Genomic DNA, 57,671 nt, shown 5'->3' with positions numbered 1-57,671 from the left:
ATTGTAGCAAGCGAATAATCATCCCTTCTTCAATCGGACGATTGGGATCTAGCTTAAATACATGACGCCACGTTTGCATCCGCTCTACTAACATATCATGACCACCGCCATCGTCTTATCCCATATTATACCATCACAAGAAAAGCCCCGCCAAAAAAAGCGGGACCCCTAACCTATTTCGTTAATCCTCTTTCTTTAATAAGCCATCTTCACGAAGGCGTTCTAGCGCCAACTGATAGCCTTCTGTTCCATAATGGAGACAGCGCTTTACACGTGAGATCGTAGCAGTACTTGCTCCTGTCTCTGATTCAATCTGGTTATACGTACAGCCTTCTTCTAGCATTCTCGCTACTTCTAATCGTTGAGCGATCGATTTCACTTCTCCAACTGTACACAGATCATTAAACAGGCGATAACATTCTTCCATCGTCTCTAGTTTTAAAACGGCATGAAAGAGTTGCTCAAGTTCTCTTTGTTTTAACTTATTCAATTGCATGGGTAACCTCCTCAGAGTAGAAGGAAACAATTTTTTCTTTTATTTTTCAAAGCATAAATTCAACAGAAATACAAAAATACCTTTTTCCTATATAATTTACCGCCATGAAAAAAAGAACCAGGTAGTGTTGGTTCCATTTTCAAAAACCATCTTCTCTGTTAGTATTTCCAACTTTATCTTAACATAGTTGCGATCGATTTAGAAATATGATAATAGGTTCAATTATCGACGCTTTCAAGCCAAATATTGGAGCAAAAAAGAGAAGCTAAGGGCGTGATATGATCGCCCTTAGCTTCTCTTTTTACTATCCTTGTACACGGATTTCTTTAATGCCTTCGCCTTGTCTCATGTTTTGTGCGTGCTCGAGTCCGCTGGTAACTTGGCCGAACACAGTATGTACACCGTCTAGATGAGGTTGTGGTTCATGAACGACAAAGAATTGACAAGAGCCTGTGTCTTTTCCTGCGTGAGCCATGGATAAAGCACCTGCTACGTGTTTATGTGGATTTCCTGCTGTTTCACATTTGATTTGGTAGCCAGCTGAGCCAACTCCTGTACCTTGTGGACAGCCTCCTTGAGAAACAAAGCCTTTAATGACACGATGGAAGTTAAGCCCGTCATAAAAACCTTCATTTGCCAACTTTTCAAAGTTAGCTACTGTATTCGGAGCTGCTTCATCATAAAATTCCAGCTCCAATTTGTTACCATCTTCTAATAGGACATAACCCTTTTTCATACTCTTCCCTCTCCCTTCGTCTTACTATTCTATAGTACCATAAATAGCCAATCGCGCACTCCCCTTGATTGTGTAACAAATGGTAGAAAAATAAAAGCACAGACTCACTCTTCCTGTAAGGAAATAAGAGTGAGTCTGTGCAAAAAATAGTATAAGTCCATTAAAAAGAATCGAGTGAATCCTTCGTCTGACATTCATAAATACTTGCCAAACCACATGCAATACATTTAGCATACTGATCTCGAAAAGATAAATCACTAAATAGTTCATCATTTTGCCCCTTTGGCAAAGAAGATAGCGCTAACGTAATCGCTGGCATATCAGCACTACGCAATTCAATAATCTGTCCACCTTTTGATTCCGTATCATTCCGCTTTCCCAAATCACATATTCCAAACCTACGTAAAAAACGAGTAACTTGATTATGCAAAAAGCACTGTACTCTACGAACTTTTGACCCCGCAATCACACTCACATACGTACTAAATCCACTTTGATCTCGGTCTAACATCCCATCCGCATGCAGGCTTACAAATAAATCAGCCTTCCTCTGGTTAGCCCAACCAGCTCTCTCGTTATTCGTCAAGTCAACATCATATCGACGAGTGAGAGTGACATCGATGCCTTCAAATTTCTGTAGCTCTCTCTCAATCCGATGAGCTAAATCTAGGCATACGTCCTTCTCTAAAAACATGGAGCCCACCATCCCACTGTCTGTCCCACCATGACCTGGGTCCAAGCATATGAGGACGCCCATTACATCCACCACCTACATGTTGTGTTCTAGTCGAATGTATTCGTCTTTACATCTACACTCATTCTTTCTCTTTATAACCCTTCGATAAACCTACTTTTTCTATTTTTTAGGAGCTATATGCGACACACTAATAAGCGCTTACACATTGCTTTTTCCTAGAAATAACACGATATTGTCAAAAGGTCAAGTAAACTTTGAAACATTGATTCATTTACATTTCCCTATTGACAGTTTCTCAATTCATCATATAATGAAATTGAGAATCATAATCAATAGCGCCACCCATTCATTTTTTAAGCAAAATGAATTACAACTACACTTCCATAAGAAAGAGTTATCCATTTATATGGGTAACTCTTTTGCTTATGGAAGTCTTTCTATGTGGGTTAGACAATATACTTAGTAAGAAAATAAAAAATGGAGTTAATGAAAAATACTCCTACAGATACTGAGGTGAGATCGTTTTGAAATATGTTTCGTATTTTGAGCAAACAAACCGGGATAGCATCGATGTCGTGGGTGGAAAAGGAGCCAATCTCGGCGAATTAACACAAGCTGGCTTTCCAGTTCCGCCTGGGTTTTGCATTACCGTGGACGCTTATCAGCAAATCCTGTCCACAAGTAAACGAATGAATGATTTCCTTGAGATGCTCGACCAAACGGACCCTGAACACCTCGATGTCATTCAACTCGTTTCCGAAATGATCCGCGGACATATTTTAACTCTGCCAATGGATCCAACCGTTGAATCCGAAATCATCCGTGCTTGGGAAGATCTTGGGACAACTGATTCTTATGCCGTTCGCTCTAGCGCAACAGCGGAGGATTTACCTACTGCATCCTTTGCAGGACAACAAGACACCTATCTCCATGTAAAAGGAAAGGATCAATTGCTCGATACCGTTAGGAAATGTTGGGCCTCTCTCTTTACAGACAGGGCAATCATTTACCGCTCTAAAAACGGTTTCGATCATCACTCTGTCTTCCTATCAATCGTCGTACAAAAGATGGTATTTCCCGATGTCTCAGGCATTCTCTTTACTGCTGACCCCATTACGGGACACCGAAAAACGACCTCGATTGATGCTGGGTTTGGACTTGGAGAAGCGTTTGTCTCTGGGATGGTAACCCCTGATCTTTATAAAGTACGAGACAATCAGATTATCCACAAACAAATTTCTAAGAAGGATAAAGGAATCTTCGCTCAAGAAGAAGGCGGAACTGAGTGCAGGGAAATAGATCTAGAATTACAAGAGACCCAAGCACTTTCCGATCAAAAAATCAAAGAATTAGCAACCATTGGGCGGGAAATTGAACAACACTTTGGTTCTGAACAAGATATCGAATGGTGCTTGTGCGGTGACCAATTCTACATCCTTCAAGCCCGTCCCATCACTTCCTTATATCCAGTCCCAGCTCCTCGGGATCAACAATACCGTATTTTCTATTCAGTCGGTCATGGTCAAATGATGACCGATTACATGAGACCACTCGGTAGATCTGTTTGGAAGACCATGTTTCCTTACGGAAAAACAGCAGATCGTACCGAAAGCTCCGTCTTAGTAGAAGCAGGCGGTCGATTGTTTATGGATATCTCCGAATTCCTTTATATCAAACGTGCTCGCCAAAAAATTCTCCAGAATAAAACGAAGGATGCGAGTCTCTCGGCTCTTAAAAAAGCGATCTTAGATGGAGAAATCGAAAAGCAAGCGCCTAAGCGAGGCAAGTTACGAAAAGCGATCAAAACCTATAAATCCATGATTGGATTCTTTACAAAAATGATTCCGCGCTCGCTCAAAGTGATTTATTTTGAGGATCCCGATTTGATCCAAACACGTGCTAAATCAGACTATCAGGCTGTGCTAAACAAGTATACAGAAGAAGTATCTCGCCGATCTGGAGTCGACCGCATTCGATATATTCAAGAATTACTAGGCACCTTCTTTGGTCCCAAATGTTTTGGTAACGCTCTGACCTACACATATGCGGGCTTTATGACGCTGGGTATCCTAGAAAAGAAAGTAGAAAAATGGTTACACGAAAAGCTAGACCCCGCTATCCACAAATCTCCACCTGGTAATATAACCAGTGAGATGGGCTTAATGGTGGGCGACTTAGCCGATGTGTTAAGAGATCACCCTGACGTGATGGAATATTTAAAAACAGCTGACAATGGTACGTTTTACGTGGGATTACACAATATTCCAGGTGGAGATGCATTTCTAACATCATGGATCCAATTCATGGAGACCTATGGAATGAGAGGACCGGGTGAGATCGATCTAACGCGATCCCGTTATCGAGAAGCCCCGATGATCTTGATTCCAGCGATCCTCGGCCACATCCAGACCAATGCTCCCGGAGAGCACTGGGAGAGATTTAAACGCGGGGAACTGGAAGCAAACGAAGCAATCGATAACTTGTTAACACGTTTGAAAGCACTTCCTGGTGGATCACGAAAAGCCAAAAAAGCATCCAAATTGCTTCGCATCTTCCGAAATACGGTAGGCATCCGTGAGTTTCCCAAGTACATCATGATCCAGTATTTCGATCTTTTTAGGAAAGTGTTTATAGGAGAATCCGCTACGTTATGCCAACAAAGCCAGCTCGATCATATAGAAGACATCTTTTATTTATCTCTAGACGAAATCATCGCTCTTCTAGAAAATCATTTACCCGATGCCAAAGAACTCATTCAGTCGCGAAAAGAGCATGAGTCTCGGTATCAAAAATGTACGACGCCCCACATCATAACAAGCGATGGAGAGATTTTCACACCTGAACAAAGCAACGAACACGCCCCGCCCGGTGCTTTAATCGGAATCCCTGTATCTGCTGGGGTTGCAGAGGGTTATGTAAAGGTCGTTCGTAGTTTAGCAGAAGGGCAGCTAAACAAAGGAGAAATCCTCGTTGCACCCTACACAGATCCGGGTTGGACTCCGCTCTTCCAATCGGCAACAGCACTGATCACCGAAATAGGCGGCTTAATGACACATGGATCTGTTATAGCAAGAGAGTATGGAATTCCGGCAGTTGTCAGTGTAGAGAATGCGACAACGAGATTGAAGGATGGGCAGTATATTCGGGTGGATGGTACGAATGGATTTATTGAGATTCTGCGGGATGTAGGGGAAGAAGCAGTTGTAGATAGTCAGAATGATGGTGATTTTTGATCGTTAAGCAAAATCAAGCATTAATATAGAGGAAGAGAGAAAGCTGTTTAGCCACTGCGTCCTACTTTGCAGTAATTAGCGAAACAGCATCTCTACTTCCTTTTTCCTATGTAAAGTTGTGCTGATTCCAAGAGTTTAGTTTAGTGGGAGGGGAGTGTCTATTTGACTTCTGCGATGTTAGCGATCCTACTTAGCATTACATCTCCCTATCCACCCTCAACCAGCCCACAATCCATAGAAAGCAATCCCCACGAGTCAACCCCGCTTCATCCACGCCACACACTCCACATGACCTGTCTGCGGAAACATATCCACCGGTTGAACCTCCACCGTCTCATACCCTAACTCTGCCAAATACTTCGCATCCCGCGCAAGAGTCGCCGGATTACAAGATACATAGACAACCCGCTCTGGCTTCATTCCCACTACCGCATCTAACAGCTCCGAATCACAGCCTTTCCGAGGTGGATCCACAATCACTACTTCGGGACGAATTCCTCGATTCAGCCACTTCGGCATTACCTTCTCCGCTGCCCCTACCTCAAAATGAACATGCGACATCTGATTTCGCTTTGCATTCTCCTTCGCATCCGCAATAGCCTCTGGTACAATCTCCACTCCGTACACTTGCTTCGCCTGATCGGCTACATACATCGCAATCGTACCAATTCCGCAATACGCATCTACAACCGTTTCTTCACCTGTAAGAGCCGCGAATTTCCGAGCTTGGTCATAGAGAACTTCCGTTTGAACCGGATTTACTTGGAAGAAAGAATGAGGCGAAATCGCAAATTTCACATCACCGATCGTATCGTAAATTACATCTCTTCCCCATAATAGGATGTTCTCTTTTCCTAAAATCACATTTGTCGATCGATCATTCACATTTTGCACAATCGATTGACACTGAGGAAATGCTTCTCGAATCTTGGAAACGAGTATCTCCTTATGAGGTAGCTTTTTGCCATTCGTGACGAGGACGACCATGATTTCATTTGTATGTACACCAATCCGCACCATCAGATGCCGAAGAATCCCTGTATGTGTCTTTTCATGATAAACAGGGATTGATAACTCTCGTACCAGTTGTTTCACAAAGCGGATCACAGCATCATTATCTGGATGTTGAATATAACAAGATTCTAAGTCAATAATTTCATGTGATTGGTTAGCATAAAAACCCGCTACGATTTCCCCTTGTGGATTCTGTCCAAAAGGAACCTGCGCTTTATTTCGATAGATCCAAGGCTCTTCCATCCCTAAAATCGGATGAATCGCAAGGTCATGGAAACCTCCAATCCGCTCAAACTGATCACGGACTTGTTGCTCTTTTAAGCGCAACTGCTCCGGATAGCTTAAATGCTGGGATTGACATCCCCCACATTCTTGATAAATCGGGCACCTGGGCTCCATTCGATTTTCATGTGCTTCTATTACTTCCAGTAGATCCGCTTGGGCATAATTTTTCTTGACCAATGATACTTTTGCCAGCACTTTCTCCCCCGGTACCACTAGTGATATGAATATGGTGAATCCGTTATATCTCCCGACTCCAGATCCATTATGACCTTGTCCATGGATCTCTACTTCGATCACTTGTCCTACTTGGACGGGTGGCTTTCGTTTCATGCAAACTCTCCTTGTTTCTCCTCAACATAAAAGGCTTATCTCTTTAAACGCTGGTGGGATTGCCATAACGAGAAGCCAAAGAAAAGACCTATAATTCCTGCGAAGATACTTCTCTCGATAAAGAATTGGTAAATCCCATCGACCACCAACAAAATAGTCGCTAATAAATAAATGTTTCGTCCAAATGGCTTCTTTAAATAAAGTTCACTCACAATGACGTGACTGAATAACAAAAGGAGAAAATAGTGAACAGCTAGGGATGCCTGACCAGAGAATAAGTGGGTAATCCCATTTACTAAAAACAAGACGCCGATAACTACATACAGTAAATACAAGACATATCACCCTTAGCCGATAGATAGAAAAAGGAGCCCGTCCCAAAAAAAAGGGACGAGCCTCTCTTACAAAGACTCATTTATAGCTTGCTCAATTCTTCTCGAATCATTTCATTTACCATCTGTGGATTCGCTTTTCCTTTGGTCGCCTTCATCACTTGCCCAACTAAGAAGCCTAACGCACGATCTTTTCCATTTTTAAAATCATCAATGGACTGTGGATTTGCTTGGATGACCTTCACCACTTCAGAGCGAATCGCCCCTTCATCGCTAATCTGCACCAAGCCTTTTTCTTCCACGATCTTCGTTGCTTCTTTACCTGTCTCGACCATTTCTTTAAAGACCGTTTTTGCGATCTTACTGCTAATCGTTCCTTTTTGCAGTAAATCGACCATTCCAGCAAGCAAAGTAGGCGTTACGTTCGACTGATGAATCTCTAAATTATGGCTATTTAGATAGCCCATCAAGTCCCCAGTAATCCAGTTCGCCGCCAGTTTCGCATCGGCCCCAGCTTGTACAGTTTGCTCAAAATAGTCCGCCACATTACGCGTAACGGTCAATTGGTCCGCATCATAGCCAGAAAGTCCCCAATCCTTGATATAGCAAGCTTTACGGGAATCCGGAAGCTCTGGAATCGAGCTACGAATCTCTTCCTTCCACTCGTCACTAATCACCAGACTCACGAGATCTGGCTCTGGGAAGTATCGATAGTCATGCGCTTGCTCTTTGCTACGCATCACCTTTACCTCATTGGTTTCTTCATTCCAACGTAGCGTCTGTTGGGTAATGGTCTCTCCCGCATCTAACGCCTTGGCTTGACGAACTTCTTCATATTGAAGAGAGCGCTCGATGTTACGGAAAGAGTTTAGATTCTTCAGCTCTGTCCTCGTACCAAATTTCTCTTGCCCGTAAGGACGTAAGCTGATATTCGCATCACAACGAAGAGATCCCTCTTCCAACTTCACATCGGATACACCCGTATACTGAATAATCGATTTCAGCTTTTCTAAGTAAGCTTTCGCCTCTGCTGGAGAACGGAGATCTGGCTCCGAAACGATCTCAACGAGTGGCATGCCTACGCGGTTAAAGTCAACTAAAGTTGCATCGTCGTCATGCGTCAGCTTCCCTGCATCCTCTTCCAAGTGAAGACGTGTAATCCCAATCCGTTTTTTGACACCATCTACTTCAATCTCAAGCCAACCATTCTCCCCGATCGGTTGATCAAACTGAGAGATCTGATATGCCTTGGGACAATCAGGATAAAAATAGTTCTTACGATCAAATTTAGAGTGAGTTGCAATCTCACAATTTAGCGCCATCGCCGCCTTCATCGCGAAATTCACCGCTTCTCGATTCAGAACGGGAAGAACACCCGGATGACCTAGACAAATCGGACATGTCTGCGTATTAGGCGCTGCACCAAAAGTTGTAGAGCATCCGCAGAAAATCTTACTTTTGGTATGAAGTTCGACGTGTACTTCTAATCCTACTACTGTCTCATACTTACTCATGCGCGGCTCCCTCCTAACTTTGGTTCAGGCAGACGATCCGTTGCTTGCTCAAACGCATGTGCGACACGCAAGAGTGTGGATTCCGCAAACGGTTTCCCGATAATTTGCAGTCCCACAGGGAGACCGTCCGACAATCCACAAGGCACACTGATTCCCGGAAGCCCTGCCAAGTTAGCCGGAATGGTACACATATCATTCGCATACATCGTCATCGGATCATCGATTCTCTCATTCAACTTAAAGGCTGTCGTCGGAGTCGTCGGTCCCATAATCACATCATATTTCGCAAATAATTGCTCGAAGTCTTGAGCGATTAACGTACGAACTTGTTGTGCTTTTTTATAATACGCATCATAGTAACCAGAGCTAAGTGCATACGTCCCAAGCATAATACGACGTTTCACCTCAGGGCCAAACCCTTTGCTACGTGTCTCATGATATAGATCAATCAGGTTTTCACCATATTTCCGAGCCCCATAACGAACGCCATCAAATCGAGCCAAGTTCGAAGAAGCTTCCGCTGGAGCAATCAAATAGTAAGTAGCTACCGCATACTCCGAATGGGGCAAGGATACTTCTTCAATCGTAGCACCGAGACTCTCTAAGGTATCCAACGATTTCTGTATGAGAGCCTTCACTCCTGGATCAATGCCTTCGCCCATCATTTCCTTTGGAACCCCTACTCGCAGCCCCTTTACATCACCTGTCAAAGCAGACAGATAATCTGGAATCTCTACATTCGCCGAAGTAGAATCATACCGGTCATGTCCCGCAATCGCTTGTAACACATAAGCCGAATCTTCCACATTCTTCGTAAGCGGTCCAATTTGATCGAGTGAAGAAGCAAACGCCACGAGTCCGTAACGAGAAATCAAGCCATAAGTAGGTTTCAAACCAACGGTACCAGTAAACGCCGCTGGTTGACGAATCGAGCCACCTGTATCCGAACCAAGCGCAAAATATACTTCGCCAGCCGCCACAGCAGCAGCAGAACCACCGCTCGAGCCACCCGGTACTGTGCTCAAATCCCATGGATTATGTACAGGGGAAAAGCTCGAATTTTCATTGGAAGAGCCCATAGCAAACTCGTCCATATTCATTTTTCCTATGGTGATCGCATCTGCGTTATGTAATTTCTCTACTACTGTTGCATTGTAAACAGGTTGATAGTTTGCTAGTAACTGACTCCCGCAAGTAGTCGTTAAGCCTTCTGTACAAATATTATCTTTTACACCAACAGGTAAGCTCGCCAAAAGCCCCCGCGTACCTTCTTTGCTATATTTTTCATCTAACTCGTTTGCTCGCTTTAAAGCTCCCTCTTCATCCACTAACAAAAAGGCGCGAACATCTCCGTCTACTTCTTGAATCCGCTTCAATGACTCTTGAACAAGATCAACTGAAGTAATCTCCTTTTTCGCTAGACGGCTATGAATCTCTTGTAACGATCCACGTAATAGCGACATATCTCTTCTCCCCTACCCCTCAAATACTGCTGGCACACGAACCAAACCATCTTTTTGATCCGGCGCATTAAGTAGAACTTTCTCAAGCGGAAGCGAAGGACGAACCTCATCTTCCCGCATCACATTTGCCATCGGCAACACATGGCTTGTTGGTTCAATCCCAGTTGTATCTAGCTCATTTAACTTCTCTGCCATTTGCAAAATGCGGTTCAACTGATCCGTAAATTGCTCCGTTTCTTCTTCTGTTAATGTAAGGCGTGCCAAATTCGCAACGTGCTCTACCTCTGTTTTGGTTATAGCCAAACCTCATCCACCTCCGTACATACTAAAAAATCAATTCTAGTACTATTCTAGCCAATTCTCATACCACACAGTATAGCACATGCATTCCGAAATGAGTGAACGACATAGATACAAAACTGCAACGATATACTTCAGCATTTGCGCGGCTGAAATTCTAAAAATCGAAGAAATCCTTCTAGCATGAAAGAAGAAGTAATCATCCCCTCATTCCCTTTTTACATTCCCTTTTTACATTCCCTTTGCATTCCACAACCCTTTTCTGATTGGCATACATCCTCACCATCATAAAAAGGCCCAATACGAGATAAAGCACACCCATCGATCCAAATATCATAGAGGAGTTACCGAAAGCTAAGAGAAAGCCAGAAATGATAGGACCAGCGGCCATCCCCATATATCGGACAAAGTTAAACATACCGATGGCACTCCCTTTTTGTTGCTCGAATTCATTTGTGATCATCGTTGAAAAAAGAGGCGTTAGTATCCCTACTGCCATTCCATGAAGAATCAAGGAAATCGATATACCCACTAAGGAAAATAGATGAGTGAAAGCAAACAAGAGAACGCTGGACGCCATCACCACATTTCCCCATAAAAGCACGCTCTTAAGTGGCTTTCTGACTTGGATATATTTAAAAAACACACTTCCAAGCATGGTACTGAATGCCATAGGTAGGTAAAGCAAGCCTACTATTCCTAAGCTCAGATGATATCGATCCGTTAACACGATAGGCAGATAGACAATCATCGAAAAATAAAGGAAGAAGGCAACAAAGCTTAGAATCAAAATAGAGCTTCCAACCCTACTTTTAAAGATCGCTTTGTAATGGGATAATGCTTTCCCTATGCGGATAGGCTCTTGCTTACTCGTTTGACCTTTCGGGAAGTAAAGACTATTGATCCACAGTAAGATCACAGATATAACCGTAATAAACCAGAAGATGCCGGGATAGCTGTACTGATTCCCAATAAATCCACCTACTACAGGCGCGACAACTGGAGCAATCGATAACACCATCTGATACGTCCCCATCGCTTTCCCACGCTCACTACCTTGAAAGAGATTGCCAATCGTCGTTGCCGCAATTAACGGAATCGCAGCCGTTCCGAGTGCTTGCAAAGACCGACATACCAGAAACACCGTGAAGTCCTGTGTAATCGCACAGCCGATGCTGGCTATAATTGTCAAGATCATCCCTGGAATCAAGATGGACTTAGCCTCTTTAAAATCAATGACAAACCCAAGCACGATCTGCATGATGGCAGTAATCAAAATAAAGATCGAGACAGAAATATTCACCATCGTTACAGACACCCCAAAAGAGTCTTTGATTAACGGAATGATAGGAGAATAAATATTTTGGCTTAAAGATGCAAACAGCGCACTCATACATACCAGATACAATACAAATGTAGATCCTCTGTTCATCTGTTCCATCATGAATCCTCCCGCCCCTCTTTTTGCTCCTCGGTTATATGCCCCGTCAATTCCCGCAAGAATTTTAGAATCATCTCCTGCTCTGTATCCGAAAACGAATCGAGGAACTGATAAAACCGCTGTTCCTTCTCCACATGCAGCTTCTCATGCAAATCACACACACGCTTCCCCTTAGGCGTTAATCGGAAATAGATTTCCTTCTTGTTATCCGTTAATTGGAACCGCCTAATAAATTCCCCTTGCAACAACTTCGTACTGATTTTGGTGATATTAGCCTTCGATAAATTCATCTGCTTCGCAATCGCTGTATTATTAATCGGTTCATTTCGACCAATACAATCAATCACGTGGACAGCTGTCATGTTTTTCGGAAAATGGGTTAGATCGTCATCTGTAGCTTCTTTTAGAAAGGCATGGAGATCAGCATCCATCCTCTGTTCGTTAAGGTGCAGAAAACGCATATAGGTTCCATGGATGAATGGTTTGACTGAATCAGGCATTGTTAGACGACATCCTTTCACTATTCATTTTTTGTTAACCAATAAATAATATTCATAAACGCAACCAATATTATATCCAAAGGATATAACAAAAATAAATGTGGGTTCATGCCATAACAGCATCTCCATTATAGTTTACTAGTTAACAATAATATAACCTCTGTATTTCAGTTTGTCAATCTATATTCCGAGTCGTAGGTAGGAAAAACGAGTAGCAGAAATGAATATACCAATGTAAAGGTAATTATTCTCTATGCGAATAGTTACCTTTTATCACATGGAAAGGATGAATAACAAAATGAAACGAATCGGATCTATTTTAATCTGGATGTTCATTTCAATGCTGGGAGCGGCAGGTTTTGCCATGATTGCCCTCTACAGCGGAGAAAGGGTAAACTCCATTTGGCTCTTAACAGCGGCTGTGTGTACCTATGCGGTTGCCTATCGTTTTTATAGTCGCTTCCTTGCTAGGAAAGTTTTTCAATTAGATGATAATCGAAAGACTCCTGCCGAGATTCATAACGATGGCAAAGACTTTGTTCCTACTAATAAGTGGGTTCTCTTTGGACATCATTTTGCCGCTATTGCAGGAGCAGGTCCTTTAGTTGGTCCAATCCTCGCCGCACAGATGGGGTATCTCCCCGGAACTCTATGGATCATCGTGGGGGTCGTATTGGGAGGAGCCGTACAAGATTTCATCATCCTATTTGGCTCGATGCGCCGTAATGGGAAATCTCTTGGTGAGATCGCACGGGAAGAAATCGGACCTGTGGGTGGATTAACAGCCCTCATCGCTGTACTCAGTATCATGATTATTCTGCTAGCTGTACTCGCACTCGTGGTTGTGAAAGCGCTTGCAGATTCACCATGGGGCATGTTTACAATCGCGATGACCATCCCAATCGCCCTATTTATGGGAGTCTATATGCGTTATATACGTCCCGGCAAAGTATTAGAATCCTCACTCATTGGATTTGGTTTACTACTACTTTCACTCGTCCTCGGACAATATGTATCCGTCCATCCCACACTCGCCCCTTTGTTTACCCTAGACGGAAAAACAATCGCTTGGCTTTTAATCATCTACGGCTTTATCGCCTCCGTTATCCCTGTGTGGCTACTACTAGCACCACGAGATTACTTGAGCACCTTTCTTAAGATCGGTACCATCTTCGCTTTAGCACTGGGAATCATCTGGGTCGCGCCTGAGCTTCAGATGCCAGCACTTACAAAGTTTATCGACGGGACAGGCCCTGTATTTGCAGGAAATCTATTTCCTTTTGTCTTTATCACCATCGCTTGCGGAGCTATCTCTGGATTCCATTCCCTCGTCTCTTCCGGAACCACTCCGAAGATGATCGCTCGCGAATCTCATGCTCAGCCGATCGCTTACGGCGGAATGATTACGGAATCATTTGTCGCCATCATGGCACTCATCGCCGCTTGTCTCCTAACTCCAGGCGTCTACTTCGCGATCAATAGCCCTGCCGCCGTGATCGGAGTGGATGTAAATAGTGCCGCCACTGCCATCTCTAACTTTGGGTTTACCATTACGCCCGAGGAATTAACGACCACCGCAAAAGACATCGGCGAAAATAGCATCCTCTCCCGAACAGGTGGCGCACCGACTCTCGCAATTGGTATGGCTCATATCTTTTCGAGTGTATTAGGTGGCAAAGCGATGATGGCGTTCTGGTATCATTTTGCCATCTTATTTGAAGCCGTCTTCATCCTCACCACGATTGACGCAGGAACAAGAGTGGGACGATTTGTCTTGCAAGATTTAATCGGCAACTTTGTTCCCAAATGGAAACGAACCGATTACCTTCCAGCCAATATCCTCGCGAGCGCACTCATCGTAGCGGGTTGGGGCTATTTCCTTTATCAAGGCGTGATTGATCCCCTTGGTGGCATTAACACCTTATGGCCTCTCTTCGGGATAGCCAACCAGATGCTCGCTGTCATCGCCCTAGTAGTCGGAACCACCATCCTCTTTAAGATGGGCAAAGCCGTCTATACATGGGTGACATTGATTCCTTTTGTCTTTCTAACGATTGCTACCATGACAGCAGCCTATGCCAAGCTCTTTGATCCAAGTCCGAAAATTGGCTTCCTCTCCGCCGCTGAGAAGTATCAAACCGCACTCGATGCAGGTCAGCTTCTCGCACCTGCTAAAACAGTTGATCAAATGAAGCAAATCATCCTAAACAACCAAATCGACGCATGGGTAACGGGCTTATTTATGCTACTCGTTGCTATTATCATCCTCGATGCGGTCAGAGTTTGGTATAAAATCCTGTTTACCAACAAACAACTCCCGCTTCGTGAATCTCCCTATATTTCGAATGCTCATTCCGTAAGGGGGTAACCCATCATGTGGTCTAAGCTTTGTATCTTTCTCCATGACATCGCTGGAGTTCCCAGCTATAAGCGCTACCTCGAACATTTAGCTAAGCATCATCCTGATCAGAAGCCTTTGAGTGAAAAGGAGTTTCACAGACAAGCAACAGATGAGAAGTACGGTGGAGGTAGTATTCGGCGTTGTTGTTAATAAAAAAACCAAGCGTCCCTTAGAAGGACACTTGGTTTTTTACCATTACCTGTTTATCTCATGACTAAATCAACGCACTATTTCTGAAAGAGATTGTAAACCCTTTCATTTTGATTTAATCGTTTTATACGTTGGGTTTTAGTCCATATTCTGTACGATCGCTATGATTCCCCCACAATTGGAATGGACCACCTTCATTTTCTACATTCACGTAAACATGTTCTACTTTGTGTGTATTTTTCTTTATTTTCAAGTGCTCTTTTTGGAGAACATAAATTTTTTCGATCCCCATCCAGCATGATGCCATGTAATCGAGAATTTTTAGTTCTTTAGAAGAAACAAGAAAACAGTTAGGGGTTTCAAACGTATTGATCTGTTTCGTCAATTTCGGTATAGCCGTAAAAAGACGGTCACTTTCACAGGATGCGATGATGTGATGCGCCTCATCAAGAAGATAGAAATGATCAGGATTGAGAGTTGCATGAAGATCATCAGGCAATAGCGAAACGGGAACAGAAGGTTCTTGGTCCTCTTCTAGAAGGGCTTGTTGAACATAGAGAAAATCATCTGCAAATCCAGCGTTATCTGCATCTTTCTTGTTACTAGAATAAGTGGATCTACTAATTCCTTTTTCCTCCATAAGAGCATTACACATCGGACACGGGTAGCACGAGGTAAAGATCTCACCATTTTGTAGAGACCCTACTCCATATTTCTGTTCATGATTTCGAATCGCTTGCACTTCTGCATGCGCGGTCGGATCTAGCTGATCTGTCACACGATTACATCCTACCACTTGCTTACTTCCGGACTCATCAACTGCAACTGCACCAAATGGCCCGCCGTTCTCTTGTATATTCTGAATAGCAGCATCATTTGCTTTTTTTAGAAGCTCTATTTCTTTGTTTATCATAAGAACACCTCATTTTTTAAGGAAATGTATTTCGCCTTACTGACGGAATCATGCAAGATATTTATTATTGATTTTCAATGCTTTCATTTATAAACTATAAATATATATTATTGATATGCATAACTCTATTATAATTTTACACAAATAAAATGTTGTGTCAAATACAATTTTACATAAAGCAATTGGCATGTCAAAGGTTACTTTGAACCTCATATGGACACAGGTAAATGTGCTGTATGAATTGAATCGTTCTTACAGTGACTATTAATCTACTAAACCCAGCAAATAGGTCAACAACTTAGGCTTGTATTTTATGTACATAAACGATTAGAGCGGAATTACATCAAACTTGTTTTTTCATTCATCTATCTTCATCGTCTTTCTTAGAGCGATAAATTTTTTAATCAGAACAGCAAATTTTTCCAACCTCTCCTTTCGAACGAATTCTTGAATACCCATAAGATGTTTTTACTCATCCCCCTTAAAAGGTATATGAAGGAACTCCAAACAGTTGACAAGAATATAATAATAACCTATATTATAAGTTTACTTATAATATAGGAGGAAGTAGCCCCATGATTCATTTCCCTTCCAAGTTTGAAGACGCTCATCAATCTATAGGCTATCTATTTATCAAGGTTTATCATTTATGGCATCGAGATATGAAGCAAGCGTTAAAAAAGTTAGACCTTACACATCCTCAATTTGTTATCCTAACTAGCTTGGGTTATCTTTCTCAATATAATCAAGAGGTAACACAGGTCATGATCGCAAAACATTCCGATGTGGATGTTATGACCGTATCAACCATTCTAAAAAACCTCCAAAAAGGGAATTTGATTAGTCGGACCGCTTCCCTTACTGATACCAGATCAAAAGTGGTTTCTCTTACTTTGCAAGGAAAGCGATTGCTGGATGAAGCGGTTCCCATTGTAGAAAGCATAGATGAGTCTTTTTTTTCCACATTGAAAGAACAGCAAGAAGATCTTCGATTATTACTGCTACGGATTGCATTAAAGGAGGGGAATGCCTAGATACTGCACACAAAGTACGCTTGGGTGATGCAGCGAGATTTGACAAGCCCATGTTTTCGATAAATAAGGAGCCTTCTCATTTCTTAGTAGGCTCCTTGGGCTATTTTATATATATTTATTGCACTATCTTTTTCTTTTCTTCTTTGTATATTTTATATTCCATCCAAAGATTCCAAGCCATATAAGCTGTCCCGAGTACCATAGCTACTATTCCAAGGGTTGTAAGTGGTCGGAAGTACTCAGAAAGTGTAAGACTCACTAATAAAATCCATACTATTACATACCAGAATGATAAAAATTTCAATTCATTCACTCCTATTTCTCTCATCCATTTTGTACATAAATGAAAAGCCGAATTCTTAGCGTACAAGAGATCGGCTTCATTATATCTAAAATTGTCTAAACGTACCATTTTCCCGGATTGGTACCGTGACCCTCTACTCCACGAATCCCCCGCCAGCCCACATTCCGCTATTCCGAATCAACTTACGCGCGGGCTCTACTTGGAAAGATGGGAGATGATGTCCCGGCATCAGATTTACCACGCGACCAGAACCATATGTATGTGCCCACGCAGCAGGCCAACGCTTGTCATCATGTTCATATTCGGCAAGGATAACCGTCGATTCATGTGGACTCAGTTCGTACCGAAACGGCTCTTCATCTATCAGAAAATCGCTTAAACTCTCCACAATAGGGTGACTTCCTTGATTATATCGGATAGGTAGGGATGTATATTCCGGATGTCCCGTAACCCTGCCGCCGATTAACTTTTCTAGCTCTTTGTTTTGCTGCAGAGAGATACCGTTATGGATAACTAGCAACCCTCCGCCGTCTCTCACATAGGAGATAAGCGCTTGCGCCTGCTCTTCCGTTATCTCCAGATCTGAAAATTCCGCGTACGATATGAACAAATCGTAATTCTCAAGTTTATCGTCCTGAAGCACGGCGTAATCATCTGTACATTCAACATCCATAACACCTTCAAAAATGGATTGTAGTTCGTAATCAATAGATGTGAAAGGATGATACTGTGCTCCCTCGTATTGTCCAAGTACAATGGCTTTCATATTCATAGTCTCCTCTCTTGCCCATTAAAAGGATGGATTCATTCTTACGATCCAACAAAACCCGCTCCTCCTAATTTAGTTTACCTAGCTAATTAATAGTATAAGTGATGAAAAAAATGAATGTCAATAGAGAAACATGTTCAATGAATCATGATTGAAACGTGCATAAGGTTTAATTTATGTGCATACATAATGATTACATTACTTAGCGAAAAATTGTTCCATCATCGGTACATCTGAGATATATGTATCGATTTGTATAATGAGTCCAGCTTCAACAGTAAGGACCGACGCTAGATGCTCATCTAGGATTCGTCCGTCGGGTGCAGTGGCAGTATTATGCAGAGTAATCGTTAATCCATGTTGTCCGACGAGTATATGCTGAAGCTTTGTGCTCACGTTTCCATTCGCGATTGCATTAAAGCGGTCGATTACCGCATCGACACCTACTGCGGTTCCGGAGATCACTCCAGTACCAGGGAGTGTCCATTGTACGTTAGGGTTCATCAAACCTTGAAGTTTTTTCCAATCTTGTTTGCCCAATGCGGCTAGCAAAGCCTCTGCGATTTCTCGATTTGCGGTGTTTTTCATATTAGCCCCTACTTCCGGTATATTATAAGTACACTTATAATATAGATTATTATTATATTCTTGTCAATGTTTAATGGGGTTCCGACAGAAATAAGGCTGTTACTTTGTGTATATGTATACAAAGTAACAGCCTTTTGGAATTAAGAATAACGATTAGCCTCTTCATTTGAACTTTTCAACTATCACTTTCAGTAATCCTATACGTATATGTACGTAATCCTGGCCGAGAGAAACCAGCTACAAATGTGCCTATAGTAGTAGGTTCATCTTCAATTTCAATTTTGACCCTTCTATGACGTAAAGCTAGGTTATCAATTTTTGTTATCAGCTTAATAGTAGATATTTCTTCTCCAAAACGATCTTGATAGGAACTCTTCTTGAACTTTAATATCTTAACCTTTTGATCGTTTACCAAAATAGTAAAGTGTTTTTGTATTTTTCTTTTAGTATGTTTTAAAAACTTATCATCTTTGATATAAATCATCCTCGGTTTGAGTATAACTTTCAGCAATCTAATTACATTAAACTTGATCATACAGTTTTCCTTGCAACCGCCTGTTTTCCTCTTTCATAACTTATTTTCACTCTCTAATTACCTGATATGTTCCCGTAACAATATAATCATAGCACCCTTACTCTCATGGCGCTTAATTGAACAAATAGTACATTATTCATTTTTTGCAGCCTCCGTTATTGTTCAAGATAAGTTCAGCAAATAAGTCAACAGCTCGGGTTTATTTTTTAGATAAATAAAAGATTGCGGCGGGACGACTTGAAACCTGTTTTTTAATTCACTCATTTTCATTGGCTTGCTAAGGATAACGACATTTTTAATAGGCACAGCAACTTTACCTACCTTTTCTCCCCGAATAAACTCTTGAACTCCTAACCCCTCCTGTCCAATTAATTCCCTAGGTTCGTGAATAGGTGTTCCAAATTCAAGCGCTGCCTGAATCTCTCCAACTGGCTGGGTTACATAGATAAAGGCTTTGACCGGTCTGTTAGGAAACCTTTTTCGATATTCATATTTTTTCTCTCTAGAAAGGATTAGCTGGAAATACTGGGGCTTTAGACTTATTAGGATCACATCTTCATACTTTTGTTCTTCAAGTGCGCTCTGTAACACTAGCCGTTCATCTCCCTTTTAAAGGTTTAACTCTACTAATGGATGGTAAGCCAAAGAATAATCCTGAAACCAAGCCACTCCCACTTCCTGTGCTAAAAGATGCGCCGAAATTCAAGCATTTAAAACCCAATGACACCATAGAAAAACAGAATGGTACTAAATAGTTTTTCTACTACTAGTATCCATTCTGTTTTTTCGTTAGTTAAACATAGAATCCATTACCTTAATCAACTCGGATTCAGGAAGGTTCTCACCACGAACCAAGTAGTATTTTCCATCTTTCCATAGCATGATCTTTATAAGATCGTCCATCGATATAATCCAAGCATCAACACCAGCAAGAGTTACCTTCTTACCCTCACTTAGATCACTCTCTGGTTTTTTGGATCCATCATCATTTGATTGAAGAACAAGTAAATTTCGTCTTTCGTTTGTTGGATCAACCCATGCTTGTTTTGTAATATATAGACTATCACTCGACAATTGTCCTACTTTACTAACTTGCTCCGGCACGGCATTTAAGCCTTGTGGGATATATTTTGGTTTCTTCACCTCATAGTTAGCTTGGTCAACTACGGCCCTTTCATTTGTCTCTTTTGAAGCAATCCTTTGCTTCTGCGTGGTAGATTCTCTCGCTTTTGCAAATGCAACCTGATAGAGTACAATTCCTAGAACCATTACGAGCGTTGTACCAATCGCAATCCAACTTCTTTTCATAGAAATCCCCTCCTAATTATTGAGACTCACATACAAATGAAATGTTGCCTTTCAAATCCATGATCAACCTTCCAATATTCAAACGCCTTGTTGGTTGTCTCAATATCAACGAACCAGCCGTAACATGCATCCCGACGATACATCGCTGGAGAATTGTCCTGTACGTTAAACGTAAATTGATATAGATGAGCAGAGCCCTTCGCACCTACATATGACCGATAGGCCTGAAATCGCGACCATGTATCGCTCCCTACAATTCCATCTGCCCTAATCTTTCGGTTCTCTTGGAACTCAGCAATTCCTTTTTTTGTATTTTTTCCATAGCGACCATCAACACGACTATATCCCCATGGTGTTTCAAGTAGCATTCGTTGCACCGCCTGTACATAGCCACCAGAAGAAATATATCCTGATCCAACATAGTCATTCTTAGACCATACATCTTGCATTGGGTGGGAAAATGCAGTAATGGGTACCATGACAATCAAAACTATAAATAGAATTGGTACTAAACGCTTTACTCTACTTTTCATTCTCCTCGTCTCCTATTCCTTTCCATTGGTCAAATAAATTAAAAAATTCATCTCCGGGTAAACAGAAAATTGACCTATCTATCCCCCATCCAACTCATCCTCATCTACCATCATCGCCATCTCCACAGTCCCGTCTTCCCGATAAACCACGATCCGGTTCAAGCACAGCTTGCGATCTTCGGTTACGACTCCGTAGGCTCGTAGCATCTGCCATTCTTCTGGTTTGCTCATGAGGCGGTTCATCCAGCGAAGATATCATAGTTTTTTCCTCGAACAATCGTTAAATCTCCTGACTTAAAGGACATGCTATCTAGGAGGGCAATATCAAATTCCTTCCCTTGAACAGTAGTCAGTTTGACGATGACCATTTTACGTACCGTCGGTTTTAGAAGGTTGGTCGCGACATCCAGCTTGATGATCTCTGTATCGGTCGAATCAACAGCTTCATGTACCATTTCTTCTTTCTGCACGTCAAATAATGCCTGTTCCTTTAGATAGCTAACGAACGCTTGAATCTCTGGCGATTGTCCTGAGATATTCAGTTGTAACATGCGCTACACTCCCCTTACGTAATAAGAATGAACATGTATTTCTCTCCACCCACAATCTTATTCTTCCACATTGCATACCTTCCGACAAATCTGTATATTTAGAAATATAAATGAATATTTTATCCTCTTATCCTGAATAAAAACCAAATCGCCACAGATATCCGGAAAAATAAAAATACATCCAGCCATCTCGAGACTGACGACGTGAATATGGACAGAAAATACGGTTTTTAGGTCTGAAAATATTTTTTAGAGGTGAGCCTATGAAAACAATCGATCGTTTCTTTATCCCTTCTGAACTGGGCGAAGTATTCCGCAAAGCAAGAGAACAGAAGAAAGTTACCCAACTAGACCTAGCCCTAGAAACCAACCTTCACCAATCGTTTATATCCAAAGTAGAACGCGGAGCCTACCAAGCCAACCGAGATCGGCTACAAGTGTTATGTGAATCCCTAAACCTAAACTGGGATCAGCTGGATCAGTATGTAAAGCAAGCCCCTGACGACGAATTGGACATACAGTTACTTCTTATGGAGATTAGACATAGCATTAGCTTTGGCGATCTTGATGAGGGTCTCGAGAACCTACGAAGATTAGAAGAAACAAGGAGAGTAAATATCGAAAGTAATAAAGATGTACTAACTCCTACATTCAATTACTTACGGGGCAGATGCGCAGAGAAAAAACAAAAATGGCATGATGCTTTGGAATATTATGCCTTAGCAGAAAGGACTTCTTCTCAATTTCCTGAATTAGAAAGCTCAAATCTACTCGCAAGTAGTTGTAATGCTCTGGGAAGGATTTATAATCGCGTCAATGACTTACATCAAGCCCTTTCCTATCTAGATCGAGGAATTGAAGTGTATGTTGCAAATGGTCAACGGCAATACATTATCTACCATCTAAAGATTACGAAGGCTATTGTCTTAGAAAAGCTAAACCGAGACATGGAAGCGTTATATCTAATCGAAGAACTATGGACAGAAAGACATCTAGTAACAAGCTCTGATGCGCGTTTAAGCATCACACAAGTCCGAATTGAATTGTTCATTAAGCTCGGACGAATCGACGAAGCCATCCAATTAGCATTAGAAGATTTAGATGATGCCCGGATAAACTCCCTGTTCAATCGCTGTTTTGAGCTATGGTCATCATTAGGCGATTGCTATACCAAGAAAAAGTTATTCACAAATGCACAGCTCTGTTACCAGTCCGCACTTAAACTAGAGAGGAACATGATTCGAGGTCAGCATTTAACAATCACTACCTATACCCAACTAGGAATTCTGAACCTCATCCAAAACGCATATCAATCAGCCCAATCCAACTTAGAAGAAGCTGTAAAACGAGGAGAGCTTTATCGAGACAATTACCGTCTGGTGAAGGCTCTAAGTGCTTTAGGTTCTTGTTTTATCAAACAAAGCGAGGAGACCAAAGCCTTACAGTTCCTAAACCAAGCTCTTGAACTAGCCAGTAAACACTCCTTTGATTTATTAAAATTTGACATTCTATTGGACTTAACCGATATTTATAAGAGAAGTAATCCCACTATGTATCAGAATTATTTGGACCAACTTCAAGATGTTGCTATTCAGTTACGAAGGGAAGTTGGACTTAAGTGACAAGGCGCGTAAATATAACGAAAAACTTTGTCATCTCTAATCCACCAGAAAGGAAGAGAATCAGCAATGACCAAATATGTTGTTATAACGAAAAACTCTGCCATCTCTGATCCCCCTGATGAAGATTAATAGAACCAATGATCTCCATTCCATGTAGAAAGGGGACAAACCTAGAATGAAAGGCTATATAAATATAACGAAAAACTCTGCCATTGTCGATCCTCCTGAGAATTAATACAGGAGGTTTTTTATTGCAATCCAATTCCTTAACCATGGACTAGGGGCAATGAGCGATGTTAGTGAACTGTGTTCAGATACATACCCCGATGCCTGCGTCCCCAAACAAGCCCAATCCCCTCTATCATCAACAAGCCTACATCCTAATTCAAAGACTTTCCTTATGGTACTCATTATTTTATGGGTTACAAAGCCCTGCTCGTATAAATTGGATGGTATCCTCTATGATTTCCTCCGCTACTTGCTGTTCGCCCTCCATTAATGGCTGTGCGATTCGACGCACGTCCATCATCATGATACAGCTCATGACTAGCATCATCGCCCGATCAATCGAACGGAAATGAAACACTCCCTGTTCGCGACCTATTATAAGAGTTTCTTTCAGTTCTTCCCAAGTCGGCAAAACAATTTTCCTCAAACGCTCACTCCTTGCTGTTTCAAAAAACGTTTCTTGCCTCAAAATGTGAATCAGTTGCTGATTTTCCATCCGAAACGAGATGATATTCCGGATCAGCTTGGATAACCTCTTTACTGGATCTTCCTCATTTTCTTCCGGTTCTTTTTCCTCAAGCTGAAAGCCAAAATACGTTTCAAACAAAGCGTAAAGAACCTTCTCTTTCCCACCGAAATAGTAGGATACCAATGAAACGTTTGCTTTTGCCTCCTCGCAAATATCGCGAACCGTCGTCCCCTCAAACCCTTTTTCTGCAAACATCTTCAGTGATGCTTGCAGGATGCGTTCTCGTGCATCTGTCTGTTGTTTGGACATGTTTGTTTTCCTCCTTATGCTACTTGTGCCACACTCTTCTTCTTTTTCAGCGCAATCACGTTTTTCAGTGCGACTACGAAAACTCCTGCTAACAAGGCAAGTCCTGATGCTATTAATAGATACCAAACGTCTTGGGAGATGTCTACACCACCAAATAATAAATCCATTAATCCTTCCACACCATACGTCGCTGGAAGCCAATTACTGATGCCTTCGAAGAATCCGGAAAACAACTGTCTCGGAACCATCGCTCCTGAAGTAAGGAGTTGAAGAGAGAACAATGTCATGTTCACAAGCATGCCCTGGGTTCCGAATAGTAGAAGGGCGATTTGATTTAGAGACAAGAAGGCGAAGATCATCAAGCTTAAAAACAACCAGACAGAGATAAAGCTTCCTGCGATTTGATCACCCAATAAGAAGATAAAGATCGTTCCTACTGCGGATATGACGAATGATGATCCAGCATTGATTATACAGCGTGCGCCAAACTGTTTCCATTTTCCCATAGCGCCAATCAAGGACATAGCAGAGATCTGGATATTTAGACACATGATCATACTTCCGACATAGGAGGCCAAAATAAGCATCAACGGTGCCATTTGCATGGAAAGATTCTCAACCGGGTGAAGGGAATCCACTTTGGATGATATCGGTTGGACCAAACGTGGTGCCATTTGCTCTGCTTGATCTTTCGAAACATGAAGATTTTCCAACGCAATCGAAGTTCCTTGTGTAGCCGCCGCTCGATTGATCCCCTCTGTTAATTTCTGGACGACACTTTCCATCATGCTTTTCACCATGGCAGGATTCGATTCATTAATCGCGTATTGTAATACCGCATTTCCATTCTTCATCTCTTTCGTAAAGTTCTTAGGGATGGTGACACTCATTTGAATTTCTCTTTTTTCTAATGCATCACGGGCTTCCTGTGGTGTTCCCATAGACACAATTGTAAATGGCAAGCTTTTTGCGATAGAATCTGTCTTCTCTTGTTCCCACTCTGTATCCTGATTGACAAATGCGATATGAAACTTCCCTACGTTATCGTTTACCTTCGAATATCCGCTCATCCAAACCAAACTAAAGATAAGCTGAAACATAATCGCTGTAATGATCCCTACAATCGTTGTGGGTCTTTTTAGATATGCTAGAACCGTGTTGAACATAATATACTCTCTCCCTCAAACATATATTTAAAATGATTGTTTAAAACATTTGTTTGATATTAGATTACGCGAATCGGTAGCCTTTGTCAACACAAAAAAACGATAATCGTCATTCATCTACGCTTATCGCTTCTTCATCCTATGAGTTGACAGAAATGTCAATATTATTTAAAAAAGTCACTATACATTTTAAATCTACCCTTGTTAAGATTATAGTGATGACAATTTAAAGGGGGAGTTACCGAAATGAGAGCAGGTAGATTTACAGGTTATACGCTAGGCGGTTTCCAGAAGGATGTAACTTCAGGGATAGTTGTGGGGATTGTTGCACTTCCTTTAGCTATGGCATTTGCGATCGCATCAGGAGTAAGACCCGAATATGGAATCTATTCTACAATCATTGCTGGTTTTTTCATTTCATTTTTTGGAGGATCTAGGTATCAAATTGGCGGTCCTACAGGAGCCTTTGTTCCAATTCTCTTTGGGATTGTGATGCAATATGGCTATGAAAATTTGCTAGTTGCTGGATTCTTAGCTGGTATACTGTTGATTATCATGGGTCTCCTGAAAATCGGTTCATTCATACACTATATTCCACGTCCTGTTACGATCGGTTTTACGGCAGGTATCGCTGTACTGATTTTTGTAGGACAAATTGCCCCGTTTCTCGGACTACAAAACCTAAAGCCTCAAGAAGAATTTATTCTGAAGTTCAAAGAAATTCTGGTCAATCTAGGCTCGATTAACTTTTACGCTCTCTTGACCTCCGCTATTTGCTTCGGAATGATTCTCGTTTCTCTTCGTTTTCTTCCTAAGATTCCATGGGCATTACTTGGACTCGTCCTATCTACTCTCGTATCTACGCTTTTTTTCCCAACTGAAATAGCTACCATCGGTTCCACTTTTGGCTCCATTCCAACTCACTTTCCACCTTTTCAGCTTCCCGATCTTTCTTGGACCAAGATGATCGAATTATTCATTCCCGCATGTATTATCGCGATGCTCGGAGGGATTGAATCATTATTATCCGCACTCGTTGCAGACGGGATGACGAACCACAGACATCATAGTAACCGAGAGTTAATCGGACAAGGCATTGCCAATATGGTTACTCCTTTATTTGGAGGGATTCCTGCTACTGGGGCGATTGCACGTACAGCTACCAACATCAAAAGCGGAGCTGTCTCGCCCCTGTCCGGTATGATCCATAGTTTATTTGTGTTAGTCGTACTCGTCTCTCTCTTCTCCTATGCCTCCCATATTCCTTTGGCTAGCATGGCACCGATCCTGATGGTGGTGGCTTGGAATATGAGTGAACGGAAGGAGTTTCGTCATGTGTTAAAAAGCAAAACCGAGGACTCCTTGGTCCTATTGGCTACTTTCTTACTTACCGTCATCTTTGATTTAGTTGTCGGCGTATTGACGGGTCTCGCACTGTCCTTCCTCTTGTTTACGATTAGAATGAGCAAAGAATTTCGAGTTCGAAAATTGAATCTAAAAAGCCCGAACCAAGAGCAAAACGTCATTCATTATTCAGGGTCTAACGTACAGGTTTGTCTTTTAAATGGTCCCATCTTCTTTGGAACAGCCAAGCAACTCCACCAACTACTCAAAACGCAAGAAAACGGAATCCTAGTCCTTTGTATGGATAAAGTCCCTTATATGGATACAACGGGCGAGCAAATATTCTCCCACCTCTTTAGCCATATTCATAAGAAGGGGAACAAGTTGATTATCACAGGAATTCAACAACAGCCTAAAGATGTAATCCAAAAAATTTGCCATTTGAACAAGATTGATGAGAACGAATTTTTTAGTACAGGAATGCAAAAAGAGTTGGATAGTCATATCGACTTAACACACTTATGGAAATGTGCTCAAAAAAGCAACTAACTTCACTCTCTTGTAAATAAAAAAACACCACCTTTTCAAATCACTAGAAGGTGGTGTTTTTATTGTTATGTAAATCGTATACAGTGTGGTAATAGGGATAGGGGCAATATTCACCACTACACCGTACGCCATACATTCGAATTCGCTTCAACAAAGTCCCGCAACGAGCGCGGAGCCCGGCCTGTAACTCGTTCTACTGTATCCGTAACCCGATTTTCCAAGCCCTTCCGAATCCCTTCCTCCATATTAGCTAAAATAGAAGCATAATCCTCCGGCATTCCAGCCCCAACCATCATATTCCGAAGTTGCTCCGTGGAAACATCCACATGTTTTATCTCCCGTCCAATAATAGATCCAATGATATCGGCTACCTCCGAATAGCTCAATGCATCCGGACCCGTTATCACATGACTCGTATTATGTGGTTTTTTATCAGTCAAAGCACATACCGCCACCTCAGCGATATCATCAGCGTCCACAAATCCAACTTGTCCATTTCCTGTCGCCGTAATCATGACTCCATCCTGATTGATCATGATCGCATGTGTCTGGATAAAATTCTGCATGAACCAAGATGGATGTAAGATCGCCCACTCTGGCGCACGCTCACGAATCTCACGCTGTACCTTACCGAATATCGGACCATCATCCTCGACTACCGCGGAAGAACTGAGCAAAACCACACGGCGCACTCCTGATTTGAGGGCTAAGTCTAAGAACGTCATCATCTGATTCGTAGGATCCGCTACTAAAGTAGGTGCCACTAGATATAGCTTATCGACGTTCTCCAATGCTAATCCATAGGTTGTTTCATCATTCCAATCAAATCGTACGTGTTCAATAGAGATCCCTTCTTCCGGGATAATTCTTCGGCTAGCGGTACGAACTGGATAACCAAGGTGAGTAAGTCTTCTAGCTATGCGTTCTCCTGTATGACCAGTACCCCCTGTTACAAGAATCATTTTTTGATTCGTCATCATAAAAACCAGCTCCTTTTCTTTTCATAGCTTCCAGTACATTTCTGTTCTATTCTAGATCAAAAGGTCTAAAATGATTAAAAGATAATGGAGCAATTGACGTTGCTCCATTATCACTTCCACTATCTTATCTTACCCTTTCCAGATCAATCAGTCAATAAATAATTTTGGGACTCGTAAGAATTTCCTAAATCACCTTTGAAAGGGTCTCACAAAATCTCGGCATATTCGCAGTGCTAAGACTAGCAACACACATCCGACCCGTATCAAGCAGATAAATCCCATATTGATCCCGCAACAAATCTATTTTTTCTTCTGATAGATTCAGACAAACAAACATCCCTTGCTGGTTCCGATAGGTCAACACTTCATTCGCTATACCGATTCGGCCCAGCTCAGAAAATAACGCACCACGGCGCCGATGAAGGTCACTACACATTCCTTCGAGTTCCTGTTGCCAACGGGAAAAGCGAACTGAATCATTTATGATATGACTGACGATAAAACTACCATGTACCGGTGGCATCGAATAGGTATTCCGAATCAACCCTTTCACCGTTCTATGCCAATCTGCTCGTTTCGCTTCATCTTTAAAAACCAGTGTTAACGCCCCAGTACGTTCATCATAAATGCCCATGTTTTTAGAGAATGAATTACAGACAATAAACGTCTCTAGCCGCTCACTAAAGGGAACCAAAAATTCCGCATCCTGCTCGATGGAGTCTGCAAACCCTTGATACGCAAAATCGAATAAAGGAATAAGCTCTCGTTCTGCACAAAACTCAGCTAACATCTTCCATTGGGCTGGGTTAGGGTCGATTCCCGTTGGATTGTGGCAACAGGCGTGAAGCAAAACAAAGTCCCCCGGCTGTGCAAGCTTCAGATCCTCTAGGATGGTATCGATACACAATTCATCTGGATTCGCAGGTTGATACCGGTAATAGCGAATATTGTTACGGTTACTATTTAAAAGTGCCGTATGATTCTCCCATGTAGGTGAGCTTAACCAGATACTGGATGTGGGGGCATAGTGATAGATTAACTGCCCCGCCAGATATAAGGCCCCACTACACCCTACTGTTTGGATCACCTCTATATGATCTTCCAACCCACTTCCTGTAGCTGAGAAAAGCAGCTTGCGAACAGCTTGATGAAATTCAGGTGCGCCAGCCAGATGAAAGGAAGCTTTATTGGTTTGATTGCTTACACGGTAATACTCAGCATCCCGCACAGATTCAAGGATGGGACAACGTCCAGATTCATCCGTATAAACCCCTACCGTCAAATTCAGCTTATCTGTGCGTGTATCGTGATTATAACGTTCCAGTAGTTGCATAATGCTGTTTTTTGACTTGGTTTGAATCATATTTTTCTCCCCCTCCTTGAACGATATCTGTGGCGATCGCATCGGCATCGATCATGAAGTCAATCCACTTATGTGGTCGGCTACTGCCTGACTGCATAAACCAGCGTGTGTGCTCCGTTGGAATTCCCAGTACATATAGCTTGTCCGCGATGGTTTGATTCGCTCGGATCGGATGGAATGGGGATGCGGTGACAGAAACTCCACCGGTTTCAAATACAACATCCTTTTTCCGATTCACAAACGGGGTGTAAATCCCTTTTTCAAGGAGCGACTGGGTTAAGCTTGAGCGATCCCTCGTAATGTCCGTTGTAGGAATTCGCCCATCAATTACTACTTTTACCGTGACAGTTGAATCCTGCACGCTCGGAGAAGACATAACAATACCGTTTTCGCCTACAGCTGGTTCAAACTTCACGGATGGGCCTATGACAGTCACAATCCCTGCTTTGATCAATGCTTGCAGTTGAAGGATTCGAAAGACAGGAGGTCCCGCAGAAAGAAATCCACTGACAGGCGAAAATTTTCGTAGAAACTCATTTTGATGGGAATGAGGATGTAGACCGCCAAAATCAACAAATAAACGAATGACCGATCTCGAATTGCGGATCACATCTAGTGCCGCCTTCATTGGTGAATCGACATTGCCCCGCATCGCTTCTTCATAGTCAGCTGCGAGCAAGGAGTGCAAGACTTCATTGAATGAATCAATCGATGGAAATGTACATCCACGAAATGGATTTGCGAGTTTATAGAGATCAATCGCCATCGGATGGGAGAGTCCGAGTATATGAGCAAAGGTGCTAACCCCTTCTACGGAATCTACTTGATGGTTAATCACATATTCGCGTAATCGACGAGCCTGATCCTCACCCTTCTTTAGACGCAGTTTCGTTTCAGCATAGACTAAACTGATTTCTGCTTCTAATAAAGGGAGAACATCCCGATCAAAGTGCACATCTCCATTTTGAATAATCCGAAACGCTCGCTCGCTCGTAAATATGGCTGGATGATATTCATAGTCAGATGGTTTCTGATTGAAACCTCGCGCTGGTACAGGCATCCCGCTCCGACTACCCACATATATACGTGGCTCACAACCAGATGCGTTATATCGCATCGAACCATCTGATTGGGGTATAAATTCTCCACCGCGTCCCATCGTCAGCTCGGCTACTAGATCATAAAAAGTTAAGCCCATGCCGATGATTCCTACCTTTTGCTGGGGCTTTATTTCAGAGAGATTCATATCAGCGACGGAGTCTCCTGCCATAAAAGCAACACCTTCTGTGCGAGTAGCATAATCATGGAGAGTCTTCTCAAAGCCTTGTAGATGATTACTCGGATGCCCTGTTGCTAATACGGTTCGATCCACTTCCAGAGTCTCGCTATTCGAAAGATACAGTAATTGAGTTGCATCCGCTTCCTCCAAGCTCTCTACACGTGCAGAAAGTTTATCTAGAGTAACATGTGGTGGAAGAGATCGCTCTACTGCCGATAACACATATAACAAATACTCTCCATAGTATGCCCGTGGACCATACCCACCGAATTGTGAGTAGTCTTCACGGTGCAATTTCCACCACTGTGCAAAGGAAGGACCATTCCCGGGACGTGCCTCTATGCCGTCCCAGGGTCCAGAAAAAGCAGATATTTCTTGGGCAACTGTGTTCATAAGTAGGTGAGGAGATTGTTCGGTAGACCATACTCTCCCTGTTCCGATGTATCCATCATCTATTAGAAAGATTTCAACACTCTCTCTACTATCTGCCTCTATTAATCGAGCCACTAATCGTTCTAGGACTGACATCCCCCGCGGACCGCTACCGATAATGGCCACTCTCATCGCACTATTCATTGCTTCTACCTGCATGTGAGAATCTCTCTACTCGATTCAACGTAGTAGCCAAGTGGGGATTTCTTGCCGCTTCATATGTATCAATATTTCCTACATCTTCAAGGGTCAACGAAATATCATCCAGATTTAGAATATACTTCTTTTTAAAATGTGGATCCATGATGGCGGGAACTGACCCACCTTCAAAGCAAATCACTTCTTTTTCCAGATCGATTTGAATGTTTGACTTAGGGGCGTGAATCAATGTCTCCCACAACAACTCGATGCCTTCCTCCGTTGTCTGGAGCGGGAGCAAATCATTGATAATAGCGTTTTTATAGAAAATATCACCGAAGCTTTCGGCAATCACAACCTGAAAGCCGTAATCTTTTATCGCCCAAACAGCATATTCTCGTGAGGATCCCGTTGCAAACTCACTACCGGCAACCAATATCGTAGCATCCGAATAGCGCGGATCATTTAATACAAAAGATGGGTCCTGACGCCAGTTCCCGAACAACGATTCGCCATGACCGATCCGTTTTGGTTGGTAACAAAAGCGAGCAGGGATAATTTGATCTGTATCAACATTGTTTCGTACTAAAGGCATGCCGTATCCTTGAATCCGTTCCCTTCCCATACTCTCATCCTCCGTTCTATAAATCCGAAGCTCTACTAATTCGACCTGTAATCGCACTAGCCGCCGCCACAGAAGGGGAAGCAATATGCGTCATCGCCTCTGTACCTTGTCTGCCTTCATAATTCCGATTACTGGTCGAAACAGAACGTTGTCCTTTTCGCATACTGTCTTCATTCAGACCGCAACACATCGAGCATCCCGGGAAATGGCGGAAGTCAGCTCCAGCTTTTTGGAACACTTCATCCAATCCTTCTTTTATGGCAAGGTCACGTACTTGTGTAGAGCCGGGAACAATCACCATATGAACATCGGAGTGAACCGATCTCCCATCCAAAATATCAGCCACGATGCGTAAATCTTCGATACGCCCATTCGTACACGACCCCACAAATACCTTATCGATCGAGATATCGGATAGGGACTGACCTGGTTGCAGATCCATGTATTCAAGTGCACGCTTAGCCGCTTGTTTTTGGCTTGGATCTTCATAATCGGTGAAGCTTGGGATCTGTTCATGAAAGCCAATATTTTGAGATGGATTGGTACCCCAAGTCACATTCTCCTGAATCGTAGCTCCGTCGATCACGACTTCCTTGTCAAAAGTAGCATCTGGATCACTTACATAGGTACGCCATCTTTCGATTTCTTCCTCGGCGAGGGGCTGACCATTCAACTGGTACACATTGCGCAAATAATCGAGGGTTTTCTCATCAACCCCTATAATCCCAGCACTTGCTCCTGCTTCTACCGACATGTTGCACAAGGTCATACGGGCTTCCATACTAAGAGAATGAATCGCTGATCCCGCATATTCGATGACGTGGCCGATTCCACCACCCGTACCTAGATGACGGATAATGGAAAGAGCCAAATCCTTAGCGGAAACGTTATCTGGCAAATCATTTTCAACGGTGACACGCATCGATTTAAACTTGTGGAATCGTAATGTTTGGGTTGCTAGGACATGTTCCACTTGGCTCGTGCCAATCCCAAACGCAAGCGCCGCAAATGCACCGTGTGTGGTTGTATGTGAATCACAACAGACGAGTGTGGTTCCTGGGAGGACGAGCCCCTGTTCAGGTGCAATTACGTGGGTGATCCCTTGACCGGGTTCACCCAACTGAAATAAAGGAATATCGAATTCTGAGCAATTGCGCCGTAATAAATCAACCTGTCGTCTACGTACGTCGTCCGATTCCAATGTTGCCACAGAACGAGTCGGCGTATTATGGTCTTCCGTCGCGATCGTTAAATCCGGTCTTCGTACCGTCCGATTCGTTTCACGTAATCGATCGAACGCTTGCGGTGTATTGATTTCATGCAGTAAATGCATATCAATATAAAGTAAATCCTCTGTATCCCCGATCTGCTTCACACAATGGGAGTCCCAGATTTTATGAAATAGCGTCTTAGCCAATACTCTCACCTTCTTTTGCAACAAGGTCTGCGTTTTTCTTCACAGGTTGGGCGAATTCCATCATCAGTGGCAGAGCCAGCAAGGAAGCGATCCCGACAAAAATCCATACACCGTTCCATGATGACATTTTTAATATGAATGGAATCATGTAAGGAATAACGAAAGAGACCGCAAATACCGTTGCTCCCATCATCCCCAGTGCTCTACCTGCATAACGCACACCAGCGGCTACGGCAATCTCCGTATACCCCACACCGTGCCAAGCATTTCCGGCGAGTCCTGTAATGATGAGTAAGCCGACGACTAGGATTTCATTTTGTCCAGATAGCAAGCCGAGCAAAATACCCGATATCCCAGCAACCACCGCAATCATACAGATCATTTTACGACGATTTTGGTGCTTATCCGAAATCCGCCCTGTAACGAGTCGTAAAACTCCGCCACCTAATTGAATCGAGAAGGCAATAATCGAAACCACGAACAAGCTCAAATGATGTTGGTCTGTCAGAAATACAGAAGCAAAGGTAAGGATAGACATCTGTGGAAACGTTAGTGCTGCACCCGCCAGCGCAATTTTCCAAACAGACATACGCTTCAATGGCGAAATCGCTTCGCCGGATACATTTTGCGTTGATGCTTCGGGTATTTCCAGCTCAACCATCCAAATCCACACAACTAGCGTTACGATGAGACATAGGGCTCCAAGTGTAGAGAAGGCGATTCCAAATCCATAAGACGATGCGATGAAGGGAATCGATATGGAACCAATCGCGGCACCAACTGGAATAGCGGTCTGACGAATACTCATCGCAAAGCCACGTTCATGATCTTTAAACCATGTCATGACCGCACGGCCGGAGGAGGAGTTAATACTACCTCCTACAGCACCCGCTAAAATTAACAATGACCCTAGTGCTCTATAATCCGTGATTCCTCCCGGAACAAATCCATATGCAATAATCGCGTAGGTAACGCCCATGGAGGCGAGCCCAATCATCAGAACCACTTTATCCCCCAGCTTATCGGTCAATATCCCCCAAACGATTTCAGAGATCCCCACACCTAATCCCATACAGCCGAGGACAAAACCTAACTCGCCCATAGAAAAGTGATAATCACTACGCATCACCACTCCGGATAAAGGAATCCCAGCAAATCCGATGGCAAATACGATTTGGGCAAGGACACCAATGGATAAAATAAACCATCGATATCTGGTTGAAGAAGAATGTATTGTTTTCATTTTACTCTCCCTTTCACTCTTCGATCGGTTGAGGCGGCTTTTCCCAAATAATTAAAGCCAAACAGCCTGCTTCACCACTGCGCGAGCTATGTCGACTCCCTGGTGTAAGTAGCATCATTTCATTCTTTTTAACTGTACCTTGGCTTGTAATCATCTCTCCTTCCAATACGTAAGCAAGTTCAAATCCGGTATGCAGATGAGGAGGAGATTCTCCACCTGGCTCATAACGAATAATCGCAGCACCTGTCCCGCCCGTTTGATCCGGGCGGAATAACCAATGAACAGCAGATTTGGAACGTTCAATTGCTTGAAAAGGTGTAAAGGTAATTTCGGTTTCAGCTAGAACACCTGACTCATTCTCTTGGAGAAGGGTTGGCAATGCTTGCATAAGGTTTGTCAACGTATCGTTCATCATACATTCCCTTCTTTCACTTTTGGTTTATCACTTACACAACCATATACACCATTTACCCAATAGTCTTCAAATGTATCGGCTACTGCATGGTCTCTAAATGTATATGTTTTTAACAGCCAACGCTTAGCTGTATCTTCTGGATTATTCACCTCAATGCGTTCTCGATTATGAAGCCCAAATTGATTCGCAAAAACAAACAAATCTCCATATTCCAAGCGATGACGGGTTTTTGGTGATTTTGTAATCGCATCCTTGAATGCAAGCAACGCTTTAACCGCCTCGATCGGTGCATCGTCTACCGGTTGCGTGAGCGTATCTTGGAAACAAATCATTCCGTCATTTAAAATCGCATGTGTACTGGATTTCTCCCAATCCTTTACCTTTTCCTTTGTTAAATCATCCACTTCGGTGAAATACCAATCTTCACTTAGGACCTGAATCTGTTCTGGCGTTAGGTGCCCCATCATATCTTGACCGTCCACATATGTGGTATAGACGAGATCATTGGATGGACAGCGCACACCTAAAAGGGTGATATAATCCGCTCTCACAGGATGACTTGACCGGTCATTATGGAAAATTAAATCGCCATCAGTAAAACCGGTACGTTTTCCCTTAAATCGATTAATACTAACAACGTCCGTAAAGAAGTCACCGTTATTACGGCTGGCATACGAGAGCAATGGGGTTTTAAGCAGGTAAGCAAAGACACCTAAAAATGCTTCGCCCAGAAAGGTTTTCTTCAAACGATATTTATCGTTCACCGGATCATCATGATCCAGATCAGGAACTTCCAAATCAACCGGACAATTCTTCAGCACATGGACATGGAGACCGTTTGCTCGATCCGAGCGGATCCGTTCACATAGCTCCATAAAGAATGTAGGGAGAAGGCCGTTTTTTACGGCATGAATCATGGTTTCTTCGAAACGAGAAGCATCCGTATAGGGCGAAATAGTAGAAAAGCTAGAGAGTGACAAGCTAAGCTCATTCAATTGTTCATCTGTAAAAATATGATATGCGTTCACAGTTTCACGCCCTCCTCAAGGGTTAATTGTTCTAAACTATATACATCCGACAGTTTCTCAATGATGGTCATCGCACAATCATGGCTGTGAGAGTCACTGGATGAAATGCAATCTGCTAACGGTCTAACCGTATATCCTCGGTCATGTCCACCCATTACCGTGCTCAATACAACAAATTCCGTTGAAACTCCACATAGATAAAGGGTATCGATCTCCATTGAACGTAAAACCGTTTCTAAATTCGTATTATAGAACGGATCGATACGGTTTTTCGTAATGATCACCTCGTTCGGTAAAGGTTGGAGTTCAGCATGTACCTGAGTTGCCCATGTGCCTAGCAGAACCTGCTGTTTGCTCGGAACATGACGGAACAGTTTCGAACGCTCGCTCCATTCAGGATAGCCTTGACTAAAGCCCACAATCACATAGATCACAGGGATACCCGCCTCCCGACAATACTTAATTGCTTCAGCGGTATGAGCCACAGTTCCTCGTTCCTGTGCCTGTTCATAAAAGCCATCTTTTCCTACACTTCCATCTTCATGAACCAGATCATTTATCAAATCAAGTACGAGTAATGCTTTTTTCATATGGCTCCCACCTCGGTTGTCTGAAGTTCTAATTCATCCTTTATCTTTTGGGTAAAGGTAGTTAGATCATCACAGAAGCTGGCTCTGTTGATAAACTTCTCATACAAATGATTGATCTCTTCATCAGAAAACGGAAGTCCCTGCTCCTTGAGTAGATGACGAATAATCGTTCTCCCTGAATGGCGGGTTACTAGCAACTGTCTTTCTCTACCTAGGGTCATAGGCTTTACATACTCATAAGTGTCTGGGTCATTTAGCATTCCTTGCTGATGAATCCCCGCTGCCGTGCTAAACACGTACTTGCCAAATAAGGGCTGCATGCGCGACTCTTCCAATTCAATAAATCCCTGTAGCATGAGATATGTTTTATATAACAAATCAAGACGAATACTCGTTTTTAACCCGTAATCATCTCCCTTGTAATAAAGGATGGCCGCGATTTGCTCGAGAGAGGTATTTCCCGCTCGCTCACCAATCCCTCCCAAGGTTGCCTGAACCTCATCTGCTCCCGCTTTAAGCCCCTCTAAAGCATTTGCGACGCCCAGACCGAGGTCATTATGACAATGAGTGGATACTTTGATATCCGGTCCCACGATGCTACGGATAAATCCAATTAAACTTCCAAACGAAGACGGAGTGGCATATCCGGTTGTATCTGCCAGAATAATTTGGTTGGCGCCTGCCTCTATCGACGTTCTAGTCATCGCTTCCATATAGTCATACTCAGCACGACTAGCATCCTCTATGCCCACCGCTATATTGGTAAGACCTTGTTGTTTCGCATACGTAACGGCTTCTCTTATTTCCGCAAGCCCCTGTTCACGCGTGATATTGCGCTTATTTTTTAGATGCAAATCGCTACCTGTAGCGACTAACATTACAAGATGTCGATCGCTAACTCCTCCAGCCTCGATCGCGATTTTCACATCTCTCACTTGCGCGCGTGAAAACGTAGCAAATGATGCCGTTTCTAGCTTGGTGCTAATCATCTGCGTTGCTAAAAAATCAGCATGGGAGGATGCGGGAAAACCCGTTTCAATCGTATCTACTCCTGCCTCTTCCAGCATTAACGCTAGCTCTAATTTCTGCTCTGGCGTCATCGCATTACCGGGTGCTTGTTCCCCGTCCCTAAGCGTAGTATCAAGAAAAGTAATTCGCTTCTTCATCCCATCACACCCCTAATAGAAAATGTTTTCAACAAAAAAAGGGGCTCTTTCGATAAAATCGATTCCATAACAGAATCCACTTCGAAAAAGACCGACCTCGTGAAAAAGCCATTCTGTTTACAGAGTTTGTGCCATATAGTTGTCGGATCGATTATTCAGTGATTAGCATGATTCTTACTATCATTATCATCACTTAATTTTACAAAATGCATTTATTTCAGAAATATATACATACTGGTCTAGCATTCACATCACAAGCATTGACTATATTACTAAATGGGTTGGCCAACCTTACCCCTATAGTAAATGGCATGATTGATTTAAACAATACTACATATGAGTTATTCTCTTCCCTTTCCATATATTTGAATTTAGAGAAACGAGTCTGGATTTTGTGTACCACTATAGACCTCAGACATGATTTTGATCAAAGCATTTGTTTTTGAGTGAACACCTAGTTTCGAATGGATATTTTGAATGTGTTTTCGCACGGTATTATTAGACACGCCAACCCTTAATGCAATTTCTTTGTAGTTATAGCCCGCGATCCATAAGACCGTTATCTCTTTTTCCCGCTCAGTAAGTCCAAAAGAGATAATGGTAGAATGTATTTTCTCCTTTAATGAAACTGAAATGTTCAAACTAAAACCCTCCCATAACCTGTTCACAATCGTAATTTACTAATACAGTTCATTTCATTCTGTGAAATAAAAATACTTTTTTATTATATCATAGAAAAACAAAAAACCCCCTAGCCTATAAAGACAGGAGATTTCGTACTTATTTTTGCTCTGTATTGGTTGTATGAGAAGAATTCATAGTCGTCTGTTGTGGTTGTGTTTGCACAGGTGTTGGAGTTTGAGTGGACCCTGACACCTCAGGCTTCTTCTCCTCATCTAACATCCCGCTCGTCGCCTTCTTAAACTCACGGATTCCCTTACCAATCGACTTTCCTAGCTCTGGAAGTTTCTTAGGTCCAAATAGTAGTAACGCCGCTACAAAGATGAGAACCCATTCTAAACCAGAAATATTCATCCACAATCCCTCCTCTTTTGAGACGATTCATCATCGCACCTAATTATACACGAGACTAATTTGAATTCCGCCTCTTATTTATCATCCATTTCATTCCAAAGTATAGACCAAGTAGAATCACGATTGCAATCATCGCTGTCTGTACATAAGGACCTGCTACTTCCTTAATCTTTTCTTGATTATCCCCAAGTTTGTAACCCAAGTAGAGGAAGAAGATCGACCACGGAATCGCTGCAAGCGTTGTCAAAAGTGTAAAACGCTTCCAAGACATCTTCGCAATCCCGGCAGGAATCGAGATCGCATGCCGCACAACCGGAATAAATCGTGCCCCAAATATAACGCCAGCTCCATATTTCTCAAACCATCTCTCTGCTAGATCAAGGTGTGAAGGTTTGATGAGCACATATTTTCCGTACTTCTCAATTAACGGACGACCACCGTAATACCCAGCCCAGTATAAAAATAACTGCGCAATCACACCACCAACTACACCTGCTATGAGTGCACCAATTGGTTCCACTTTACCAACTGAGATCAGATAACCACCGTAGGCAAGAACAATTTCACTAGGGATCACTTCAACCATAAGTCCGAGTGCAATGCCGAAGTAGCCTAATCCCGCAAGCCACTCTAAGAAAGAATGAATAATTTCTGCCATGTTTGCCCTACCTTCAAATCATTTTTACTCATCGTACCAATCTATTATCTAGTAAGTCTAGTTCCATAGTCTGATTGTCACACAAATATGCGATTCATGTGAGAAAGATTCTAACAAAATGGTCAAAATCCTCTTTCTTTACATAGTTAGAAGTTGGCCCAGGAAATCCAGACCAACCTCTTTTCTCTTAACTATATCATTTAACCAGCCAATCTCTTTTCAAGTTGGCGACTTAATAGAGATAAACTATAATTCACTACAAAATAGATCAACGCGACAAGTAGTAAAATCGGGATCGTAGCATTTACATAGCTTGGATTTGAATATATAAGTTTTGCTTCATGTAATAACTCAGGCAATGTAATCGCCGCCGCAAGGGACGTATCTTTAATCAAGGTAACAAACTGCCCCACGAGAGGCGGAATCATGCGCTTAAGTGCCTGTGGTAAGATAATATGAATCAGCGTTTGCACATAGCTCATCCCTTGAGCACGAGCCGCTTCAATCTGGCCGATAGGAATCGAATTTAATCCACTTCGGACGATCTCGGCGATCAATGCGGACGTAAAGACCGTCATCCCGAAGATCACGATCACGACAAGGGAATCAAATTTATCCAATAACGTATTAAATGCAAAGAAGATAATAACGAGCAATGGGATATTCCGTACGATTTCAATATACAAAGTAGCCAGTTGTGAAAGAACGGGTATTTTGGAATACCGTAAAATCCCTAAAACAATCCCGATGAGAAAGCTTAAAATGATAGCAACAACCGCAACCTCTAAGGTTACCCACAACCCTTTCAACAATATCCCCCACGTATTTCCCTCGAGCAGTTTACTAAAATCCATATGGTTCGCCTCCTAACGTGTACCTTGTTTCGCCCAACGACGCTCTAGCAAGTTGACTCCTTGTGATAGCGGAATCGTAATAATAAGATAGAGTGCCGCTACAAATAGCTCTACAGAAAACGGATCGTATTCGGAAATCGCTTGCTCTCCCACATATAAGATATCTTGAGCGGCAATAACCGAGAGAATCGATGAGTTCTTAACCAAATTGATAAATTGATTACACATAGGGGGAACAACTAATTTAAATGCTTGCGGCAACACTACATGGAACATGGTCTGCAAAAAGCTTAATCCAGATGCCCGAGCCGCCTCTGTCTGACCATGTGGCACAGTTTGAATCCCTGCACGGATAATCTCGGCAATAAAAGCCGCCGTATAAATTGAAAGGCCCAGCACCCCAATCCAAAAATCAGTTAACTTATAACCGATAGAAGCAAGCCCGAAGTAGAAAAAGAAGACTTGTACCATCAAAGGGGTATTTCGAAAAAACTCTACATACGAAGTTCCAAAAGCTCGCAATGCTTTGTTACTCGATATTCGAAAGATCGCAATAATCGTCCCGATAATCAGACTTAAGATAAGTGCAGTCAAACTTACTTTCAAAGTTAGAAAAAAACCATCGATAAATTCAGTTCTATATTCTTGAATAAATCCAAAATCCCAATTCATATCGCTAAGCTCCTTTACTCATGAAAAAGGAAGGATGGTGCCTCATAGCTCATCCATCCCTCCCGTTTCTAAAATGGTATGAAATTAGCCATCAACACCTGGTTGAAGTTCAAGTACTGCATCTCGTGGCAGGTCTTTTGGTGCATCCTGTCCAAACCATTTCTTATACAACTGATTGTATGTTCCATCTTTTATCGTATCATCCAAAAACTTATTCATCGCTTCCAATAAGTCTTTGTTCTTTTTATCAACCGCAACGCCGTAAGGCTCTTTACTGAAACGATTTCCGACTACTTCATAATTTGGATCTTGCTTTGCCATACCAGCTAGGATTCCATCATCCGTGGTAACCGCATCGATGATTCCACCACGTAGTGCCTGGAACGCTTCTGCATAGTTGCTGTACTCTTTCACAACCGCATCTTTATTGATCGCTTTCAAGTTTTTACCGCTCACTGCACCCTTAGCGGTACCTACTTGTTTCCCATTTAGATCTTTTACATCTTTGATCGGGCTACCTTTTTTCACTAGCAACGCTTGCCCTGCGAGGAAATAGACACGAGAGAAGTCAGCCGTTTCTTTTCGTTTCGGCGTAATCGTCATCGTTGCCGCAATCACATCAATCTCGCCAGATGTCAGCATTTTTTCGCGTGTTTTAGAGGTAACTTCTTTCAGTTCAAGCATATTTACATCGCCAAACGTACGCTTTGTAAATTCTTTCATCAAGTCTACTTCAAAGCCTTTTACAGTCTGGTCGGCAGGATCTTTAAAACCAAATAAGTTCGAATCGAATTTTACACCCGCTATAAACTTACCTCTTTTTTCAATCTTTTCTTTAAATCCAACACCCTTTGCATCTGTAGAAGCACCCTTATCGCTACTACAAGCAGCTAACGAGACAGCGGTAACAATCGACAGGGCCATAATCGCCCATTTTTTCAATTTCATTCCATTCGCCTCCAAATTTAGTGTTTTAAAATACGGGACAAAAAGAGCTTGGTACGTTCATTTACTGGATTATTGAAAAATACATCTGGTTCCGCCACTTCTAAGATCTTTCCTTCATCCATAAAAATGATCCGATCTGCCACTTCTCTTGCAAAGCCCATCTCATGCGTTACAACGACCATCGTCATTCCTTCCTTAGCCAAAGTTCTCATGACATCTAGCACTTCGCCAATCATCTCTGGATCTAGAGCAGAAGTAGGTTCGTCAAACAACATAATTTGCGGTTTCATCGCCAATCCTCTAGCAATCGCGACACGTTGCTGTTGTCCACCTGATAACTGATTAGGGTACGAATCAGCCTTTTCTGGAATGCCTACTTTTTCTAAATATTCGAGTGCCAATTTCTTAGCCTGCTCGCGCTCCAACTTGCGAACCTTCGTTGGGGCTAGTGTAATATTTTCAAGGGCTGTCTTGTGAGGATACAAATTAAAGTGCTGAAATACCATTCCAATCTCTTGGCGCAGTTGGTTGATATTCGTCTTACGATCATTCACTTTGACACCGTTTACGACAAGCTCACCTTTTGTAATCGTTTCCAAACGGTTGATGCATCGCAAAAGGGTACTTTTACCCGACCCGGAAGGGCCTAAGATGACTACAACCTCGCCTTGCTTAATTTCTAAGTCTATCTCTTGGAGAACATGGAAATTTCCATACCACTTATTTACTTTCGAAAAACTGATTATCTTAACCACTCCCTAAGCTATTCCAATCAACGAGTACTTACAAAATTCCTAGAGTAAAACCTAAGATCGTTCGGACAGACCCTCATCGTATGTAGTAGAAAGTGACACATAAATCTTAGTATTGATCAAACTTAAAATTTTCAACTAACATTTTATAGTAAATATATGATGAACATTGAAACATGTCAAGGATTCTATTGCATAACAGAATAAATTGCTCTATATCACAGAAAGAAATGGTGTGGATCGTTCGGCTTTTCTTGATAAGTAGGCAGTTTTCACGGCTTAAATACTGATAAAAAACAGCTATTGGGCTAATCAACAAATCCACTCCATACAAAATAGCAGCACACATAGAAAAAACCTCTAGCACATCAATCACTAGAGGTTGAGTAAATCTAATCAATCTTATTATAGAGCTTCCGAAACCATTTTCGCTTGTGTAAAGAGTAGCAAGTAGTCACGTCCACCTGCTTTGGAGTCTGTACCGGACATGTTGAAACCACCGAATGGATGAACACCTACAAGAGCTCCTGTGCACTTACGGTTAAAGTATAGGTTCCCTACATGGAACTCTTCACGAGCTTTTTCTAGGTTCGCACGGCTTTTCGTAAGCACTGCACCTGTTAAGCCGTAGTCTGTGTTGTTTGCAATCTCAAGCGCATGATCGAAATCGTTTGCTTTGTGGAATGCAACAACCGGTCCAAAGATTTCTTCTTGAGAGATACGAGCTTGTGGATCCACATCTGCAAATACAGTTGGTTGGATGTAGTACCCGTTCCCTTCTGCTTTGCCTCCACCTGCCATCAGACGACCTTCTTGCTTCCCGATCTCAATGTATTCCAAGATTTTGTTGTACGCTTTATCATCTACTACTGGACCTAGATCCACTCCGAGGTCAGTTGTGTTACCTACTTTTAGTTCCTTCGCTTTCGCTACAACGCCTTCAAGAACTTGATCGTATACATCTTGATGGATAATCGCACGAGAACATGCAGAACATTTTTGTCCAGCAAAGCTAAATGCTGCTTTCACGATGGAATCAACTGCGAGGTCTAGATCCGCATCGTTGTTTACGACGATTGCATCTTTACCGCCCATCTCTGCAACTACACGTTTAATCCATTTTTGACCTGGTACCGTTTTCGCCGCAAGTTCGTTAATGCGAAGCCCTACTGCACGGGAACCAGTGAAGGAGATGAAACGAGTTTTAGGATGTTTAACCAAGTACTCGCCCACTTCAGCACCAGGACCTGGTAGGTAGCTAACAACGCCTGATGGACAGCCAGCTTCTTCGAGAATCTCCATAAATTTAGCCGCGATCACGTTCGTTGGGCTTGCTGGTTTTAGGACAACGGTGTTACCTGATACGATCGCCGCTGTGGTCATTCCGACTGTAATCGCAAGTGGGAAGTTCCAAGGTGGGATGACAACACCTACACCAAGAGGGATATAAGTAAGCTCATTATCCTCACCCGGAATACGTGTTAACGGTTGGCTTTCACTAATGCGGATCATTTCGCGGCCATAAAACTCCATGAAATCGATTGCTTCTGCTGTATCTGCATCCGCTTCTGCCCAACTTTTTCCTGCTTCTAGCACCATCCATGCTGAAAATTCATGTTTTCTACGACGCATGATAGCTGATGTTTTAAATAAAATACGCGCACGTGCCGCTGGGCTATATTTTTTCCAAGTTTCGAAAGTGGATAGAGCCACTTGCATTGCTTTTTCAGCTAGCTCTACGTTTGCTTCATAAGCAACTCCAACTACTTGATCTAGATTAGATGGGTTAAGCGATTTCATTGTACGCTCTGTTTTAATACGCTCGTCCCCAATAATAATTTCATATTCTTTACCAAGCTCACTTTGTACTTTATCAAGTGCAGCTTGAAATGCTTTGTAATTTTCTTCCTTCGAGAAGTCTGTGAAAGGTTCATTGCGGTATTCTTGTAACATGAATAGTTCCCCCTCAAAAGTCTAATTTACTCCTTTGTCATTGTAACGTAGGTAACAAAGGCATGCAATCGTTTCCATTGATAAGATTTACCAGTTGTTTTCTTAAGAAAAAATGGAGCTTAAAAGCATTTCTTTCCTTTTGTCATTTGAAACATCATTGTATAATGATTATGTAAAGCACTAATTTTATCATTTTATCTATCATTAAAAATTATCATGACACTTGTGATTGTTGTCGAAAGTGAGGAAATTGTTATGTCTATCAGTCGTAGCCTAGTGCTTACGTTAGCAGGCAATCGAGTTGTTACTTCTTTTGTATCGAAATATGGGATGAAGCTAGGAGCTTCCCGCTTCGTTGCTGGTGAATCGCTGGAAGAGGCTGTTCGTTTTGTCTCCGGGATTAATAAAGAAGGCTTAATCGTTACTCTTGATCACCTCGGAGAAAGCGTTTACACCAAAGAAGAAGCTACCCTAGCTACTGATGAATCGGTTCGCATCTTTGAAGCGATTGAAAAAAGCGGTGTGAACTCCAACGTATCTGTTAAGCTCACTCAACTCGGGCTAGATATCGATCCTGAATTCTGCTTTGAAAACATGGATCGGATTGCCGCTAAAGCGAAAGAGTGTAATAACTTTGTCCGCATTGATATGGAAGACACACCCCGACTTGAGGTTACCATCGATATTTTTAATCGTTTACTTGCTAAGTATGGCAAAGAGCATATTGGATTGGTTATCCAGTCTTATCTATATCGAGCTGTCGATGATGTCGCAAAGTTAGGCGAGAACCAAGTAAATCTACGGATCGTAAAAGGGGCTTATAAAGAGCCTGCAGCAGTAGCATTTCCAGAGAAGTCCGAAGTAGATGACAACTATGTTCGTCTAGTACAAAATCATCTTCTGAGCGGTTGTTACACGGCAATTGCCACACATGACGAGACAATCATTCATATACTAAAGAAATGGATCAAAGAAAACCACATTGACGACAATCTGTATGAGTTCCAGATGTTATACGGGGTACGTAATGGGCTACAACGCGACCTAGTAAAAGAAGGTTATAAAGTGCGCGTTTACACTCCTTATGGAAAAGATTGGTACCCATACTTCACTCGCAGAATTGCAGAACGCCCTGCAAATGCGCTGTTCATCTTAAAGAACTTCTTCAAAAATTAGATCGGGTTCACCACTTTAAAGGAGAGATGGGAGCGAACCATAAGTGATTATCCAGTTTCTATATGAAGATGGTCGTAGCCAAGTTCATGATTTTCTTCAGTCGATTCGCTTTCAAGCAGAGGCTGATTCTGATTATGCTCATACATTTGAGGGCATGATGAAAGTAATTGCTCATCTCCACCAGATGAAATGGCTTCCTTATAATTTGAAGAATTATTGGATCTCGTTGAAAACAACGAATGGATATAAGAAATTTCATCCACTCCAGTCCATTCCCAGTCCATCTTATCATTTGAAACTGTACGAAATTCGCTATAATCACATTTACTCCACAGACCCTCGCACCTTGCATTGGGGCGCGCGTATTTTTTTCTTTCGGGAGCGGGTTAATAAACAACAAATCCTCTTCCTTACACGTGCCCTGATGGTATATGATACACTTGACTTAGAACTAAATCGAAAATCCGAAGAACTGTATGAAGTCTGCCGTCAGCTCTCATTTGAAATCTATATCGATTTTCTCGAAAACCCAAGTAAGTACTTGTTAAGGGGGAACGACTCGTGAAGGATGAAAAAGAGCTTGATCTAACAGATCACTATCATGAAATACGAAATATTCTCCAACAAATTCCCAGAATTCGAGAAGCAACCGAATCTTATCGTTTCCAGTCAGGATTAAAATTGCTGGCTTATCGTCAGGAGCAAGATCTTACTTATCTACAAATGGCAAAAAAAGTAAATGATCATTTGAACTGCGAGCTAAACGAAAATACGATTGCGATGATGGAGTTTGGAGATTCAGCTATAGATGAAACAAAGTACAAAGAGGTTATGAAGGTACTCGGATTAAAAACAGAGTTAGAGCGAACCGGCAAGGTTATTTAATGTAATCCTATTGTGAAAACCGTTGCAGAGCAGCTTCAAAACAGCTGCTTTTTTTGTTTGGTCAAAAGAGAGATTATCATATATAATAGCGGACAAAGGATTTTGACCATTAGGAGGTAGCAGATGACTGACTTGCACTTGGAAATACTCTCTTTATTTGAAGAGAATGCACGACTTACCATAGAGCAAATCGCTCATCTTGTTAACGAGCCTCTGGAAAAAGTCCAAGCCATCATTCGTCAACTGGAAGATGAGCAAATCATTTTAAAACATCGTACCATCATTGATTGGAAAAAAGCCGGCAGACCAAGGGTTTCCGCGCTTATTGATGTAAAAGTCACACCCCAACATGGGTACGGCTTTGATGCTCTAGCACAGAGGATTTATCATTATCCGGAAGTAAAAGATGTGTACCTCATGTCTGGTGCATATGACCTGTCTGTCTCGCTGGAAGTTTCCACCATGGAAGATGTAGGACAATTTGTAACGGAAAAATTAGCCCCTCTTGAATTTGTAGTTAGTACAACCACTCATTTTGTGCTAAAGAAGTTCAAAGAGGATGGCGTTATCTTGGATAAACCAAATCAAGACCGTAGAATTTCCATCATTCCCTAGACTAGACTTACGAGAAAGGAGAAAGGTGCCTCATCGAAGCACCCTAATCACAACTATGAATCTAGAAGACAAACTATCACCTATCGTACGAAATTTAAAGCCGTCTGGAATTCGCCGTTTCTTCGATCTATTAAGCAATGCACCTGATGCGATCAGTCTCGCCGTTGGGGAACCAGACTTTGTCACCCCATGGCACATTCGGGAGGCCTGCGTCACTTCACTCGACCAAGGAATGACAACCTATACTTCTAACCAAGGAACACCCGAGTTACGGGAAGCAGTTAGCAAATATCTCGAACAACGTTTCCAGCTTCATTATCAATCTTCGTCAGAAATTTTAATTACCTTTGGAGCAAGTGAAGCGATTGATCTAGCATTTCGGGCCCTTTTAACCCCCGGTGATGAAGTGCTCATCCCAGAACCTTGCTATGTCTCCTATGCTCCTTGTGTAGAGTTAGCTGGCGGAGTTCCTATAGCTGTTCCCACTCATGCGCGATATGGCTTTAAACTACAGGCAAAGGATGTAGAAAAAGCAATTACATCACGTACCAAGCTAGTAATACTCTGTTATCCTAACAATCCAACTGGGGCTATTATGACCAAAGAGGAATTACAACCGGTAGCAGATGTCATCAAACGGCATGATTTACTAGTCATCTCAGATGAAATTTATGCCGAACTCACTTATCAGGGACAACATTTCTCCATCAGCGCACTTCCAGAGATGAAAAACCACACCATTCTCATTAGTGGCTTCTCAAAAGCATTTGCGATGACAGGCTGGCGCGTTGGTTATGTATGTGCTCCTTCTATTCTGCTTACCGGGATGCTGAAAATTCATCAATACGCGGCTTTATGCGCCCCGATCACTAGCCAAGTAGCCGCATTGGAAGCCTTAGAAAATGGTCTAGAAGAATGTAGGGCGATGGTATCTCAATATGATCGTCGCCGTCGTTTCATGGTAAAGGCTCTAAACGACTTAGGTCTTACTTGTCACGATCCTCAAGGCTCATTCTATGTATTTCCGTCTATTGAATCCACAGGGATGGACGCTACCACTTTTGCAGAAGAGCTGCTAAAAGAAGAACGGGTAGCCGTGGTGCCTGGAGATGCTTTTGGTCCGAGTGGTGCAGGTCATATTCGTTGCTCGTATGCTAGTTCGATGGAACAATTAGGAGAAGCGATGATTCGAATCGCCCGCTTCGTAAAGAGCAAGCAAGCTTCGATTCCTGTACTAACGACAAACCAAGTTGGATAGATTTACCTAACAGTATGTATAAATGGAGGGTGTGCTATGAAATTCTTACGGATGCGAGAACCTGTTAATACATGGACTCATTTTGCTTCATTCCTTGCGGGGATTGTCGGACTTGTATTTCTCATCGTATTAACCTATCAAAACCCAACCAAGCTACTAACCATGATCATCTACGGAGTTAGTCTCATCGTTCTATTTGGAGCTAGCGCCCTCTATCACTGGTTACATGTAAAACCCAAAACCAAACTAGCTCTGCGCAAATTTGATCATATCGCCATCTACTTCTTTATCGCTGGAACCTACACACCCGTTGTATATGTTGGACTTGAAGGTTCTTGGCGCTTAACGATGCTCATCTGCGTATGGAGTTTGGCCATTGTTGGAATGGTGATGAAATTATGGTTTATGAATGTACCTCGGATGGTCTCTACCATTTTCTACGTCACACTCGGATGGTTAGCCATCTTACCCTTTGGTCAATTTATCGATCATCTACCAATCAAAGCGATTATGCTACTCATTGCTGGCGGAGTCGCTTATACCGTTGGAGCTGTCATCTACGCCACCAAAATATTTGACTTCATCCCTAACAAGTTCGGATTCCATGAAATCTTTCACATCTTTATCATGCTCGGTTCTCTGGCACATTTCTTGATGATTTCGATGTATATCGTCCCTCTATAAACATATATGCCCATAAAAAATAGAAGTAGGTATTCGACCAGAATACTCACTTCTATTTTTTACTAGAATTAAGATTTTGGCTTACTAGGCCAGATAAAGTTGCTAATGGTAATGATCAAATCAATCCCTAGCACTACAGCCCAACCTCTCAAAATCCCACTAAATGCCTCTGTCTGAGACGGATCATCTATCACATATATCATCCCTGCTAATAATCCAGCACCTATCAGATATGCGAGAACATGTCTAATCCAGCCTTTTAGATAATGCTTGGCATACTCCGTCCCAAACCTCTTAACGGGCTTTTCTCCTTGCTTCAACACATAATACCGAAAACGCTCATCGGTCCACTGAATCAACCTTTCCCCAAATGCTATGGAAATCCCGATATATACTGCGGCAATCCCATGCGCTACGGTCGCGGTGGCTCCCTTATATAAATCGATCCCCGTCATGATGAGCAAAGCCAGATCAATGATAATCGTTAAAGATAGGAAAAATAGACCGAGTCGTTTCATCTTCCATACGTAACGCGTGACTAACCCTAATCCAATGACAACCCAAAACATGATTTCACATGTGACAATCATCCAAGCAATAAAGTTCAACAGGAATTCCTCTCTTTTCAGTTATTATTTCTTCTATTATACATTGTATTTATAAAAGTAATAACACGTTGATAAGAGAAAAGAACAAGACTGATCCTTTAAGTTAGCTTGTTGGGTATATCTCATACCATTTCGTATCTAGCAAAAGCCTCATTGGTCTCTTCCACTTCGATCCACTTCATGATTGGATGATTCTCCTTCTGATTACATAACTGCTGTATACGTCCGAAGAAAACTTCAGCTACTTTTTCCGTTGAAGGAGCCGCTCCACCCATCTCTGGGGAAAACTCCGGAAAATCATTCAAGTAGTGATGATCAAATTGTTTTTCGATTGCATGTTTCACTTCTCTAAAATCGATTAACATATGGGAGGAGTCTAATTTATTTCCTTGGATACAAAAAGTCACTTTGTAGTTATGACCGTGTATCCGTTCACACTTCCCAGCCCCCGGAACGCTATGGGCACAGGATATCCAGAAATGTTTCACTAAGGTATACATCCCTTGGCTCAAGCGAATCAGCTCCAATCAATCGGCATTTGATATTCAATCGGGTCAGCGGCTTGATTTTGTTTGAATCCTTCGATTCGCAGTAAACAACTATCACATTTACCACAAGCTTTTTCCATTCCCTGATAGCAAGAAGTGGTTAAATGATAAGGTACTCCCAGCTTCATCCCCATCTCCACAATCTCTGCTTTCGTCTTGTGAATGATCGGTGTTTGAATGGATAGCTTTTTATCGGTTACACCCGTTTTAGTTGCTAATAAAATCGTTTCATTCATGGATTGGATAAATTCCGGACGACAATCTGGATACCCACTGTAGTCTAACGCATTTACCCCTGTAAAGATTACTTCTGCACCAATTACTTCTGCATATGCAGTAGCTAATGAGAGGAAAATTAAATTTCTCCCAGGCACGTACGTATTGGGAATATCATCTGTTAGACCACTGGTTGGAACATCAAGGGAATGATTTGTTAATGAACTACCTCCAATGTCACCGAGGAATTGAACATCGACGATTTTATGATCAGCTATTCCGTAATGTTGTGCGATTAGACGGGCTTTTTCTACTTCATGTTGGTGACGTTGTCCGTATAAAAAGGTGATCGGATATACGTCCCATCCCTCTTCTTTGGCAATTCCTACGCATGTAGCACTATCCAATCCTCCACTAAGAACAACTACGGCTTTCTTCATAAATATTCTCCTCCTAAATTAGACCCCTCTTTTTTCCGGATGCCAAATAAATTTATGTGTTTGCAAACTCAACTTAACCGAAGATAGCTTATTTGCCAGCATCTTCTCAACCAATAGGGCGGGTTGCATGGTTTCAAATACGGGACTAAACAAAGGTGTACCTCGTTCTACTTTTTTCTCTACCATTTCTTTGGCAATCTCAAAATCCACATCATTTCCAATGACAAACTTTATTTCGTCCTGCTCTTCTAATAAAGAAAAATTGGTGTGAATCATTTTATCAAGCTCGCCACTGGTAGGGAGTTTAAAGTCGAGAACAAAACGTGTTTTTGCTTTCACTAGTGAATTCTCTTCTCTTAGCTCTTGAAAAGGTTGTAAATCGATTGCCCCATTGGTTTCGATATGAATATCTTTGATATAGTCGATCTCAGCTAATGCAGAAATAAGCTGGCGTGATTTCTCACCATGAATGAGCGGCTCACCACCCGTCAGGCAGATGTATTCGTTCGGATATTTCCGGACCTCTTGAACAATTTCTGCTATCGTCGCTTCAAATACAGGTTTAGCAGGTGCATAGCTATACGGGGTATCACACCAAACACAGCGTAAATTACAATGAAATAAACGAATAAACGTTGTAGGAAATCCTGCAGCAGCCCCTTCTCCTTCTACAGTTGAGAAGATTTCAACCATAGGGAGGCGAATTTCATCCCGATCCATTTATCTTTCCTCCTTACGCACTTTCGACCTTACTTTCTTCGCTTTCTCTTTCCTCACCCAATCCGATTTTTCGTAGTTTCGGATAGTACGCAAATGTGAGAACGAGAATCGTCACCCCGCAAAAGAGCAGAGCATAATTAATGTTTAGGTCCGACATGTAGCCAATAGCTGGGTTGAGTAAAACGGTAAATAACGTGCCTATCAGAGTCAACAGAGATAGTGTAGTAGCCCGTATCTCGGAAGGAACCAACGCATTGGACGCACTTGACATAATAGGTGCACGCAGAGCCACACTTCCTAATAAAACACCGATGGCGATTGTTAATAACACTACATTGTGAATCCAAACCATCGCAAAGAAACTACCGGCTAACAATACAGAACATAATAAAATAGATCGAATACTTCCTAGTTTCCTTTGTGAGTACTCAGCACCCCAGGAACCTAGTAGCGAAATCAGTGTTGCAATTGCCATAATCAAACCGAAATACGTAACCGCCACATCTAACCGTTTAAACAATATCTGATTTAAATAGTGAATGCTATTGGAGATCACCCATACCGCTGGACCGCTTAATGCAAAGAAGATCAGGGATGGTGTTTTCCATATATGAATCGCACTCTTCTTCAAGATTTTCCAACCTGTTGCTGTCATCGATTCACCCTCTTCTGCCTGTTCCAGCTTAGCGGGAAACTGACTCGGTAGAAAGAAAGTAAATATCCAACCAATTGTTAGCGCAAAAGCACTTATCCAGATCGGGAGGGCGTAGTCCATTTGGGTAGAGGCGATATAGCTACCGATAATAGGTGCCACGAGTGCCGCTAACGTTGTTGCGATATGGAATCGACTATAGATTCTGGTTGCATCCTGATCACGACCACTCTTTACTAGTTCATCATAGACATAAGCTGACTGAACTCCTGAAAGCATTGCGATGCTAATGCCATCGAGCGTAAATGATAGGATAAAATGCCAGTAATCTGATGCCATAGCCATCGTAAATGCACCTGCTACTGCTAGTCCATTTCCTATAATCAGTACATATTTTCGATTAATCTGATCTGCCCAGATGCTAGCGGGGATATCGCAAAGAAATAGCACAATCGCGAGTACTGACTCTAGTGCAAAAATCTGTGTTAAATTCAGCCCCTTAGACTGCATGAAAAACGTAGAAATAGAAGTATAAAATAATAAACTCATAAACACAGAGTTCATTAACAGGAATAGATAGACGCGATTCCAACGCTTCTCCATCTGTCCTCCCCTTTCGATCTATCGGTCTAGAGCCCAAATACTTCTGCAAAAGGAAGGTTCGTTTGCATTCCTCGATACGAATTCAAACCATATATACCTTCTTTTAACTTCAGTAACTTGAGCTGAGAAGAATAACATTCTAATGACTTTAACTTCAAGTCCATAAAGTCTTCAATGTTATTTACTACTTGAAAACTCTTCATTGGTGTCCATACCTCGTACTTCAAACAACACCTGATGGTATCCACCTTCTGACCTAGGAAGCCTGATTGACAAAGTAATAAAGATTCTTTCATCAATTCATTCACCACTTGGTGCTCCCGATCCGATTCCTCGCGGTGAGGATAATAGACAACTGTCGGCTGAAACTGTTGAATTAAGTAAACTAATTGTTCCACTAATCTTCTGCTATAGACAAGAGAACGATCTGGCTCATCTAAAAAAATCACATCATGTACCCCTAAAACCTTACATGCTTCGATACATTCTTGTTTTCGGAGTGCACTCGATTCTTCAGCAGAGCCGGGCATACCACTAAAGTCGCCTTTTGTTAAAATGACAACTTGTACATGCTCTCCATTTTGAATCGCCTTCGCCATCGTTCCTCCACACCCTAATATCTCATCATCATGGTGTGGAGCAATTACTAAGTGACGCGCTTTTTTACTCATGTTTGCGTCTCCTTGCTTTCCGTGTGTGATGCGACAACGATCATAAATTCACTGCCATTGCGAAACGGAGCACGGTTGTAGTTACCGTAGAACTCATCCACACAGTATCCGCAATTTTCTAACAGATGATACATTTCAGATGGCATGATATAGCGGGATAGGAAGCGGAAATTATATTTATCTTGTAACTTTCCTGTTGGGTCATACGCTTCAAAGAAGGAGGAAGTAAAGACAACTTGGCGATAATGATCAAACTTGACTTCATTCCAAGAATGAACCAGCCCTTCTGTTGCATTAGGCGTTTTTCCACCGCCATCACCTTGTCTGCTACTATAAGGACAGATTTGAGGAGGAGAAATGATATCCATCACGAATTTTCCATTTGGTTTCAATAACGATTTCACTTTGTCCAATACTTTTCTCTGTTCCTTGATTGTTAACAAATACTCAAAAACGCCACCTGTAATAAAGATGAAGTCAAACTGATCCTGAATCTGTAGTTCTCGTATATCACTAACCCCAAAGGTTAACTTTCCTGTGAGATCGGTTCGTTCATTCAACTTTTCCTGAGCACGTCCAATCATCCCTGGAGAGATATCAAAAGCGTGAACTTCATGTCCTTGTTCAGCTAACGCAAATGCTAACCTACCCGACCCACATCCAAGGTCCAAGATTTTACTCTTCTTCTTAGGAATATCTAGGTAGAACTCAATCATACCGGCTGGTTCTGGAATAAACTGATCATATAATTGGGAAATATCATCGTATTGTTGTTTGGTTGTCAACGTAATCCCCTACCTCATCTAATTAGTTTGATTCTGAAACTGTTTACTTTTATTTTGATAGCCTTTATAAAACGCCCGTTGCCAGAACATCATATAAATAGCCGTCCATGTTCCATACTTCTTTTTGATCAGTTGAAACATCTGTTTTTTTTGTTTCCAACTATAAGGTAATACGGGCTTGTACCACTGAATGTTCAGATGTACCCCTTCTGCATGACCCTGCCCATAGTGAAACGAACTTCTTAGATCTTCTCGAATCGTCAGTTCTGGATGTACAATGCGAGCTGAATCATCATACGAAATCGGTAGATTTGCTTTTTTGACCCGCGCATCGAAATCAAAGTCTTCTGTCCAAGATAAATCAGAATGGAAGAAGTATCCTTCTATATCAGATAAGATCGATTTTCGAAAAGCTAACGGAGGAGAATATGCTTTTTTACCGGCTGTGTGTATATGCCTTACCCGAGCCACGATTTTATGAACAGAAGACTTAAAGTTAAATAACACTCGTCCCTTTGCTAAGGGCACCTCTTCTAGTTTTTCGTATAATTTTCGAATGGTACCCGGTAAAAATACACAATCCGAATCCATAATCAGCACATTCGGGTGACTAGCAAGCTCGATGCCGTGATTATACGCTTGTGGCAGACCAGGTTCTGACAGTCTACCAATGACCACATCTTTATGCTTCTCTGCAATCTCTTCCACTTCTCGAGTCGCTCCATTTAGCACTACGACTACTTCTACCTGTTCGTCTATACTATTTAGACATTGTTCCAATCTAGGATCGCGATAAGCTGGTATGATGATCGATATCGGTAACATGTGAACTCACCTGACTTAATAGCATTTTTAAGTCTTCCAACACAGCAGGGTGTGTGAAAAATTCACCAATATCCTGCAATTGTAAGATTTCCTCTTTTAAACTACGGTAAGTAGCTGCGCGCGGAGCAACCATAAATGGAGTCCCCAGCTGATTACAAATTTCTTTATATTGAGGGCTCATCATATTGAGACTCGGAATCCCTAGTAATATGACGGCTTGATACGTATCTTTATGAGCGCTCAAGTAGTTTTGAAGCCGATTGGTTAATACCTGCCTGTATTCGGCTATAATCTCTTGCTGTTCTTGCTCATCTTGGGTATAATCAAACTTCCAGTCGTAAGCACAAAAGGTAGGATTCAATTGGTACTCATAGGGAATAATCCCAGCATTAGATAATACAATCCGATGAACGAGTGGAAATTGATCCGTGACTCCTTTGATTTTTTGACCAATATAAGATTGATCATACGGCTTGCCCCACGTGCAAGTATGGAGAAGGGCAATCTTCTTTCCAACAGGCGGTTGATAACTTTCACTACAAAAATACTGGTGCCAAGTAGCGAATTCTTCGTGGTGAATATATTCTCGATTGGCTCCTCGTTTATAAACAACCTCATTGGAAGGAACGATTTCTTTTAAAATATACTCAGAATAGCCAGGGTACGTTTGTTCACTCATTTCTGACTCCTCCATACAAGTCTTATTTTTGAATCAAAAATGGCCCTAAAATCAGCGCGTCGATGCCAGAGGCATAAAATGACTTCAATGCATGGACTGGCGTGCAAACGATTGGTTCTGGACCTATATTAAAGGATGTATTCATCAAAGTAGGAACTCCGCTCATATCAGCAAATGTGGTCAGTAAATTCCAGTAGCGCTCGTTCATCCGTTTGTCCACTACTTGAGCACGTGTAGAATAATCTACATGCACGATTGCTGGCACATGATCTCTTTGTTCAGATCTCACCTCTGAACTGAGCAGCATATGAGGGGAAGCTTCCTGCTCTACTAGCACTCGATCCTTTAATTCCACAGTCATACTCGGAGCGAGCGGTCGCCATTGCTCACGTAGTTTGATATGATTTACTCTTTCTAGCATCTCTTTACTAGAAGGGTTTGATAGGATACTACGATTTCCAAGAGCTCTTGGGCCCATTTCCATTTTGCCATCAAAACGAGCGACTACCTTGTTGTTGATCAATAATTGAGATACTTCCTCTTCTAAATGGACCGGTTTCTGAAAGGAAAGATGGAATTGATTTAGTACCTCTAAAATCTGAGCCTCTGAGAAAGAAGGACCCGAATACACATGGTCTAGTGGTACCGTTACATCAAGTCCACATTGTGCTGAAAGCCATGCCGCTGCACCAATGGAAACGCCTGAGTCCGAAGAAGCTGGTTGAATATAGAGTCCACTTACTTCAGGCAGGTTTGCGACCTTCCGATTCGCCACACAGTTTAGTGCAACTCCGCCTGTTAAACAGACTTGCTTGATCCCAGTTAACTGGACCGCTTCTTTCACGATTTGAACCAAGCTATCTTCTAAAGATTGTTGCGCTGAAGCCGCGATTGAGGCGTACGATAGGGAATGATCTTGTTTCTGCAACGTTCCATAAAGAGGATCAAAGTCATATCCAGGAACTTTTGTTTGAGATTGAAAATGGCTTTGTAAATAAGTAAGCCATGCCTTTAGTACTACATCGTCCCGATTTTGATCATCGGTTAGTTGAGGTGGACCTTCCAAGAGAGTAGGAAATGTATGTACAGGATCTGCATAAGAAGCAAGTCCCATGGTTTTTCCTTCTCCAAATTTGCCCAGTCCACAAAACAAGGTCACTGCTTCATAAAATATTCCCAGTGAACTACGTAGTGGATAGGTCTTCAGTATTTCTACAGATCCACTTTTTTTATCGCCCCGTGCAATCGAAATCGATTCATTTTCACCAGATCCATCAACCACAACGATCGTAGCCTGATCAAAACCTGATTCATAAAATGACGCTGCTGCATGGGACACGTGATGCGGGATCAAATGGAAATCAGGGTCTTTCATTCTAGGGAACATCTGCTTAGGAAATACGATATCTAGCATTTCCGTTTGCTTCATGCCCTCTTTCCCGTAATATTGATCTAATTCTGCCAAATTCCAACCTACTGCGATATGGGCAATCTCATCTGCTGTAATTCCAGCTTCTTCTAAACAATAATTCATCGCTGCATAAGGTAATGAGTTAAACGCATGCTTCCTTCTACTAAAACGTTCCTCTTCTGCTGCCGCAATGAGCTTTCCATTGTAAAACAAAGCAGCACTCGCATCATGTA

The 57,671-nt window shown here is 42.2% G+C and carries 61 protein-coding genes and 1 pseudogene (2 of these 62 cut by a window edge); 12 read left to right on the top strand and 50 right to left on the bottom strand.

Annotated features, from left to right (window positions below):
• The 4 genes from pcrB to J2Z48_RS01385 form a co-directional block, all read right to left on the bottom strand.
• Positions 1–94, bottom strand: partial view of a heptaprenylglyceryl phosphate synthase gene (gene pcrB / locus J2Z48_RS01400; RefSeq protein ID WP_307250266.1) — the 5' end (the start) only. It extends 614 nt beyond the left edge of the window; only the first 94 of its 708 coding nucleotides appear in the window; it begins with the start codon at positions 92–94; the stop codon falls past the left edge of the window.
• Between the two features lie 87 nt (positions 95–181).
• On the bottom strand, positions 182–496 hold the full coding sequence (locus J2Z48_RS01395) for a YerC/YecD family TrpR-related protein (protein ID WP_307250264.1): 315 nt from the start codon (positions 494–496) through the stop codon (positions 182–184).
• Positions 497–800: 304 nt separating this feature from the next.
• The gene (locus J2Z48_RS01390; protein ID WP_307250262.1) at positions 801–1,232 is read right to left on the bottom strand and encodes a peptidylprolyl isomerase; all 432 of its coding nucleotides are present in this window, start codon (positions 1,230–1,232) and stop codon (positions 801–803) included.
• 160 nt (positions 1,233–1,392) lie between these two features.
• On the bottom strand, positions 1,393–1,989 hold the full coding sequence (locus J2Z48_RS01385; RefSeq protein WP_307250260.1) for an N-acetylmuramoyl-L-alanine amidase family protein: 597 nt from the start codon (positions 1,987–1,989) through the stop codon (positions 1,393–1,395).
• Between the two features lie 464 nt (positions 1,990–2,453).
• On the opposite strand from J2Z48_RS01385, the gene J2Z48_RS01380 reads away from it, so the two are divergent.
• A complete protein-coding gene (locus tag J2Z48_RS01380) occupies positions 2,454–5,162 on the top strand; it encodes a phosphoenolpyruvate synthase (protein ID WP_307250258.1) in 2,709 nt (902 codons plus the stop codon).
• A gap of 255 nt (positions 5,163–5,417) precedes the next feature.
• Here J2Z48_RS01380 and rlmD read toward each other — a convergent pair whose 3' ends face one another.
• The 7 genes from rlmD to J2Z48_RS01345 all read right to left on the bottom strand — a co-directional run bounded on the left by rlmD (position 5,418) and on the right by J2Z48_RS01345 (position 12,341).
• Positions 5,418–6,791, bottom strand: coding sequence for a 23S rRNA (uracil(1939)-C(5))-methyltransferase RlmD (gene rlmD / locus J2Z48_RS01375; RefSeq protein WP_307250256.1), 1,374 nt, complete (start codon positions 6,789–6,791; stop codon positions 5,418–5,420).
• A gap of 35 nt (positions 6,792–6,826) precedes the next feature.
• On the bottom strand, positions 6,827–7,126 hold the full coding sequence (locus J2Z48_RS01370) for a hypothetical protein (RefSeq protein WP_307250254.1): 300 nt from the start codon (positions 7,124–7,126) through the stop codon (positions 6,827–6,829).
• A gap of 80 nt (positions 7,127–7,206) precedes the next feature.
• A complete protein-coding gene (gene gatB / locus J2Z48_RS01365; protein WP_307250252.1) occupies positions 7,207–8,637 on the bottom strand; it encodes an Asp-tRNA(Asn)/Glu-tRNA(Gln) amidotransferase subunit GatB in 1,431 nt (476 codons plus the stop codon).
• Positions 8,634–10,100: an Asp-tRNA(Asn)/Glu-tRNA(Gln) amidotransferase subunit GatA gene (gene gatA / locus J2Z48_RS01360; protein WP_307250250.1), complete on the bottom strand. Its 1,467-nt coding sequence runs from the start codon at positions 10,098–10,100 to the stop codon at positions 8,634–8,636. The genes gatB and gatA overlap by 4 nt, the downstream gene beginning before the upstream one ends.
• 12 nt (positions 10,101–10,112) lie before the next feature.
• Positions 10,113–10,403 carry an Asp-tRNA(Asn)/Glu-tRNA(Gln) amidotransferase subunit GatC gene (gene gatC, locus J2Z48_RS01355; RefSeq protein ID WP_307250248.1) on the bottom strand — a complete coding sequence of 97 codons (291 nt, stop codon included), beginning with the start codon at positions 10,401–10,403 and terminating at the stop codon, positions 10,113–10,115.
• A gap of 196 nt (positions 10,404–10,599) precedes the next feature.
• The gene (locus tag J2Z48_RS01350) at positions 10,600–11,841 is read right to left on the bottom strand and encodes an MFS transporter (protein WP_307250420.1); all 1,242 of its coding nucleotides are present in this window, start codon (positions 11,839–11,841) and stop codon (positions 10,600–10,602) included.
• Positions 11,841–12,341, bottom strand: a complete 501-nt coding sequence (locus J2Z48_RS01345; protein WP_307250247.1) for a MarR family transcriptional regulator — start codon at positions 12,339–12,341, stop codon at positions 11,841–11,843. Before J2Z48_RS01345 ends, J2Z48_RS01350 begins: the two co-directional genes overlap by 1 nt.
• A 298-nt stretch (positions 12,342–12,639) precedes the next feature.
• On the opposite strand from J2Z48_RS01345, the gene J2Z48_RS01340 reads away from it, so the two are divergent.
• Positions 12,640–14,709 carry a carbon starvation CstA family protein gene (locus J2Z48_RS01340; RefSeq protein ID WP_307250245.1) on the top strand — a complete coding sequence of 690 codons (2,070 nt, stop codon included), beginning with the start codon at positions 12,640–12,642 and terminating at the stop codon, positions 14,707–14,709.
• 6 nt (positions 14,710–14,715) lie between these two features.
• On the top strand, positions 14,716–14,892 hold the full coding sequence (locus J2Z48_RS01335; protein WP_307250243.1) for a YbdD/YjiX family protein: 177 nt from the start codon (positions 14,716–14,718) through the stop codon (positions 14,890–14,892).
• A 124-nt stretch (positions 14,893–15,016) separates the two neighbouring features.
• Here the strand turns inward: J2Z48_RS01335 and J2Z48_RS01330 are convergent, their stop codons facing one another.
• A complete protein-coding gene (locus J2Z48_RS01330; RefSeq protein ID WP_307250241.1) occupies positions 15,017–15,805 on the bottom strand; it encodes a deaminase in 789 nt (262 codons plus the stop codon).
• Positions 15,806–16,380: 575 nt separating this feature from the next.
• On the opposite strand from J2Z48_RS01330, the gene J2Z48_RS01325 reads away from it, so the two are divergent.
• Positions 16,381–16,839 (top strand): MarR family winged helix-turn-helix transcriptional regulator, encoded by a 459-nt coding sequence (locus tag J2Z48_RS01325; RefSeq protein ID WP_307250239.1) that lies wholly within the window; start codon positions 16,381–16,383, stop codon positions 16,837–16,839.
• A 437-nt stretch (positions 16,840–17,276) separates the two neighbouring features.
• On the opposite strand, the gene J2Z48_RS01320 is transcribed toward J2Z48_RS01325, so the two are convergent.
• From J2Z48_RS01320 to J2Z48_RS01285, 8 genes are all read right to left on the bottom strand, one after another.
• Positions 17,277–17,909, bottom strand: coding sequence for a ThuA domain-containing protein (locus J2Z48_RS01320; protein ID WP_307250236.1), 633 nt, complete (start codon positions 17,907–17,909; stop codon positions 17,277–17,279).
• A gap of 201 nt (positions 17,910–18,110) precedes the next feature.
• Positions 18,111–18,500 carry a nuclear transport factor 2 family protein gene (locus J2Z48_RS01315; protein WP_307250233.1) on the bottom strand — a complete coding sequence of 130 codons (390 nt, stop codon included), beginning with the start codon at positions 18,498–18,500 and terminating at the stop codon, positions 18,111–18,113.
• 175 nt (positions 18,501–18,675) lie between these two features.
• Positions 18,676–19,035: a hypothetical protein gene (locus J2Z48_RS01310; protein ID WP_307250231.1), complete on the bottom strand. Its 360-nt coding sequence runs from the start codon at positions 19,033–19,035 to the stop codon at positions 18,676–18,678.
• Positions 19,036–19,197: 162 nt separating this feature from the next.
• Positions 19,198–19,626, bottom strand: a complete 429-nt coding sequence (locus J2Z48_RS01305) for a hypothetical protein (RefSeq protein WP_307250228.1) — start codon at positions 19,624–19,626, stop codon at positions 19,198–19,200.
• A gap of 198 nt (positions 19,627–19,824) precedes the next feature.
• Entirely contained in the window at positions 19,825–20,343 is a 519-nt protein-coding gene (locus J2Z48_RS01300; RefSeq protein ID WP_307250226.1) for a DUF4367 domain-containing protein, read from the bottom strand.
• Positions 20,344–20,369: 26 nt separating this feature from the next.
• The gene (locus J2Z48_RS01295) at positions 20,370–20,876 is read right to left on the bottom strand and encodes a peptidoglycan-binding domain-containing protein (RefSeq protein WP_307250224.1); all 507 of its coding nucleotides are present in this window, start codon (positions 20,874–20,876) and stop codon (positions 20,370–20,372) included.
• Positions 20,877–20,954: 78 nt separating this feature from the next.
• Entirely contained in the window at positions 20,955–21,107 is a 153-nt protein-coding gene (locus J2Z48_RS01290) for a hypothetical protein (RefSeq protein WP_307250221.1), read from the bottom strand.
• Positions 21,108–21,115: 8 nt separating this feature from the next.
• A complete protein-coding gene (locus tag J2Z48_RS01285) occupies positions 21,116–21,427 on the bottom strand; it encodes a hypothetical protein (RefSeq protein ID WP_307250219.1) in 312 nt (103 codons plus the stop codon).
• 263 nt (positions 21,428–21,690) lie between these two features.
• On the opposite strand from J2Z48_RS01285, the gene J2Z48_RS01280 reads away from it, so the two are divergent.
• Positions 21,691–23,049, top strand: coding sequence for a helix-turn-helix domain-containing protein (locus J2Z48_RS01280; RefSeq protein ID WP_307250218.1), 1,359 nt, complete (start codon positions 21,691–21,693; stop codon positions 23,047–23,049).
• Positions 23,050–23,464: 415 nt separating this feature from the next.
• Here J2Z48_RS01280 and J2Z48_RS01275 read toward each other — a convergent pair whose 3' ends face one another.
• Together J2Z48_RS01275 and J2Z48_RS01270 are read right to left on the bottom strand one after the other, a co-directional pair.
• A complete protein-coding gene (locus J2Z48_RS01275) occupies positions 23,465–24,055 on the bottom strand; it encodes a TetR family transcriptional regulator (RefSeq protein ID WP_307250216.1) in 591 nt (196 codons plus the stop codon).
• A gap of 14 nt (positions 24,056–24,069) precedes the next feature.
• Entirely contained in the window at positions 24,070–25,221 is a 1,152-nt protein-coding gene (locus J2Z48_RS01270) for a YhgE/Pip domain-containing protein (protein WP_307250214.1), read from the bottom strand.
• Between the two features lie 246 nt (positions 25,222–25,467).
• Between J2Z48_RS01270 and J2Z48_RS01265 the strand changes: the two genes are divergently transcribed.
• Entirely contained in the window at positions 25,468–27,114 is a 1,647-nt protein-coding gene (locus J2Z48_RS01265; RefSeq protein ID WP_307250212.1) for a SulP family inorganic anion transporter, read from the top strand.
• 116 nt (positions 27,115–27,230) lie between these two features.
• Here J2Z48_RS01265 and J2Z48_RS01260 read toward each other — a convergent pair whose 3' ends face one another.
• The 18 genes and pseudogenes from J2Z48_RS01260 to pruA form a co-directional block, all read right to left on the bottom strand.
• Complete coding sequence (locus J2Z48_RS01260) at positions 27,231–28,091, bottom strand: ergot alkaloid biosynthesis protein (protein WP_307250418.1); 861 nt, start codon at positions 28,089–28,091, stop codon at positions 27,231–27,233.
• Positions 28,092–28,278: 187 nt separating this feature from the next.
• Positions 28,279–29,457 carry an aromatic amino acid transaminase gene (locus J2Z48_RS01255; RefSeq protein ID WP_307250210.1) on the bottom strand — a complete coding sequence of 393 codons (1,179 nt, stop codon included), beginning with the start codon at positions 29,455–29,457 and terminating at the stop codon, positions 28,279–28,281.
• Entirely contained in the window at positions 29,405–31,327 is a 1,923-nt protein-coding gene (locus J2Z48_RS01250; protein WP_307250208.1) for an FAD/NAD(P)-binding protein, read from the bottom strand. The genes J2Z48_RS01255 and J2Z48_RS01250 overlap by 53 nt, the downstream gene beginning before the upstream one ends.
• A complete protein-coding gene (gene leuD, locus J2Z48_RS01245) occupies positions 31,305–31,931 on the bottom strand; it encodes a 3-isopropylmalate dehydratase small subunit (protein ID WP_307250206.1) in 627 nt (208 codons plus the stop codon). Before leuD ends, J2Z48_RS01250 begins: the two co-directional genes overlap by 23 nt.
• A gap of 16 nt (positions 31,932–31,947) precedes the next feature.
• Positions 31,948–33,348: a 3-isopropylmalate dehydratase large subunit gene (leuC, locus tag J2Z48_RS01240; RefSeq protein WP_370872836.1), complete on the bottom strand. Its 1,401-nt coding sequence runs from the start codon at positions 33,346–33,348 to the stop codon at positions 31,948–31,950.
• Positions 33,341–34,591, bottom strand: a complete 1,251-nt coding sequence (locus J2Z48_RS01235) for an MFS transporter (RefSeq protein ID WP_307250204.1) — start codon at positions 34,589–34,591, stop codon at positions 33,341–33,343. The genes leuC and J2Z48_RS01235 overlap by 8 nt, the downstream gene beginning before the upstream one ends.
• A 13-nt stretch (positions 34,592–34,604) precedes the next feature.
• Positions 34,605–35,006, bottom strand: a complete 402-nt coding sequence (locus J2Z48_RS01230) for a cupin domain-containing protein (protein ID WP_307250202.1) — start codon at positions 35,004–35,006, stop codon at positions 34,605–34,607.
• Positions 35,003–36,034 (bottom strand): TauD/TfdA family dioxygenase, encoded by a 1,032-nt coding sequence (locus J2Z48_RS01225; protein ID WP_307250200.1) that lies wholly within the window; start codon positions 36,032–36,034, stop codon positions 35,003–35,005. Before J2Z48_RS01225 ends, J2Z48_RS01230 begins: the two co-directional genes overlap by 4 nt.
• A complete protein-coding gene (locus tag J2Z48_RS01220) occupies positions 36,031–36,624 on the bottom strand; it encodes a cysteine hydrolase family protein (RefSeq protein ID WP_307250198.1) in 594 nt (197 codons plus the stop codon). The genes J2Z48_RS01225 and J2Z48_RS01220 overlap by 4 nt, the downstream gene beginning before the upstream one ends.
• Positions 36,621–37,790 carry a LeuA family protein gene (locus tag J2Z48_RS01215; RefSeq protein ID WP_307250196.1) on the bottom strand — a complete coding sequence of 390 codons (1,170 nt, stop codon included), beginning with the start codon at positions 37,788–37,790 and terminating at the stop codon, positions 36,621–36,623. The genes J2Z48_RS01220 and J2Z48_RS01215 overlap by 4 nt, the downstream gene beginning before the upstream one ends.
• Positions 37,791–38,161: 371 nt before the next feature.
• On the bottom strand, positions 38,162–38,431 hold the full coding sequence (locus J2Z48_RS01210; RefSeq protein WP_307250194.1) for a helix-turn-helix transcriptional regulator: 270 nt from the start codon (positions 38,429–38,431) through the stop codon (positions 38,162–38,164).
• A 241-nt stretch (positions 38,432–38,672) separates the two neighbouring features.
• Positions 38,673–38,825, bottom strand: a pseudogene (locus tag J2Z48_RS15790) (twin-arginine translocase TatA/TatE family subunit); the annotation flags it as partial.
• 55 nt (positions 38,826–38,880) lie between these two features.
• Positions 38,881–39,483 carry an undecaprenyl phosphate transporter UptA gene (uptA, locus tag J2Z48_RS01200; RefSeq protein WP_307250190.1) on the bottom strand — a complete coding sequence of 201 codons (603 nt, stop codon included), beginning with the start codon at positions 39,481–39,483 and terminating at the stop codon, positions 38,881–38,883.
• A 200-nt stretch (positions 39,484–39,683) separates the two neighbouring features.
• Positions 39,684–40,337, bottom strand: coding sequence for an amino acid ABC transporter permease (locus J2Z48_RS01195; protein WP_307250188.1), 654 nt, complete (start codon positions 40,335–40,337; stop codon positions 39,684–39,686).
• Positions 40,338–40,349: 12 nt separating this feature from the next.
• On the bottom strand, positions 40,350–41,009 hold the full coding sequence (locus J2Z48_RS01190; RefSeq protein ID WP_307250187.1) for an amino acid ABC transporter permease: 660 nt from the start codon (positions 41,007–41,009) through the stop codon (positions 40,350–40,352).
• 84 nt (positions 41,010–41,093) lie between these two features.
• A complete protein-coding gene (locus J2Z48_RS01185) occupies positions 41,094–41,957 on the bottom strand; it encodes a transporter substrate-binding domain-containing protein (RefSeq protein ID WP_307250185.1) in 864 nt (287 codons plus the stop codon).
• A gap of 17 nt (positions 41,958–41,974) precedes the next feature.
• Positions 41,975–42,703, bottom strand: a complete 729-nt coding sequence (locus J2Z48_RS01180) for an amino acid ABC transporter ATP-binding protein (RefSeq protein ID WP_307250414.1) — start codon at positions 42,701–42,703, stop codon at positions 41,975–41,977.
• 411 nt (positions 42,704–43,114) lie between these two features.
• A complete protein-coding gene (gene pruA, locus J2Z48_RS01175; protein ID WP_307250182.1) occupies positions 43,115–44,662 on the bottom strand; it encodes an L-glutamate gamma-semialdehyde dehydrogenase in 1,548 nt (515 codons plus the stop codon).
• A 255-nt stretch (positions 44,663–44,917) separates the two neighbouring features.
• Here pruA and J2Z48_RS01170 point away from each other — a divergent pair, with 255 nt between their 5' ends.
• The 6 genes from J2Z48_RS01170 (at position 44,918) to trhA (ending at position 49,280) form a co-directional block, all read left to right on the top strand.
• Positions 44,918–45,838, top strand: a complete 921-nt coding sequence (locus tag J2Z48_RS01170) for a proline dehydrogenase family protein (RefSeq protein WP_307250180.1) — start codon at positions 44,918–44,920, stop codon at positions 45,836–45,838.
• A 43-nt stretch (positions 45,839–45,881) separates the two neighbouring features.
• A complete protein-coding gene (locus J2Z48_RS01165; RefSeq protein WP_307250178.1) occupies positions 45,882–46,403 on the top strand; it encodes a hypothetical protein in 522 nt (173 codons plus the stop codon).
• Positions 46,400–46,723 carry a hypothetical protein gene (locus J2Z48_RS01160; protein ID WP_307250176.1) on the top strand — a complete coding sequence of 108 codons (324 nt, stop codon included), beginning with the start codon at positions 46,400–46,402 and terminating at the stop codon, positions 46,721–46,723. Before J2Z48_RS01165 ends, J2Z48_RS01160 begins: the two co-directional genes overlap by 4 nt.
• 123 nt (positions 46,724–46,846) lie before the next feature.
• Positions 46,847–47,338 carry an Lrp/AsnC family transcriptional regulator gene (locus J2Z48_RS01155; protein WP_307250174.1) on the top strand — a complete coding sequence of 164 codons (492 nt, stop codon included), beginning with the start codon at positions 46,847–46,849 and terminating at the stop codon, positions 47,336–47,338.
• A gap of 55 nt (positions 47,339–47,393) precedes the next feature.
• The gene (locus tag J2Z48_RS01150; RefSeq protein WP_307250412.1) at positions 47,394–48,596 is read left to right on the top strand and encodes an aminotransferase class I/II-fold pyridoxal phosphate-dependent enzyme; all 1,203 of its coding nucleotides are present in this window, start codon (positions 47,394–47,396) and stop codon (positions 48,594–48,596) included.
• Between the two features lie 36 nt (positions 48,597–48,632).
• Entirely contained in the window at positions 48,633–49,280 is a 648-nt protein-coding gene (gene trhA, locus J2Z48_RS01145) for a PAQR family membrane homeostasis protein TrhA (RefSeq protein WP_307250172.1), read from the top strand.
• A 68-nt stretch (positions 49,281–49,348) separates the two neighbouring features.
• On the opposite strand, the gene J2Z48_RS01140 is transcribed toward trhA, so the two are convergent.
• The 10 genes from J2Z48_RS01140 to J2Z48_RS01095 all read right to left on the bottom strand — a co-directional run.
• Entirely contained in the window at positions 49,349–49,888 is a 540-nt protein-coding gene (locus J2Z48_RS01140; RefSeq protein ID WP_307250170.1) for a hypothetical protein, read from the bottom strand.
• Positions 49,889–50,010: 122 nt separating this feature from the next.
• Positions 50,011–50,400 carry a 6-pyruvoyl trahydropterin synthase family protein gene (locus J2Z48_RS01135; protein WP_307250168.1) on the bottom strand — a complete coding sequence of 130 codons (390 nt, stop codon included), beginning with the start codon at positions 50,398–50,400 and terminating at the stop codon, positions 50,011–50,013.
• Between the two features lie 5 nt (positions 50,401–50,405).
• Positions 50,406–51,092, bottom strand: coding sequence for a 7-cyano-7-deazaguanine synthase QueC (gene queC, locus J2Z48_RS01130; protein ID WP_307250166.1), 687 nt, complete (start codon positions 51,090–51,092; stop codon positions 50,406–50,408).
• Between the two features lie 18 nt (positions 51,093–51,110).
• Complete coding sequence (locus J2Z48_RS01125) at positions 51,111–51,812, bottom strand: 7-carboxy-7-deazaguanine synthase QueE (RefSeq protein WP_307250164.1); 702 nt, start codon at positions 51,810–51,812, stop codon at positions 51,111–51,113.
• 13 nt (positions 51,813–51,825) lie between these two features.
• Positions 51,826–53,067, bottom strand: coding sequence for an MFS transporter (locus J2Z48_RS01120; RefSeq protein WP_307250162.1), 1,242 nt, complete (start codon positions 53,065–53,067; stop codon positions 51,826–51,828).
• A 26-nt stretch (positions 53,068–53,093) separates the two neighbouring features.
• Positions 53,094–53,738 carry a PIG-L deacetylase family protein gene (locus tag J2Z48_RS01115; RefSeq protein WP_307250161.1) on the bottom strand — a complete coding sequence of 215 codons (645 nt, stop codon included), beginning with the start codon at positions 53,736–53,738 and terminating at the stop codon, positions 53,094–53,096.
• Positions 53,735–54,523, bottom strand: a complete 789-nt coding sequence (locus J2Z48_RS01110; RefSeq protein WP_307250159.1) for a class I SAM-dependent methyltransferase — start codon at positions 54,521–54,523, stop codon at positions 53,735–53,737. Before J2Z48_RS01110 ends, J2Z48_RS01115 begins: the two co-directional genes overlap by 4 nt.
• Before the next feature lie 18 nt (positions 54,524–54,541).
• Positions 54,542–55,348, bottom strand: a complete 807-nt coding sequence (locus J2Z48_RS01105; protein ID WP_307250156.1) for a glycosyltransferase family 2 protein — start codon at positions 55,346–55,348, stop codon at positions 54,542–54,544.
• The gene (locus tag J2Z48_RS01100; RefSeq protein WP_307250155.1) at positions 55,305–56,027 is read right to left on the bottom strand and encodes a DUF5591 domain-containing protein; all 723 of its coding nucleotides are present in this window, start codon (positions 56,025–56,027) and stop codon (positions 55,305–55,307) included. The genes J2Z48_RS01105 and J2Z48_RS01100 overlap by 44 nt, the downstream gene beginning before the upstream one ends.
• Before the next feature lie 22 nt (positions 56,028–56,049).
• Positions 56,050–57,671 carry the 3' portion of a carbamoyltransferase family protein gene (locus J2Z48_RS01095; protein ID WP_307250153.1) on the bottom strand. It continues 37 nt past the right edge of the window, so 1,622 of the gene's 1,659 nt are visible here — the last part of the coding sequence; its start codon lies off the right edge, out of view; it ends in the stop codon at positions 56,050–56,052.

The sequence above is a fragment of the Croceifilum oryzae genome (assembly GCF_030814315.1).
Lineage (GTDB): Bacteria > Bacillota > Bacilli > Thermoactinomycetales > Thermoactinomycetaceae > Baia > Baia oryzae.
Note: the sequence above shows the minus strand (reverse complement) of the source record. Positions and strands in the feature narration are given on the sequence as shown.

What these genes read in the sequence shown, in the direction of transcription:
- J2Z48_RS01395 (WP_307250264.1), bottom strand. Translation starts at nt 496, where the DNA reads ATGCAATTGAATAAGTTAAAACAAAGAGAACTTGAGCAACTCTTTCAT.
- J2Z48_RS01390 (WP_307250262.1), bottom strand. Translation starts at nt 1,232, where the DNA reads ATGAAAAAGGGTTATGTCCTATTAGAAGATGGTAACAAATTGGAGCTG.
- J2Z48_RS01385 (WP_307250260.1), bottom strand. Translation starts at nt 1,989, where the DNA reads ATGGGCGTCCTCATATGCTTGGACCCAGGTCATGGTGGGACAGACAGT.
- rlmD (WP_307250256.1), bottom strand. Translation starts at nt 6,791, where the DNA reads ATGAAACGAAAGCCACCCGTCCAAGTAGGACAAGTGATCGAAGTAGAG.
- gatB (WP_307250252.1), bottom strand. Translation starts at nt 8,637, where the DNA reads ATGAGTAAGTATGAGACAGTAGTAGGATTAGAAGTACACGTCGAACTT.
- gatA (WP_307250250.1), bottom strand. Translation starts at nt 10,100, where the DNA reads ATGTCGCTATTACGTGGATCGTTACAAGAGATTCATAGCCGTCTAGCG.
- J2Z48_RS01350 (WP_307250420.1), bottom strand. Translation starts at nt 11,841, where the DNA reads ATGGAACAGATGAACAGAGGATCTACATTTGTATTGTATCTGGTATGT.
- J2Z48_RS01345 (WP_307250247.1), bottom strand. Translation starts at nt 12,341, where the DNA reads ATGCCTGATTCAGTCAAACCATTCATCCATGGAACCTATATGCGTTTT.
- J2Z48_RS01340 (WP_307250245.1), top strand. Translation starts at nt 12,640, where the DNA reads ATGAAACGAATCGGATCTATTTTAATCTGGATGTTCATTTCAATGCTG.
- J2Z48_RS01335 (WP_307250243.1), top strand. Translation starts at nt 14,716, where the DNA reads ATGTGGTCTAAGCTTTGTATCTTTCTCCATGACATCGCTGGAGTTCCC.
- J2Z48_RS01330 (WP_307250241.1), bottom strand. Translation starts at nt 15,805, where the DNA reads ATGATAAACAAAGAAATAGAGCTTCTAAAAAAAGCAAATGATGCTGCT.
- J2Z48_RS01325 (WP_307250239.1), top strand. Translation starts at nt 16,381, where the DNA reads ATGATTCATTTCCCTTCCAAGTTTGAAGACGCTCATCAATCTATAGGC.
- J2Z48_RS01320 (WP_307250236.1), bottom strand. Translation starts at nt 17,909, where the DNA reads ATGAAAGCCATTGTACTTGGACAATACGAGGGAGCACAGTATCATCCT.
- J2Z48_RS01315 (WP_307250233.1), bottom strand. Translation starts at nt 18,500, where the DNA reads ATGAAAAACACCGCAAATCGAGAAATCGCAGAGGCTTTGCTAGCCGCA.
- J2Z48_RS01310 (WP_307250231.1), bottom strand. Translation starts at nt 19,035, where the DNA reads ATGATCAAGTTTAATGTAATTAGATTGCTGAAAGTTATACTCAAACCG.
- J2Z48_RS01300 (WP_307250226.1), bottom strand. Translation starts at nt 20,343, where the DNA reads ATGAAAAGAAGTTGGATTGCGATTGGTACAACGCTCGTAATGGTTCTA.
- J2Z48_RS01295 (WP_307250224.1), bottom strand. Translation starts at nt 20,876, where the DNA reads ATGAAAAGTAGAGTAAAGCGTTTAGTACCAATTCTATTTATAGTTTTG.
- J2Z48_RS01290 (WP_307250221.1), bottom strand. Translation starts at nt 21,107, where the DNA reads ATGAGCAAACCAGAAGAATGGCAGATGCTACGAGCCTACGGAGTCGTA.
- J2Z48_RS01285 (WP_307250219.1), bottom strand. Translation starts at nt 21,427, where the DNA reads ATGTTACAACTGAATATCTCAGGACAATCGCCAGAGATTCAAGCGTTC.
- J2Z48_RS01280 (WP_307250218.1), top strand. Translation starts at nt 21,691, where the DNA reads ATGAAAACAATCGATCGTTTCTTTATCCCTTCTGAACTGGGCGAAGTA.
- J2Z48_RS01275 (WP_307250216.1), bottom strand. Translation starts at nt 24,055, where the DNA reads ATGTCCAAACAACAGACAGATGCACGAGAACGCATCCTGCAAGCATCA.
- J2Z48_RS01270 (WP_307250214.1), bottom strand. Translation starts at nt 25,221, where the DNA reads ATGTTCAACACGGTTCTAGCATATCTAAAAAGACCCACAACGATTGTA.
- J2Z48_RS01265 (WP_307250212.1), top strand. Translation starts at nt 25,468, where the DNA reads ATGAGAGCAGGTAGATTTACAGGTTATACGCTAGGCGGTTTCCAGAAG.
- J2Z48_RS01260 (WP_307250418.1), bottom strand. Translation starts at nt 28,091, where the DNA reads ATGACGAATCAAAAAATGATTCTTGTAACAGGGGGTACTGGTCATACA.
- J2Z48_RS01255 (WP_307250210.1), bottom strand. Translation starts at nt 29,457, where the DNA reads ATGATTCAAACCAAGTCAAAAAACAGCATTATGCAACTACTGGAACGT.
- J2Z48_RS01250 (WP_307250208.1), bottom strand. Translation starts at nt 31,327, where the DNA reads ATGCAGGTAGAAGCAATGAATAGTGCGATGAGAGTGGCCATTATCGGT.
- leuD (WP_307250206.1), bottom strand. Translation starts at nt 31,931, where the DNA reads ATGGGAAGGGAACGGATTCAAGGATACGGCATGCCTTTAGTACGAAAC.
- J2Z48_RS01235 (WP_307250204.1), bottom strand. Translation starts at nt 34,591, where the DNA reads ATGAAAACAATACATTCTTCTTCAACCAGATATCGATGGTTTATTTTA.
- J2Z48_RS01230 (WP_307250202.1), bottom strand. Translation starts at nt 35,006, where the DNA reads ATGATGAACGATACGTTGACAAACCTTATGCAAGCATTGCCAACCCTT.
- J2Z48_RS01220 (WP_307250198.1), bottom strand. Translation starts at nt 36,624, where the DNA reads ATGAAAAAAGCATTACTCGTACTTGATTTGATAAATGATCTGGTTCAT.
- J2Z48_RS01215 (WP_307250196.1), bottom strand. Translation starts at nt 37,790, where the DNA reads ATGAAGAAGCGAATTACTTTTCTTGATACTACGCTTAGGGACGGGGAA.
- uptA (WP_307250190.1), bottom strand. Translation starts at nt 39,483, where the DNA reads ATGGCAGAAATTATTCATTCTTTCTTAGAGTGGCTTGCGGGATTAGGC.
- J2Z48_RS01195 (WP_307250188.1), bottom strand. Translation starts at nt 40,337, where the DNA reads ATGGATTTTAGTAAACTGCTCGAGGGAAATACGTGGGGGATATTGTTG.
- J2Z48_RS01190 (WP_307250187.1), bottom strand. Translation starts at nt 41,009, where the DNA reads ATGAATTGGGATTTTGGATTTATTCAAGAATATAGAACTGAATTTATC.
- J2Z48_RS01185 (WP_307250185.1), bottom strand. Translation starts at nt 41,957, where the DNA reads ATGAAATTGAAAAAATGGGCGATTATGGCCCTGTCGATTGTTACCGCT.
- pruA (WP_307250182.1), bottom strand. Translation starts at nt 44,662, where the DNA reads ATGTTACAAGAATACCGCAATGAACCTTTCACAGACTTCTCGAAGGAA.
- J2Z48_RS01170 (WP_307250180.1), top strand. Translation starts at nt 44,918, where the DNA reads ATGTCTATCAGTCGTAGCCTAGTGCTTACGTTAGCAGGCAATCGAGTT.
- J2Z48_RS01155 (WP_307250174.1), top strand. Translation starts at nt 46,847, where the DNA reads ATGACTGACTTGCACTTGGAAATACTCTCTTTATTTGAAGAGAATGCA.
- J2Z48_RS01150 (WP_307250412.1), top strand. Translation starts at nt 47,394, where the DNA reads ATGAATCTAGAAGACAAACTATCACCTATCGTACGAAATTTAAAGCCG.
- trhA (WP_307250172.1), top strand. Translation starts at nt 48,633, where the DNA reads ATGAAATTCTTACGGATGCGAGAACCTGTTAATACATGGACTCATTTT.
- queC (WP_307250166.1), bottom strand. Translation starts at nt 51,092, where the DNA reads ATGAAGAAAGCCGTAGTTGTTCTTAGTGGAGGATTGGATAGTGCTACA.
- J2Z48_RS01125 (WP_307250164.1), bottom strand. Translation starts at nt 51,812, where the DNA reads ATGGATCGGGATGAAATTCGCCTCCCTATGGTTGAAATCTTCTCAACT.
- J2Z48_RS01120 (WP_307250162.1), bottom strand. Translation starts at nt 53,067, where the DNA reads ATGGAGAAGCGTTGGAATCGCGTCTATCTATTCCTGTTAATGAACTCT.
- J2Z48_RS01115 (WP_307250161.1), bottom strand. Translation starts at nt 53,738, where the DNA reads ATGAGTAAAAAAGCGCGTCACTTAGTAATTGCTCCACACCATGATGAT.
- J2Z48_RS01105 (WP_307250156.1), bottom strand. Translation starts at nt 55,348, where the DNA reads ATGTTACCGATATCGATCATCATACCAGCTTATCGCGATCCTAGATTG.
- J2Z48_RS01100 (WP_307250155.1), bottom strand. Translation starts at nt 56,027, where the DNA reads ATGAGTGAACAAACGTACCCTGGCTATTCTGAGTATATTTTAAAAGAA.